We start from the raw sequence: 55,536 nt of genomic DNA, 5'->3' as shown, positions 1-55,536 counted from the left end.
AGAGGGCCCTGATCTTCCGGATCGTACATCGGGACAATGTCGAATGGATTTTGGACAACGGCCTGCACTGCAAGAAGGCCCACGTCTCGGACCCAAACTACGTCGCTATCGGCAACCTCGAGCTGATCGATAGGCGAACCAATCACCCGGTTCCGTGTCATCCAAACGGCACGCTGGGCGACTACGTACCGTTCTACTTCACCCCATTCTCTCCGATGATGCTCAACATCAAAACTGGATATGGCGGGATCCGGAAGAGGGCCAATGAGGAGATCGTCGTTCTCGTCTCGTCGCTACACAAGCTTAATGAAGCTGGGTTACCAATCGTCTTCACGGATCGGCATGCATATCTACAGGCTGCAAGATTCTATACGGACATGCAAAGGTTGAATGAAATAGACTGGGCAATATTGCGGGCGAAGGACTTCAAGAGAAATGCGGAGGATCCCGGCAAGTTCGAGCGATATCAAGCAGAAGCACTTGTCCACAGGTCGCTTCCGTGTGCTGGTCTATTGGGTATCGCATGCTATAATGAGGCCGTCATGGCTTCTGTGAAGCGCCAGACCGAGCGCCGGGGGTTAAATATGCGGGTCATCGCACAGCGGAAATACTACTTCTGATGATTAGATTTGTTTCAGGCAATCTACTCAACTCGGGTGCTGAAGCCCTCGTCAACACGGTCAACACTGTGGGCGTGATGGGAAAAGGCATTGCCCTCATGTTCAAGGAGGCGTTCCCGGCTAATTTTCGGGCTTATGCTGCAGCCTGCAAGAACGAAGAAATCAAGGTCGGCCAGATCTTCGTTACAGAGCGAACCGACTGGGTCGGCGGACCACGCTGGATCGTCAATTTCCCCACCAAAAAGCATTGGCGAAACCCGTCGAAAATCGAGTGGATCGATCAAGGATTGGAAGATCTCAAGCGGTTCGTGATTGCGAACGGCGTACGGTCGATTGCTCTGCCGCCACTCGGCAGCGGAAACGGGGGCTTGGACTGGCGGGAAGTGAGGCCGCGTATCGAGCAGGCTCTGGGTGATTTGATTGATGTTGATGTGATCGTCTACGAGCCGACTGATGTCTATCAGAACGTCGCCAAACGAGAGGGCGTCGAGAAACTCACTCCTGCGCGTGCTCTGGTTGCAGAGTTGGTGCGTCGGTATTGGATCTTAGGCATCGAATGCACAATGCTGGAAATCCAGAAACTGACCTACTTGCTTGATCGAAATGTGAAAGCGACTGGGGTAGATAGTCCGTTGAAGCTAGCCTACAAGGCGGAGCGGTATGGCCCCTATGCGCAGAACCTGCAACACCTGCTGAACAGTTTGGACGGTAGCTACCTGCACTGCGAGCGGCGGATTGCTGATGCTGGACCCTTGGATATTGTATGGTTTGAGGACAGTAAGCGCGACCACGTTGCAGCCTACTTGAAGTCGGCAGACGCTCGTCCCTATCTGGCAGCCCTACACGCAACATCGGACACCATTGATGGCTTCGAGTCCCCCTTGGGTATGGAGCTGCTAGGGACGATCGATTGGCTCCTCGATCACGGGGCTGAGGCCAACGTTCCTGCGGTGCGGGAAGGTCTTCGCAACTGGGCGGGCGGGATCGAAGCTGGCGAGCGTAAGCAGCGTCTGTTCGATGACCGGATGCTTCAGCTCGCCCTTGAGAGGCTAACCGGACGGATAGCCGAGGAAGCCTAACCGGAAGGTACGTCTTCATTCGGCTCCGCATCCGGCACCGACACGCTGACGAACGCCGCCGACACATCGATCTTGGTGCCCGGCGCGCTCCGATGACGGTGAACTCCTGCGCGCTCTCCCCGCGACCCGCGCGGATATCCGCCGCCCGCAGGACGCGGGTGCTGATGGGCCGGGTCGCCTTCTTGAGCGCGCGGACGAGCTGACGGGTGGACGAGCTGCTCATGCCTCGGACTCCAAGTCGATCTGCCTCGGCAGCGCCAACGGCCGGCACGTAACCCGCAGCCTCCTTGAAAGCAGGTCCTCCTGTCGCAAGGCGTCGTAGCCGACGACAAGCTGCGTCACCCGCGTTGCCAACTCCTTCTCCGGGTCGTCGGCGACGAACATCGCGGCGAGCTGCGACGCCGCTTGGTTCGACCACTCGAACACGCGCGGCGTCGCAATCCGAAGGGACATCGCGTTGACGGGCGTCGAAGCCGACTTGCCCGTCACCTTGTAGACGAGGGCGCCCGTCACCTCATCGAACTCGTCATCGGGCGGGATCGCCGTCGCCCGGCACGCAGCCGGTGGTGAAGCTCGCGACACGGTTGCCGTCCCCGTCGGCGGACAGCTCTAGGTCCATGATTTTCCCGACCGGCGCGGCGCCCGAGATGTAGCGGCCCGCGACCCGGATCTCGTCGTCCACCGTGAGCTCGCGGGCCAACTCCCAAGGGATTTCGCCGCTGAAGCGCACGCACTGTGCCTGTAGGAGGGCTTCGCGCTCCAGCATGTGCAGCGCGCAGTTCACCGTTCGCGCGCCCCGGTCGGTATCGACGTAGCTAGACCGCCGCGCATCGAGAGGGACGTCTTTCTCGGCTCGCTCCCACAGCACGACGCCCCCGTCGTCTTCGTGCAGAAGGCTTTCGCCTTGACGGTGTGCGCCTTCTTGCAGGACCACGCCTTGCCGTTCGCCAGCACCCGGTCTCCATCTCGCTGTCGCTGTCGCTGTCGCTGTCGCTGTCGCTGTCGCTGCCGAAGGCGCGGACCGACTGCACCTCTGTGGCGAGGATCGAGTCGTAGAGCGGGTAGTGCGGCACCGGGAGAGCCTTCGCCCGGCGGGTGTCCCGCCTGACCGATTGCGGCGCCGCGCGGCTGTGACTGGACCAGCCCGATGACGCCGTCGCGCTCCTCGATCGCCGTGAGCGTGCTGATGCCCTGGGCGTGCCACTTGAACCAGCGGCCGAGGTCGTCGGGTGCGTTGGGGTCCTTGTTGATGGCCGTCGTCAGGCTGGTGAAGGTGAAGAGGTCGGAATGGTTGAGCACGGTGTGCGTCTCCAAGGGATGTGGGGAGGACCGCGCTCAGCGGGCCTTAATGCCGTTCACGGCGAGTGCCGCGATGGCGGAAGCGGCGGCCGCTGGGACGGTCGGTAGCGTGAGCTCGAACCGCTTGACCTCGTCGCTATCGATGACCGCAGCCTCGACCCCCACCAGCGGGGCGGCGTCCGTCGCGTCGACGTGGCGGCACAGGATGACGGCGGTCTCGGCGCCGACGTACGGAACCGCGAACCCGGTAGGGTCGCCGTCGACTTCCTCGGACTCGAGCACGGTGCCGGCTTGGTAGTCGGCGCCGGCCTTCAGCACGCGGTGCCGCGCGAGCGGAAGCCGTTGGCCTCCGACAGGATGAAGACTTCGTCCGGGATGTGGGGGTGAGCCAGTCGGCCATGTGGGATGTCTCCGGGGGAAAGGGTGGCGGCGCGACGGCGTTTGGCTTCGTCCTCCGGGATGTGGCCCGGCTCGCTCGGCGGCGACCGCGTCGCCTCGGACTCGGCGGCCCGGCGGACGAGCCACTTCACCACGTCGGCGATGTCCAGCTCCCACGGAGTTCTGGTCGCTTGTTGCCGCGCTGGATGGCCGGGCAGCCCTGTTCCAGCCATTTCGCGATCGTGTTCCGGTCGCGGTCAAGCATCAACGCGATGGCGGCGAGCGACTTCACGCGGTTGGAGGCGCTCTCACCGCGCGGCGTCGTCTCATCGCCGCTCTCAATCATCACCCCGGCGCTGTTGCGCGGCCGCCTCGGCATCCTGCCCGACTCCTTTTGTTGCAAGGACTCCGGCAGGTTTGGCCGCAACTTTCGACGGCAGGCATGATGATGTTGGGAGGGCGATTCCCAGATTGTTGACGGCGGATTTGCGCGGCCGCCGTTGATCCCTTACTCGGGCGGCGCGCCGTCCCCGCCCGGCTGCCCCGTGCCGTTCAACGTCCCACGCTCCGCGATCAGCGCCATTTCCCGCGCACCGATGTTCCCCGCCGCCGGGTTCTCGAGAATGTGCAACTCGATGCCCCGTCCAGCCCGCACCGCGTCCGCCAGCGCGACATGGATGCGCCTGAACCCGGCAGCGTTCCCTGCGCGGTATCCCCGCCCGGCGAGCAGGTTGCGGACGTTCTGGGTATACTGACGGGTCGGGCGGGTGCCGCGCGTGTAGCGGCCGATGTAGCTGCCGACGCCCTGGATGACCCACTCGTAGATGCCGGGCAGCTCGAGCGACGCCCCGTCATGGACGGTCAGGGTGAACCAGGGGTCCGGTAGCTCCATGGGCTGATACCCGGTCAGATTGGCCAGCTCCGCGACCCGGCGGAGGATGCGGGGGAGAAGCCCGCTCTCGAACGCGGACGCGAGCGTGCCTTCCGAGAACCGGTCGCCCCGGATCAGCGTCGTCAGAAGCTTGGCAAGCTGACGGACGCTCGCCGCCTCCACCGCGCCGGGCTCGCGCTGGAGGCGGGTTGCCTCCTTCGCGCCGTGCCAGTCCGTCCACGAGAAGTCCGACGGCACCCACCCGCCATCGTATGCAGCGGTGACGAAGGCTTGCGCAGGATCCGACATCGAAAAGAACGGCATCTGCACCGCGCCGCCTTCCATCGGTTGCCCGCCGGCCCACTCGCCGAAGAAGAAGCCGGGCGCCGCGAAGGCGTCGGCGAACGGGGCGAGCGCCGCGAGGTCGGGGTTCATCCTCCGCCGGATGATCCCGCCGGCCTGGGTGTCCGGTCCGACGTTGATGGACCGCTGGGAGTCGGTCACCAGGCGGACGCGGTCGCCGTCGTCGGCGAGGCCCCAGCCGGCGTGGCTGCGGAACAAGATGACCTGCGCGCCCTCGGTCGCCCGTTCCCGGACGAACTCGATCGCGAGCTGGGACGACGGCAGCGCGGCGATGAGGTCGTCACTGATGAGGTTGGATCTCCGCGAGTGGTAAGCGACGATCTCCACGCAGGCGACGCGCTGCGCAAGGGACGACATTGCTTCGTCGAACGACCAGCCGTCGGCAACCAGCCCGTCGGCAAGGGCGGCAAATTTCGGCCACCACCATCGGAAGGCGCCCGTGTTCGCGATCTCGGGATCGACGCACCAGAACGGTGACGCGAGAGGTGCTTGATGCAGTCCCGAAAGCTTCAGGGCACGCGTCACTGTCCGGCTGCCCTCGTCGAGCCAGTTGCCGGGGTCGAGGCCGGGGTTCAAGAGGCACAGGACGATGTCCGCGCGGCGCAGGTCGCCGATATATGGCTGCGGGATCAGCGAGGCTTGGAGGCGGGACCGCTCGCGGCGGAACTCGTCAACGGCGTCGGTTTGGTTCTCCGGGGCGTCCCAGCGGACGCGGGCATCGTAGCGGTCCTGCCGAAGGATGGCCTCGTCGGCGGGGTGGATCCAGTGGCGGCCGCCCTCGAAGCCACCCCAGAACTCAGTCAGCCTATCTGCAGCCGTGCCCATGCGATCCTCCCCGACGTCCGGCACCGGATACTATGGCCGGGCGTCTCATGGAAACCGCTCGCTAACCATCACCACCGAACGGACGCGCGCGCGGCGGAGCATCGACCGGACGTTGAGGGTTTGTCCGCAATCACGGACGCACGATGGCTCCCACGTCCCTACGAGGCTGCCCAATGGAGTTGTCCTCCTTCATGCTTCCGGTGACGCTCGCGGTGTTCAGCATCGCGTTCTGCGTCCTCTGGCTCTACGGCTATAAGGCAGCTTTCTGGTGGGCGCTCGGATACGGAGCACACGGCCGGTAGCGGTTGATCAGCTCGGCACCATTGTATGCGATTGATATCGGCGGAAATCGCTGACATCAGCGAAGATGATGGTGTGAAGAGGAGATCGCGAAGCGTGTCGGACCAGTCCGACGCCTCGTCGTCGGCCTGCCGGAGGGTCAGGCCGTAATGGGCGAGACGCGCCTTACAGGCATTCCAACAGGCGACTTTCGATGGCGTCTTTGGCTTCCTGCACCGGAGGCAATGCGCTTCTTCAATCCGACAGTCGGAAACTGCTACTGAGGCAATACGACAGCCGCGAGCGCGGTATCCTCACCGAGCTGATAGTCTAGGTATCTCTCGATCATCCTCTCCCTCTGGGCGAACAGTGCGGCACGCCTTGGAGGATAAACGAAAGAGCCCTCCGCGAAACGGACTGGGGTAGGTAACGGCAGAACGGCGTTTCGCTCACCTACCGAGAACTGCATCCCGACCGCACCCTGCTCTGTGAGCGTCAAGGGCCGATCGCGACCGAAAAGGGCGTAAAGCGGTTCGAAACGGTTCGCCTCGTTCGAGACTTGTGCATACACGTAGGCTTGGCCGTACTTATCGGCGAAGCTGGGCTCGGCCGTGTCGGGCATCGGAGGCCAATTCCCGCGGAGCATGTTCAGATAGACGTGAGCCGCATTCTCGGCAAGATAGGGGCTGTTCTCAGCTATGCGGACAAGGCGGTCGTCAAGCCGACCGTCGCGAATGTCCTCCGCCATCGCAAGCGCCGTGACGCCTCCATGTATGCGCGCATAGTAGGCGATTGCGAGAGTCAGCATGTCTACCGATGCGCGGGTGATCTCCTCGCCGTGCGAATAGGAGGGCAGCCGGTAGACCTCGTCCATGTCGCGCGCGAACCGAACCGGGTCCTCCGCGTAGAGGTCCGCCAACTGGCTCACGACGAGCATCCAGTCCGTGATGTCGAGCAAAATATCAGTGTTGAGAGCGATCGAAGTGATGTCCCGCGCGATCTCGTCCTCGCTTTCCCCGGGGAGGCAAACTAGTCCCCGGATCAGGGCCTCCCGCCCATCGCGACTGGTGCACTGGTACCGGAACCCCTTGCCGATCTCGCCGCTCACGGTCGCTAGGTCCTGTACCCCCTCGATGGGAGATGCGTTCATGAACAGAAGTGTCGAGGGAGAGGCTCCGTGGCGGATGGCGAAGTCGACCGCTACGGCAAAGGCTGGGTCGACCACGTTCTGGCGGTACGACGTGAGAAGCCCCTGCCACGCATTCGCCTCATCCCTTTCCGCAGCCGACAGGGTGCTCGGGTCGCGCAGACGCTCGGGGTTAAGGGCGCGATCAGCGTCCAAGAAGTGGCCGAACCACCTACTGGCTGTGCCGGCCGACGTCGTGCGCAGCACGGTCTGGATGCAGTCGCTCGCCGGGGCAGCCCGCGCATCGAGGAGGCGGCGGGCGGCGTCGAACGAGGGGAACCTGAGGGTCGCCCGGTCGACATATGACCCGTCGTCTTCGGAGATGCTGTCTCCGGTGATCGCCTTGGCATAAACCGTGTAGCAAGCTTCCCACTCTCGCCAAACCAACGATTTCACTGCGTTTGAGATGCGCTGCTGCTCGACCTGCATCTCGCTCAGGCGCGCGTCCAGCGCCTCGTAGGAGGCCTGGACTTGGCGGGACACCTCCGACACGGCATCCAGGAGCACCTTCTGGTTCTTCAGAATGTCATCCAGTTTGGCATTGACGGCCCCAAACTGTTCCTTGAGGTAACCCATCATCACCTTGAACCGCTCCGCATCCGGATCGGGCTTCTTGCCGAACATGCCGGTGACGGAAGCGATCGCACCCAACGGATTGCCGGACATAAAGCTCATGTAGGCGTTTAACGCACCCGAAGCGATATCAATCGCCTTCTGACCGTCCTCACCGATTGGAATTCCTAGGTTCGAGGTGATCGCTTGGACGTCGCTGATGCCCCTGAGCACCTGTCCCGCGGCTTGCACCCGCATCGCTACTCGTGCCTCGCCATCGTACTGTTCAATCAGTGCCGTTTTAATCGTCTGGGCGTCGCAATTGGTCTGCTCCGCAGGGCAGGCGATCCGGGAGTCCATTAGCCCAGACCTCAGAGCGCGGACTTTCTCAGATGGCGGCATGGAGGAGAACATGAAGTCCGCCATCAGGCCTTGGTTGCTGCCAAGCTTGGTCACCTCCTCCCTGACAGTCTGGACTCGGACGCCAACTCGGTAACATCGCCGCTTAGGGAGACGATAGCGCCCTCGTGTGCGACCAGAGTATCCTGCACCCGCTTCTGGCTGTTTCTGACCTCGGACGCGAACTCCCCGAAACTCCGATCTAGGCGATCTACGTCGTCCGCGACGACGCCCAGCGCATCCAGCGTCGCGACGGTGTGGGCCGCCCCGGCCCGCGACAGCGCCTCGGCAGCGGTCTTGACTAGCTCATCGTCGTTGGAGGCCTGGGCCCGCTCCTTAACGTCGCGAAGAAAGCGGTCGCTCTTCTCGACGGTCTCCCGTAGAAGCTCGGGATTGTTGAGCAGACCCTCTAAGCTGGCGGCGCCAGACTCAGCCACTAGTTCGTTCCGGAGCGTGCTGAGAAGCATGCCTGCCCGCTTGTTTCCGATTTCCTCAACCTTGCGGTTCGTGAGGTCGAGCGAAATTGCCGAGGCGGCACCGATTAAGGTAAGCGGCACGGTCACCGCGGCCTGCGGACCGCCGTAGAGGGCCACGCCTGCGATAAGTCCGCCCGTGCCCCATTTCACTCCAGTCGCAACGGTCGAAACGCCGGAATAGCCGTTGCGAAGCTCTTCGTAGCGGCTGAGCGACTGCTCGATTTTCTCGCTGCGCTCGGCGGCAGGAAGCGACGATGGGGGGATCGAGATGCTCTTGTGATCCATCCAGAGCTTCGCCGTGCCGAGGCCGACGCGGGCCGCGAGATTGGCCGCATCGGACGCTTCGATCTGCTTGGCGGCCACATGAGTCGTGCACGTCAAAAAGAACGTCAGCAGCACGGCAAGGCGACAATATCGTTCCATTTTGCACCTCGCTTCTAGCAAACCTCGTGCCTAGCCCCACCCGCGCAGCCACCCCTGTCATGAGGAGTAAGCGGCTCCGGCCCGCACTGATTGTCGTAGCGGAACCCCTGGCCTATGGCATAATCCACCTGGACACTGGTGCCTGGATAAACCTCGCTCCCAGCCGGCGGCTTCGTCCCGATCACGGTGGCGGTCCGAACGTCGAATCCCGAACAATCACGACGATTCTCTTGTACCGACCGGCTCACGAAACCGCTTGGATCGGTAGGCATCTCCATGGGAGTAAGTTCCCCTGAACGGATCGCATTCATACCATCGCTTAGGAGCGTTCCCGTCACGCCTGGGACAGCTACATATCGACCACCGACCACGTCGAGGAAGACCGCTTGGGTCGTCACGTCTATGGCTGTTCCGCCTACTGGGACCTGCGACCAAACGGTCCCGCGGACGCCGCCGTCGTGCCTGCTTTCGGTGACGTCGACCGCTACTCCCAGGTCGCGCAAGGCGGCAAGCGCCTCCTCCTGCGGACGGCCCTTCAAGTCGGGCAAGGTGATCCCGTTCGAGACCCTCAGCCAAACGGCGCGGTCGCTTCCTAGCTCCGAGCCCGGGCCGGGGATCTGTTTAATCACGATTCCCTTGCGATCCGAGGACTCGACTATCTCGATCTCAAGCTCGATCCCGACGTGTCCGGCGGCCTCCTGCGCTTCCTCCAGATACATGTTCTGGAACGACGGAACCGGCTCTGCTCTCGCGAGCACCGGGATGATCACCATAAGCATTATTATGGCCACGATGCGAATCATTGGAGCGCTCCAACGCAACGGAAGCACGAATATACCCAAAACCTTATGGGACTATGGTCGATTATCGCGCAAATGCAAGCGCTCGCTGTGGTGTTGCAGCTCAGGGTTTCCGCCGACGCGATGACACAGAACCGCGGCATCAAAATACCAATGCTTGATAAGGTGGAAATGCGCAGGAAGATACTCCGAGAATCAGTATTATCACGCATTACTCTGCACTACTGATGTAATTATGGCCAAGTGGTTCGCGGTATCGCCTGTCCGTTGGAAGCAACAAGGCTCACGAAGGCAGTGACACTCCGTCCCCGGGAGGGAGCCGCGCGTTCCGCCCAATTCATAACAAAGGTCTTGAGATGTCTCCTGGCGCCCGGCTGCATCATGTCGTGGGCTCCTTCGGACTCTCTAGGCGGCGGCCGCGCGCGGTGCCGCTAGGCAGGCCGTGGCGGCACGCGTCGGTAACGCGTTTTGCACCATCGACGCTGCCAAGTGGAAGTGATCCGGCCTTAGGTTCCGACCGCTCTCACGGTCTGTCGAGTGCCGTCAGCCCTTCGCCTTCGCCCGCTCCACCACCGCCGCGTGCCGCTCTCGGTGCGCGGCGTTGGCCTCCCGCCACCCGGCGTCCCATTCCTCCGCGAGTTCCGGATGGTCCGGCCGCCCCGTCGTCTCGTCGTCCGACAGCCCCGCGAAAATCTCGTACGCCGAGGAGCCCGCGTCCTGCGCGGCCTCGGCGTCGTCGGTCGAGACGGCCGGCCAGTCCCGTTTCCGTGTTCGCGGACCCGGCGGCGGAGCGACGACGCGCGGCGGCTCGGCATACCGCGCGACCCAGCCGCGGAGGACGCCGTCCATCCGGCGCTCCTCCTCGACAAGTGCCGCGTCGAACTCGGCGACCTGCGCCCGGAGGTGATCGATGTGTGCGCGCATGCGGGCGATGGCGATGGACGGGATCTTCAGAAGGGCAGGGCCGACCCAAGGCGGGATGGGCTTCTCGCCCGACGCCCAGCGCCGGATCAGGCTGCGGTCCAGCGCGCCGGCGGACGGCATGCTGCCCTTGCCCGCAGGCCGGAAGAGCACGAGGTCGGCCGCGATCTCGCGACGCCATCGATCCTCGGTTCCGTAAATCTCGAGACCGATCCGGACGAAGTCCCCGGCTTCGATGGACTTGTCCGGCCACGTCGCCCGCAGGACGCGTTCCGTCGCCTCGTCGAGGACGCCGAGGGTCTCGCGGGCGACGGGACTGGTGGTTCGCCGGGCGGGTTTGGGGCGAGGCGGCGTGTAAGGAGGCTCGGTCATGACGAGACTCCTTACACCGGGCGCCCGTCCGCGCAAGCCGTCGTCAGCTCCTGGCGCCGCGCGTCCCAAGTGCACGGGCCATCTTACGGTCGAGCTGGTACCCGAACTCGCGTTGGGTCGCGAACTTCCGGTTCGCCTTCTGGACGGTCTTCTCGAACCGGAACCGCTTCCTCGACGCTCCGCGCGGCACGCCGCAATAGCGGTCCGGCTTGATCGCCTACGTGAAGAGGTCGCGCGGACCGGACCCGCCGTCCTCGCCAGTCTTGCGAACGCCGCCCTTGATCTGGCGGACGAGGTACGACGCCGCCGGCAGCTTTGATGCTCACAGTCGCCGTGGCGGATGCGCCGTGTTTGATGCGCGCCGGCCGTAAGGTGAAGGCCTGGAGCGTCATCGGCTTCGGCCTGTCGAAGACGTCGACGGCGTTTTCCTTCAACGCGACCACGGCCTCGCGGGCCGCCCGGTTCATGACCGCGGCGGCAGCGCGGGGGATGGCCTTCCGGCCGATGGCGTTCATGTCGCGGGCGAAGGCGGCGTGATCGATGGAGAGGCCGAAGCCGATGGAGGGGGGGGTTGGCATGGAGGGCCCGTGCGGGATGAGTCTCGGGATAGCGGAGACTCGTCGGGCGCAAGATGCTAGGCGAGGCGGCCGAAACCGATTGACGAGCAGGTGGAGACTTTCAAGAGGCTCTGGCCCGACAACCGGGCTGCGGCGAATGCCAAGCGGGCGGCGCGCGTGTTGGAGGACCCGAGTATCATTTCCGGGGAGCCGTGCGTGTCTGGCACCTAGGTGCCCGCGCGGACCATCCTAGCATACCTGCAAGCTGGGCGGTCGGACGTTGAGATCTTCGAGGACTACCCGACTCTGCCTGCTGAGGGTGTCCGTGCCGTCCGGGCGTGGACCGAGGGGTTAGGCTCACGCGTCCGAGAGCGGTCCAGATGCCCTGGATGACCTCTCGTACAGCGACGAGAAAGCAGACTGATAGACCTCCACGTACACAATTACACCCACTTCCGCGAATTGGGGGCTATTGTGTACGTGGGGCGCCTAGATGGGCCCGCCACCGTTCCGACGGCGACGCGGCGGCTCCAGACTTTGATGTCGGGTGGCTACTCGATGTCCGGCAGCCGCACGGACCCGTACGGTCAGCGGCTGGTCATCGTGACGCTCGCCGACGGGCGCGATGCCGGGAGGGTGCTCATCGACGAGGGGGCTGGCGCAGTCATCGCCAAACTCGGGGAATCTTTGGTGTTGACGCCCTCGATTCTTGCAATCGCTGATCCGACAAGCATGAGAACTACGCTCCGCCGACGTAGGCAGGATTCGGCTCGACCTCGATCCCGACGGTATGGTACCGCGCCAGCGGGTCTCGACCGTCCCAGTTCGGAGGCATGCGGCTGCCGAGGCGGGCCGCATTGAGAAGTGCCTCTTCCTCGGAGGTGATGATGCAGACCGTCAGGTCGCGGACGAGGACCTCCTTTACCGCGTCCGTGGAGGGGTCGGCCATCTCCATGAGCTGCGCCTGCAAGGCCCTGAACGGCACGGCGTGGTCGTAGCGGATCCTGCCGCCGCCCCGGGGGATGCCCGCAGAGGCGAGCGACCGGTAGCGGGCGGCCTCGAGCTTGTTTCCCCCGCGCTTCTCCCACAGGAAGTGTATGGGGTCGCGCAGCGCCTTCGTCCAGGCCGAATTCGGCATCCCCTTGTCGCGGACGCGCTGGCAGTACCGGATCGCGTCGCAGATCAGGTCGAGTCGCTGGGCTTCTGATAGGCCGCTCCTGACTGTCATGGGTCCTCCTTCTGTCGAGAGGGCATCTAGTCAGGTGGTGGCGGTCGTCTCGTCCGTGATCTCGGATGTCACGGGCGGATGATGCGGTCGGACCAGGTCACCTCCTTGCGAAGGACAGGCACTAGGCGGCGGGTTGAGTTGGACGTCGTTATGCGGCTGCCTCCGATGCGATGCTTCGAGGTCCGAACATGCGGCGTTTCGCCTACACCCGCTGTGCGATGTCGGATCGCTCGATGGTGCACTTCTGCCTCTGACCGATGCCCTGGCCTAGCGCGGTGGATCACCGTCCGAAGCGAGGCGTATCATCCGGGCTGGGTTCGATGCCCAAAGCGATGCGTCGTCGACGGACCAACTCCTCGACGATGGTCTATTCCGTGAACTCGTCACCCCTGACCCGGTCGACGAAGCGTGGCTTCGGGCCCGTGATCCAGAAAAAGAGCGCGTTGAACCGGGGTATCTCGACCAGCCGTATTTCCCGTTCGCCGGGTTCGTCGGCGATACGATCAGCTATGCTGATGGCTGCCAACAACCCGCGCTTCGTGGCCACGAATTCCGTTCGTTCGGCTTGGAATTTGCCGATCAACCCACGGACGGAAACTCGGGCCACGAGTGCATTCTCCTTCAGGACCTAGAAAACGAATGCGTCCGGGATCCACGCCTTTGGAAACAGATCGCTGTCCTCGTCGCCCTCGGTAACGTAGGAGCGCAGCGCCACCTTCGACTGCGAGTATTCGGTCGCTTGACCGGGTCTCGGACGACCGAAGGAACGTACCGCGCGACCTGCGCGGCGACCCGCCCGTGCAGCCGAGCCTCCTCGGCGGCGATGAAGTCCCGCGCCTCGCGATCTTGCGCGCTAAGCTCTGCCAGCCAACGCTCGATGTCTTGCTGGCGTCGGGTACGGACGATCCCGGGCGGGCGCAGCAGCCCGGCGGCCATCCACTCCGGGATCCGCCGTTCGCCGTTCCTCCAGCGCTTCATCAGCATCCTGTCGATGCGACCCTGCGACTCGAGGCCGCCCTTGCCGTCCTGCCGAATGGCGGCGCGGTCCCCCGCGAATTCGATCTCCCAGTCCCTCCGTCCGTCGTAGATCGCCTCGGCAACCGCCGATACGGCGTCGGGATCCGCGCCGTGGCCGTGCGGCCAGTGGCGCTGCAGGAGCGTCAGGTCGTCTTCGGCTGGAGGGGTCTCAGTCATGGTGAGACTCCTCCAGCCGGGCGTCTGATTCCGCAAGCGCGCCGTCACATCGGCACATTCCATGTGTGGTCATGGGAGGCCCGCTGGCGGTGCAAAATGCCGACACCGCGTGATCTGCCGGCGGTGCTCACCGCATGACGGGAGTAATGGGCGCGAACGTCAATCCGCACGGTCTCCGGATGCCCAGAAACGGCGCTCCGCGTCGGCCCGTCGACGGCGTGCCTTGGCGTCGTCCGGCAGCGTGTAATGAGATAGCCTCGTGTAGGACTCGGCAGCATCGAATCCTTGCCGGGTGAGATGCCTGTGAGCCGTTCGCATTAGCCGCTCGTAGACAAGGGCTTCCGGGCCGTCTGGAGCCTTGCGCACAGCCTCAGCCAGACGCCGCACGGCGACGGCCAGTCCTTGAACGACAATCCGCGTTTCGGGCGCGCCGCGGGAACCGGTTGCCCCGGCCTTCGCACGTTCACGCAGCCGTGCCCTGTACCTCCGCTGCTCTTCCGCATGTCTCGTCACCATAGCCCTGTCATCCCGCTCACCGCGTGAGGCATGAGCTTGTCGGATGGGCCTGCAAGAGACGACGGCGACGTGTGGATCAGGGTTTAGGCATAGAGAGACGTTCGGGGGTCAACATGCGCGGCCGCAGCGTCCCAGCTCGCGCTCGCATGCGCGTCGACGACGCGACGCCCGGTCGTCCCGGGAAAGCCGTATGAACGGCTCGCTCGATCGCGTTGGCGCCGGGACCGCCCACGGCGAGCAGGAGAATCGCGGCATCGGAGAGGGCGATCCTGATCGCTTCGTCCGTCGCCTCCGGTCGGCCGGCTTCGGCCGAGGCCCGCTTCTTCTCGCGGTGCCTGCGCTGGGCATCGCGGTTGTACGTGGCGCGGTCTTCAGCCGCCAGCTCTCGTACGGTGCGTTTGCCGCCCTGCGTCGCCATCGCGGTGTACAGCGCCGCGATGGCTTCGGTCTGCTTGTCCGTCGTCGTCATCTCGGTGTCCCCCTGCTCAGTCCAAGGGTGCTCCGCCGGCGGAAATCTCGCAAGCGATGTTTGACATGTAAAACACGAAATCGTCGGCGCTTATTGCAGGCTTCCCACCCGGGGGAGACCCCTCGCGATAGCGTCGGCCCGCGCGCGAGCGGGGATCCCGCTTCGCCCCGGGGCGACAGGCTTCTTGTCGCGCGGAGCGCACGGAGACCTTCTCGCGAGATCGGTCGGCTGCTCTCGCGAGAAGGTTGACGACGGGCGTCGGGGGAGACCCATCGCGTAGCGATCGCTCGACGCTCGTCGGTTGGGCGCGACGCTTATCTCTCTCCATGCCCTGGCCAATACCCCGCGAAGCGGAACGGCTTTCGAGAGACCCTCGCGGAGCTTGTTGTCGGCTGGCTCGCGCGGAGGATCCCAACAGCGCGAGCAGGAAGACTCCTAGCAGGGGCGGAATCCCAAGGTGCGAGAGGGTCGTTGGATTCTACTTAGTATCAGGCCAAGGCGGTGGTGGATTTTTCTCGAAATGCCTACGTTTTTGCGGACCATTTGATCGCAGATCTAACGGAAGATGTTCCATTCGGTCGCATATCTAACGAGTTGCGCGACCGATGGCGCGAGCGAGCGGCGTACCGCCAGCCGAAGGCACGGAGCCATCCGCCGGCGGAGCCCTTAGTTGACTTCTACTTAGTATCGCAAACCCAAACGGTTGACCGGGCCTCTTCGTCGCTCGCCAGATCGAAGGCATTTGATCGCGCATCTAACGGCGAGCGGCTCATTTGGTCGCACATCTAACAGCCATCGCTTGCTCCACGCTCGGACAGAGCTCAGCATTTGATCACAGGACGTCTGCACGAGGCGACGAAATGGGAGAGGGACGATGGCGGTACAGAGATTGAGGCGGAGGCGGGTGCCCACGACGTCGTACGCGCGGCTCGAGAACGCCGCCCTGGCTGCGGTGGTATCCGAGGGCGGGGAGATCGAAGGGCGGGAGAGCGGGCTCTATAACCCGGCTCCACGGGGGAGCGTCGCAAAGGCATCGGCCAGCGTCGAAATCTTCCGCTCGATCGCCCCCCAGTCGCCCCGGCCGGCGGAGATGCTCGACACCGTCACCGTCAAAGGCGACGGGATGCTCTCCGCTCGAGACTTGGCAATCCACGAGTACCTTGTCGCCGCCGCGTACGAAGCCGCGTACGTCGCATCGGAGCAGGGGACCGAGCGCGAGGTCGTCGGGCAGGAGCTCGAGGTTCCGATGAAAGGCGTCCTTGCGTTCCTCGGTACTTCCGCCCGGCGTGCCCACGTCTTGAAATCGGTTGCCGCGCTGAACCGGACTTCGGTGTCATACAGCATCCCCGGGGGGCGCACGGTGACCGATGTCCCTCTCTTGGTCGGCTGGCACGAGTCGGGCGCCGAAGCCGACGTCGTCCGGTTCTCGCTTCCGTCGCGGGTGTGGTGGCTGCTCGCAAGCCAGCCGTCTTACGCGTATCTCGAGTTGGCCGCACTCGCGACGATGTCGTCGCGCTACGGCATTCATCTCTACCGCCACCTGGCGCTTCGAATGAGCCGGACGCGCTGGGATCCGATGGAGCCAGATACGGTCCTTCACTACAGCCCGGAGGAAGCGGCTGCCGCCATCGGCTACGACGAGGCGCCGATGCAGGTGGGGCGACTGACGACGGCACTGAAGCGCGCCGTTTCGGATCTTAAGGAGGTCCGGCGCTTCCGCGTCGAGTACGCCGCGCCGCGCCGCCGAGCTGCGAAGGGGGCTCCGATCTCGGCGTTCGTCCTCCAAATCGCGATGCTGCCCCCGCAGGTCGAGACGGCCAAGCTGGGGGGCATCCACAAGTCGGCCAAACCCTTCACCGGCGCGCCGGACGTGCCGGATCTTCGAGTCAATTCGCATGTGTGGGACAAAGCCTCGGAACTCGCGCGGCAGCACGGCCGGCGTATAGCGCCAAATTACATCTCCGGCGCTTGGTTCGGCTCTCTTCACGAGGCGTACGGGGGCGGGCCGACGGATCGGGACGCCGCCCGGAAAGAATATCGAGGCGCAGTCCTCCTCCGCGCGATCCGGGCGCACGGCCCGGACCGGGCGGCATTCGCTTGGTTCACGGAAGAGCTCAAGGATCCAGACCTGCTCGCCGAGGTTGACCATTCGTCAGAGCTCGACAGAAGGTTCAAGTACGAGGCCGCCGGCGAGAAGGCCCGACGTATCCGCCTCAGGGACTACAAGCACGGCGACCGCAAGCAACGGGCGGCGCGGCTGCCCAAGCCGACGCGTGAGCAGCGGTTTGCAAAAGCGGTGGCGAAGGTCGAGGCCGGCAAGGCAGAGCGCTTGAAGCGTTTCGCCGATGCGACAGTAGTGGAACTGGACGTCGCCTACGACGGTATCAACGACGCGAGACGAATGGCTGACGACTTCACGCGCCGGACCTGGCGGGGCAACCGACTGATCGAACTTCGTCTCAGCCACCTAGTACGCGACGACATCGTCACGGAGGTCATCGGACGCTACCCGGCATCGGTCGACGACCTTGAGTCGGTGCTCTCGCGACCGGACATCATCAGTGGCTACCGACCGATCCACGATCCGACGGTGGAAGCGCCGGTAGTCACGGGACCGCGCCGCCCCGCCTTTCTTCCCGGAAGCAAGCCATGGGAGGTCGTAGGCGGGACGACCAAAAAGCCGAGCGATGACGATTGACGATCGCTCCCCGTTAACCCTGCCGGCGTCCGCGTCCGGCAGGGTCCTCGACGCCGCGCCGCCGGCCGGCTACCTGTGGCAACACAACCGGAGCGACCACCATGCGGAACACGACCTTCTCGATACGTAGCTGACACCCGTCAGGCCCGCCGCCGCAATCAAGCGACGGCCGTATCAGAGGAGAACCGCATGCCGTCTCACGAAGATTCCTACGATTCCCGACCGATTCCATTCCCCCAGCGCCGGCGGCTCGACATCCGAGCGTTGGCCGACCGCACCGCGCTTTACTATGCCCAGGATGCCGCCCCGGGGCCGCGTCTGACGGACGACTGCCCGGTGCTGCGCCGGTGGTCCGTCGCTCGGATGGGCGGTTGCCCCTGCATCATGGGCGTCGACGATTTCGGCCACGTCCTGTCGATCGAGATCCAGGCATACGCCGCAGACGGCACGTGGGCGCGGCGACTCGACGGCAGCTACGTCCGCCTCCGGGAACCGTGGCCGCTGCCGCTTGCTCCGGAGGCCGGACGATGAGCCGGACGCCCATGACGGACCGCGAGCGCGCTCACATCGAGCACACGCTCGCGCGTTACGAGAGTCTCTGCGCCGACCTGCGGGACACCCTCCTTCACGGATGGCCGTCACCTAATTTTCTGGAGGAGAAGGGTACACCGCTCATCGACCTTTGGCGGTTCGGCAGCCGCGGAGTGATCATTCTTGAGGGGGAGGTCGCGTCGCATCCGGTCCTCGGCGCCGGATGGACGCGGACTTCGCCGCTTCTGGCGCTCTCCGTCCGGGCGGGCGTCGGGCGCACCCAATCGCGCTGGTACCGTCTGGGTACGCACCTCCAACAGGTGGCCGACGCGCTCGGGGCCCAAATCGTCGACGGAGGCCCCGAATGAAGCCATTTGACATCAGCCCCGAACAGCGGGAGCTGCTCATCCGGGATGCGGAACGCTACGAGCTTGTCGCCCGAGGGGTCCGAGAGATCGCGGAGTTCGGGCGTCCCTCCGACATCGCGCTCGCGAGTTCCCCGGTAATCGAGGGATGGGGCTTCGAGGCGCTGGTGGGTAACGAACTCGTCGGCGCATGGAAGCCGGCAGGAAAGCCTACCCTCGTCGCAGGCCGCGCCGGTCGCGTCATCCTCAATGCTGCCGACCTGTCGGCTGTCCTGACTGAGCAGGGCTGGTTCCGCCTCGGCGCCCCGGACGAATCCCGGGCCAGAACAACGGAATTGCCCCGATGATCGACATACGACCACGCACACGCACACGCTGACGGCATCCGGTCTCTCTCCGGGTGCATCGACACCCTGTGAAAAGGAGACATCCTGATGTCCGATAATATCCATACCTATGATCCGGCGGGCCTGCGCGAGCGGTTCCCTGAGATGCTCCAGCAGGCATTTGATGTCTCGCCGCCGCCGGGCTGGGTGCCGCTGGTCGCGCGCCTGCTCGAGCGCATCGACCCCGCGCTCGCACCGGAGGATCGTCAGTCTTTCCGGATTACGCAGATCAAGGAAAAATTTGGCGGACTTCGCTGTTACCACAACGGCGGCGAGGACATCGAGATGATGGTCGACGCCGCCGACGAGGAGGCGCAGCGGACGTGCGAGGTCTGCGGAGCTCCCGGGCGCAAGCGCACGGGCGGCTGGATCGCCGTGCGCTGCGACGAACACGCGGAGGTCTGACGATGCGTATCTGGATCCTGTCCGACCTTCATATCGGCGCCGACGGCATGGAACTCGAGATCCCGGAGGCAGACGTCTGCGTCTGCGCCGGCGACGTGACCGACCCGGTGCTCGGTTCGATGCGCTGGCTGAGCCAGTGCATCGGGTACCATATGCCCGTCATCTTCGTCGCGGGGAATCACGAGTTCTACGGGGACTCGGTCGCGCACGGCCGCGCGATGGCGCACGCTCATCCCGTCGATGGCGTGCATTTGCTCGACGACAGCAGCGTTGTCCTCGACGGCGTGCGCTTCGTAGGGGCGACCCTCTGGACCGATTACGCGCTGTACGCGGCGGGCAAGGTCGACCGCGAGGCGGATCTGGAGATCGGACATTCGATGGACATCGCTGAGCGGCTGCTTGCGGATCATTACGCCGTACGCGTCGGTGACGGGGGAGGCCTGGTCCGCCGTTGGACGCCGAACGACGCGCGAGCGATGCACCAGCGGAGCAGGACGTATATTGAAGAGGCGCTTGCGACGCTATTTGAAGGACCTACGGTCGTCGTGACGCACCACGCGCCGCATCCGCGCAGCGTGTCGCCTGAGTACCATGAGAGCCTACTGAATCCGGCTTTCGTTTCGGATCTAACCCCGGTCATCGAGACCGGTCGGCCCGACCTGTGGGTGCACGGTCACGTACACTCGTCGCACGATTATCGGGTGTCCGACACCCGGGTCGTCTGCAATCCTGGGGGCTACTCGCACGAGAGGTCCGACTGGGATCCCGGACTCGTCGTCGAGTTGGATCGTCGCTCGGGGGGAGGATCCCGATGACCCGCCGGGTTTCCTGTACTTCGAAGCAGGCTTTGCTCGATGATGCCAGAGAGCGGGCGCGTCGGCTGATCGAGGAGAGCCGGGCGCAGAGGCAGCGGGACATCGAGGGCTGGACGTCCGTCGGTGAGCTGGCGGACCGGATCACCGCCGCCGTCGACGAGGCGCGCCGGGGGCCGGCAATGTCGGTGGAGGAAGCGCTTGCGATGATCGACGGCTTTGGCGAGACGAGGCACTAGGGCCGCTGGAGCCGGGCTTCGGCTTGGGCGCAGCCCTCTTTGATCAGGCGATCCCACTCCTCCAGCATCAGCGACTTGTCGGGCAGGGCGGGATCCTGGTCGTATACCGTCTCATCAAGGCCATACCGCCCTTCATCGGCTCTCGTGATCATCGGCACCGCCTCTTTCGTCAGTCCGAGAGTCGTCACCCGGGGGCGCATGTGCGTGACGAACGCGCGACGGAGGTCATGGGTGGCTGCCCATGGCGCGGACGCCAGAGGACCGCCAGGCGCGCGCAGCTCCTCCAAAACTTCGTTGAGCATGCGCTCGGACATGTGGCCGGTCCCGGGGTCCGTCTTACGGCGCAGACGCTGTTGAGGGAAAAGCCAGGCATTACCGGTCCGACCATACGCCTGCGCGGCGCGAACCGCGCTGGCGGCGAGATCGGGCAGCGGCAAGACGCGAAATTTACCGCTCTTGTCCGGCCCGATCTTCCAGACCATGCCGTACTTGGGGTGCTCCACGAAGGCCCGCCGACGCGCGCGGACAACGGTCATCCGGCGCTGCCCGGTCATCATCTGTAGCAAGATGGCTAGCCTCGCGGCATGATTCTTCGCCGCCTCCAGCCCGATGACGATCATGCCGAGTTCCTCCAGTGTCAGCGCCCGTGGAGCCTCGCTCTCTTCGTGCTCTTCGTATGCGCTGACGGACGACGTCGGAGCGCGCTTCAGCTCGGTAGCGACATTCGCGGTCAGGCCACTGACTTCAGAGTTCTCGACGGCCCAGCCGAACACCGCCTTCATAGCTGCGACCGATAACCGCGCCTGGTTCGAGTTCGACACCTGCTTCCCGTCCACGTTGCCGCGTCCGAGGACGGAGTTCCGGACGAGCCTGAGGTCGTGCGTGGTGATCAGCGTCACTGGGCGCCCGGCGATCGACTTGAAGTCCGCCTCAAGTGGCGAGCCCGGGACCGCACCGAGGGCGGAGCGGTAGCCTCGATGTGTGTCTGGCGAACGGTGGCCCTTGCACCAGGCGAGGTAGGCGTCGCGCATGCCTTCCCACCTCATGACGGTTCCCGCCGCCGCCGCCGCCTGGGCTGTCGAGGCGTCGACGGAGCGGTGGGCGACGGACGCCTTGAGCATTGCTGATGGGTCGTTGCCCTCGGTGAGCATGCCACGAGCGCGAGCGACCAGATTGCGCAGCTCCGGGATGTCCGCGGCGTCGAACGCCGACAGCGGGCCGATGGCAATCTTTTTCACCCGCGTGATCAGGTACCAAGCGGCGGCTCCTGACTGCACGCGGATCGCGAGACCGGGCATTGTCGCGTCCCGGTAGATCTCGCTGTCGCCGTCACTGGCGATGCGAGCGGCCTTCCTGATGGTGTTCCCGTCGAGGATTTCAGTTGGCATAGGCGTGACCTGTGAAAGGGAGGCGTGACCTGACGGTTAGCACCATGGGCTCCAAAGGTCACGCCGAGGTCACGGCCAAGAAAGTTTACCGTTGCAGGCGGGGTTGAGAAAATTGCTGAACACGCGGTAGTTTAGGGGCTATATCACGATGCGGAGGTAGGGTCTGAGCCTCCTGACGCCCCTTACCAGCTATCTCTTAATCAGCGGGTCGTAGGTTCGAACCCTACATCACCCACCAAATCTTCTTTCCAAACATCTTCCTAGGTCATCGGCAACCTTCTGGACCCCTCCGGGGAGCGGTCGTCGGCATGTGCGCGACGAAGGTCGTCCGCGCGCGATCTCCGTCGCTGACTGCGCATGGTTCAAGCCGCTACCGGGTGTCCTGCGCTGCAATCGGCACCGGTTCGCAGCCTTTGGCGGATCTGCCGGTGTGAGACGCAGCAGCGTCGACGGTCAGGCCGCGTATGGCGCTTCCGCTTCGCCGCGATCGGCGTCACCGCGCCGGTGACGTCGCGATGACCACCGACGACAGGATATGCGCCTTCATGATCGCCTCGGCCCATTGGGCGTCGCCGAGGGAGAGGGCGGCGACGATCTCGCGGTGGTCGCTGCAGCTGCGCCGGATCTGATCCGGCGAGAACTTGCGGTAGGTCCGCATGATCAGCGCCAGATCGATCATCGGCGCGGCGACGCTCAGCAGGTGTTCGTTCCCCGACAGTTCCAGCAGGCGGACGTGGAAGGCGGTATTGGCCTGTGAGAACGTCTGCAGGAAATCGCTTTCGCTGCCTGCGAGCAGTTCCTCCATGGCGGCGCACATCGCTTCGAGGCCGCGGACGTCCGACGCCGTGGCCCGCCGGACCGCCAGCGCGCAGCCATAGCTCTCCAGAACTGCCCTTGTGCCGAACAGGCCGGCGACCTTGTCGCCGTCCCAGGACGCGACCGTGGCGCTGGACCGCGCCTTGGTGACGGCGAAGCCTTCCGCGGCGAGCCGCCGGATGGCCTCGCGGACCGGCGTCCGGCTGAGGCCCGACAGGCGCGCCAGTTCCTCCTCCGCCAGGCGAGATCCCTCCGGGAAGCGATTGGAAACAATACCATCCCGGATGAACCGGTAGGCTTCGTCGGCCGCGCCGAGGCTCTCGTTCTCCGCCATCAATTCCGCCTTCTGTATACAAGGATTTGCGTCGAGCCGATTTATATGCCTTTTTGACGACCTGTTGTATCCAGGAGGAGCAGGCCCCCCATGTCGTCCAGTCTCAGATCCATTCTCGCCGAGCCCGGCTGCGTCGTCGCCCCCGGCATCTACGACATGATCTCGACCCATCTCGCGATCAGCGCCAAGGCGAGAATACTCTACATGACCGGATACGGGACTGTGGCCTCGCATCTCGGCATTCCGGACGCCGGGCTGGCCTCCTTCCGCGACATGGTCGACCGGGTCGCCGTGATGGGCCGCGCCGCGCGGGAGGCGGGCATTCCGCTCGTGGCCGATGGCGACACCGGCTATGGCGGCCTCCTGAACGTCGACATGACGGTGAAGGAGTACGAGCGGGCCGGGGCGTCGGCGATCCAGCTCGAGGACCAGGTGTTTCCCAAGAAGTGCGGCCACACGCCCAACCGGCCGGTGGTGCCCAAGCAGGAGATGGCCGACAAGATCCGTGTCGCCGTCGAAGCCCGCCAGAGCGACGACTTCCTGATCATCGCCCGCACCGATGCTCGCTCCGATCAGGGGCTCGACGAGGCGCTGGACCGCATGGCCGCCTATGACGCGGCGGGGGCCGACATCCTGTTCGTCGAATCGCCGGAGAGCGAGGACGAGCTGCGGGTGATCGGCGAGCGGTTCCCGCACAAGCCGCTGGTCGCCAACATGGTCGAGGGCGGCCGCACGCCGGTGCTCGACGCCCGGCGCCTCGGCGAACTCGGCTTCAGCCTCGCGATCTTCCCGGCCATCGGTTTCCTGTCCACCGCCAAGGCCCTGGAGCGGGCCTATGGCGACCTCGTCGCGACGGGCGCCTCGGCCGGCAAGGACGATCTCTACAGCTTCGAGAAGTTCAACCGGATGATCGGCTTCGAGCGGGTCTGGGAGTTCGACAAACGTCACGCCCGCGACTGAGGAGGCGCGGGCGATCTGAGTTTCAATGGGAGGAAAGACAATGACGATGATGAAGATTGCGGCCCTTGCGGCCGGGTTCTCGATGCTGCTTTCGGGCAGCGTCTCTGCACAGACGGTGACGCTGGCCTCGACGGTGCCGGACAACGGCGTCAACAAGGTGGTCGTCGAGGCCCTGAAGGCCGAGCTCGCGACGGCCGCCCCCGACATGACGCTCGACATCTTTCTCGACGGGACGCTGGGGGGCGAGAACGAGCTGATCGATCTCGTGCGGATCGGCGAGACCCAGATCCACATGGGCGTCATCCACGCATCGGAATATTTCCCCGAGCTCGACGCGACGCTCGTTCCCTATCTGCTGCCCGACTATGACAGCGTCCAGCGGTTCCTCGACGGGCCGGTCGGCGACAAGATGAAGGCGGCACTGGAGGAAAAGGGCAACGCCAAGTTCCTCGGCACCTATTACCAGGGCGCCCGCTGGGCCACCTCGAACACCGCCTTCACGACCCTTCCGGAGCTTGAGGGCATCAAGATCCGGATGCCGGAAATCCCGCTGTGGATCGACATCTGGTCGGGCATGGGCGCGGTGACGACGCCGATGCCGTCGCCGGAAGTGTTCTCGGCGCTCCAGACCGGCGTCATCGACGCCCAGGAGAACATGCTCAGCAACATCTACGGGCGGAAGATCTTCGAGGTGCAGAAGTACCTCATCGCCACGCGCCACCAGCAGAGCTACGTCACGGTGATGGCCAATCTCGACTTCTGGAACGGTCTCGACGCGGCGCAGCAGGAGGCGCTGCAGAGTGCGATCGATGCGGCCACCGAGGCCGGCAGCGACGCGGCCGTGGCCGAGAACGAGCGGATCATCGGCCTGATCGAGGCCGCCGGCGTCGAGACGGTCGAGCCGAAGCCGGAGTTCCGCGAGAAGGCGCTGCCGGTGATCAAGGCCGCCGCCGACAAGATCCTTGCGCCCGGCGTCTACGACGCGGCGATCGAGGCCGTCGACGGTGCTGGAGGCGAGCCGACGGGCACTGCCAAATGACACGGGTCACGACCCTGGTGACGAGGGCGGCAGACGCCCTCGTCACCATCTGCTTCGCGGGGTTCTTCATCGCCGTCCTCGCCCAGATCGCCTACCGCTATCTCGGCATCAACCTCGTCTTCAGCGAGGAACTGGCGCGGCTGCTCAACCTCTATGTCGTTTTTCTCGGGCTGGTTCTGGTGACGGTGCGCCACGGCCATATCCGCATCGACCTGCTCGACCGCATTCTGGGGCGAAACCGCCTGACCGACACGCTCTACCGGTTCCAGCTGCTGGCCGCCTTCGTGTTCCTGTGCGCGCTGACTGTCGGCGCCTTCCAGCTGATGGTGGCGAACTGGCCCTATCCGCTGGCCACCATGTCCTTCGTCAGCCAGGGCACCGTCTATCTCGCGCCCTTCCTCGGCGGGGCGGCGGCCGCGATCATCACGGCGGTCCACTTCGTCACGCCCGGCCGGGCCGATCTCATCCACGCCGAAGCCGAAGACGGGGAGGCCTGATCGATGGTTCCGGGTTTCCTCTCCATGGCCGTGCTCATCGTGCTCCTCGTTCTGGGGATCGGTGCCGGCTACGCTCTCGGGCTCGCCGGGCTCGGCTATTTCGCCGTCACCCGCGGCCTCTTCGACATTCCCTATGCGATCGTCACGCAGCGGCTCGTCGCCGGCGTCGATTCCTTTCCGCTGCTGGCGATCCCGCTGTTCATCTTCGTCGGCCATCTGATGAACGATTCCGGTTCGACGACGCGGCTGTTCAACTTCGCCAATGCGCTGGTGGGGCACGTCAAGGGCGGGCTCGCGCAGGTCAACATCGTCGCCAGCATGCTGTTTGCCGGCATGTCCGGCTCGGGGGTCGCCGATGCGGCGGGCCTCGGCGCCATGGAAGTGCGGGCGATGCGCGAGGCCGGATACGACGACAAGACGACGATCGGCGTCACCGTCGGCTCCTCGTTGATCGGCCCGATCATCCCGCCGAGCATTCCGGCCATCCTCTACGCGGTGCTGGCCGGCGTCAGCGCCAGCGACATGCTGCTGGCCGGCATCGTGCCGGGCATCCTGATGGCGCTTGCCCTGATGGGCCTTGCGGCGATCTTCGCGCGCACTCGCGGACTGCCGTCCGGCCGGTTTCCGGGGGGCAGGGCGCTCGGCAAGGCGTTTCTGGGTGCCTTCGCACCGCTGTTGACGCCGGTGATCCTGCTGTCGGGAATCTTCGCCGGCGTCTTCACCGCGACCGAAGCGGCGGCGGTGGCCGGCCTTTGGGCGTTCCTCGTCGCCACGCTGCTCTACCGGAGCCTGGATTTCAGGGCGGTGATCGGCGTTCTGAAGCGGACGGCCTACGACACGGCGGTCATCTTCTTCATCCTCGGCTGCTCGTCGCTCTTCGCCTGGATCCTCACGCGGGCCCGGGTGCCCGACACGCTGGCGGTCTGGCTGTCCGGTGTGACGCAGAGCCCAACGCTCATGATGATCATGATGATCGTCTTCCTGCTGTTCATCGGCTGCTTCATGGCCGTGTCGGTGGCGATCAACGTCTTGACGCCAATCCTCGTGCCGATCGCCATCGCCTTCGGCTTCGACCCGGTCCATTTCGGCATCGTGTTCATCATGATCCTCGTCATCGGCGAGGCGACACCGCCCTTCGGCATGGTGCTGTTCGTCATGACGAAGGTGGCTGGGGTCAGCTACGAGAAGGTGGCGGCCGCAGCGCTGCCTTGGCTGGGCGCCATCCTCATGGTCGTGCTGCTGGTCGCGGCGCTGCCTTCGCTGGCGCTCTGGCTGCCGGCCCTCATGGGCTAGGCGGGTGGCGGCCCGACGGATCGCCTGCCGGGCCTTGCCGGACCTCAGCGCGTGCGGGCGGTGGCGACGGCGCGCTTCATGTCGGCCGGGGCGACGACGCCGGGGAAGAGCACCGTGCCGACCAGATAGGCCGGGGTGCCCATCAGCCCGAACCCCTCGGCCTGCTGGTTGTTGCGCTGGAGGATGCCCTCGATGCGTGCCCGATCGGCCTCATAGGCCCGCTTCAAGGCCGCCACGTCGAAGCCTGCCCGGGCGAGGATGTCCTCGACCTGGTCGGGCGTCAGATGGCCGGGCGTCGCCATCAGCGCGGCCTGTGCCTTGGCGTAGTGCTTGCCGGCAGCCAGGGTCAGCCGGGCGGCCAGTACCGAGGCCGGGCCGAAGACCGGCCAGTCCTTCATGACGTGGCGAATGTTGCCGTCCTCGCGCACGAGGCGGGCGACGTCGGGATGCGCCTTCTTGCAGTAGGGGCACTGGTAGTCGAAGAATTCGGCGATGGTCACGTCGCCCTTCGGATTGCCGAGGACCGGGATCTGAGGGTCGAACAGCACCGCCTCCGGCGACATCGGGTCGGTCGGCGCCGCGTTCGCTGCGCGCGGCAGCAGCGAGACCGTGCCGGTGGCGAGGAGCGCTGCCATCAGGTGGCGGCGGTCGAGGCTGGGGCGGGTCATGCGGCAGGGTCCCTGTCGGTGTCGGCGACCTGCGGTGCGGACTCGGGGCCGAGCACCACGACGCGGGTCTTGGGCGGCACGCGCCGGTTCAGGTCGATGACGTCCTGGTTGAGCATGCGGATGCAGCCCGACGACACGGCCTTGCCGATCGACCATTCCTGGTTGGTGCCGTGGATGCGGTAGAGCGTGTCGCGGCCGTCCTTGAATAGATAGAGCGCCCGGGCGCCAAGCGGGTTCTCGATGCCGCCCTTCATGCCGTTGCGCAGCTCGCCGCCGTATTTCTCCGGCTCGCGCTTGATCATGTCCTGGGTCGGGGTCCAGCGCGGCCAGGCCGCCTTGCGCTGGATCAGCGCCTCGCCGGTAAATTCCAGCCCGGCCTTGCCGACACCGACGCCGTAGCGCATTGCCTTGCCGTTCTCCATGACGAGATAGAGGAAGCGCTGATACGGATCGACGACGACCGTGCCCGCCGGCTCGCTGGTATCGTAATCGACGATCTGGCGGATGTTGCGGGACTCCATCGCGGTGGGGGCGACGGCGGGAATCTGCCAGCCATCGTCCAGCACCGGCCCATACATCTCGGCAACGCGCGGATCGACCGGCGGCTTGGGCTGGGCGTAGGCGAGCTGCCGGGTGGGTTCGCCGCTGGTGGAGCAGGCGCCCAGCGCCAGTCCGAGGAGGGTGATCGCGACGGCGCGGGGGACGGTTTGGATCATGCGGTCTGTTCCTGAAATGCTGTAAGGCGTAGGGCGCCTCGTCAGACCGGGTGGTCGGTCGCCAAGCTTAAGGCAGCCTTAAGCTGGATCGGCAGGATCGCCGCCGTGGCAGAACCGCAACGGAGCAGGCATGCGCATTCTGATCGTCGAGGACGACGAGATCCTGGGGAACGGCCTGAAGGTCGGACTGGGCATGAGCGGATTCACCTCCGACCTCACCGATTGCTGCCGCGATGCGGAGGCGGCACTGGCCGTCGGAGGCTTCGACGCCGTCGTGCTCGACGTGATGCTGCCGGACGGGTCGGGCCATGACATTCTCGCGGCCATGCGCCAGCGCGGCGACACCACGCCGGTGCTGCTCCTGACCGCGCTCGATGCGCTGCCGGACCGGATCCGCGGTCTCGACGGCGGCGCCGACGATCATCTGGGCAAACCCTTCGCACTGGACGAGGTGGCGGCGCGGCTGCGGGCGCTGATCCGCCGGGGGACCACACGCGCCGAGCCCTTCCTCGAATGGGAGGGGGTGCGGGTCGATCCGGCCGCCATGGTGGCGACGCAGGACGGTGTGGACATCCGCCTGTCGCGGCGCGAATTCGCCGTCCTCCACGCGCTGATCCAGCATCCCGGCGCGATCCTGTCGCGCAGCCAGCTCGAGGACAAGCTCTACGGCTTCGACGAGGGCGTCGAGAGCAACGCCGTCGAGGTGCATGTCCACAAGCTGCGCGCCAAGTTCGGCAGCCGCTTCATCGAGACGCTGCGCGGGGTCGGCTACCGGCTGCGCAGGGCCGATTCATGAGAGCGTCGCTGAAGGGCCGGCTGTTCGTCCTGCTTCTGGTCTCCACCGGCTTCATCTGGCTGTCGGCGACGGCCTGGATCTACGCCAGCACGCGGGCGGAGGTGGAAGAGGTGCTCGACGCCCGGCTGATGGAGGCGGCGCGCATGGTGTCCTCGCTGGTCGGCAGCCGGCAGATCGATCTGGCAGCCGCGGCCGAGTTGGGCACCTCGGACCTGCCCGCCTTCACCCAGGCCGGCCAGAGCTACGAACGACAGCTGTCCTGCCAGATCTGGTCGCTGTCCGGCTCGCTGCTCGGCCGGTCGGACGGCGCCCCGCAGCAGCGCCTGTCGGACCATGGATCGGGCTTCGCGGAGCGGCAGATCGACGGCGAGACCTGGCGGGTGTTTGCCGTGCGCAGCGCCGAGACCGGCGTGGAGGTGCTGGTCGGCGACAGTCTGGAAGTGCGGGCGCGGCTGGTGCGCGACATGGTGACGGGCCTGCTCCTGCCGATGATCCTGATTGCGCCGGCTCTGGCGCTGATCATCTGGTTCGCCGTGCAGCGCGGCATGCGCCCGCTCGACGAACTGGCCGGCACGCTGGCCGGGCGCAGCGCCGACGAGCTGCATCCGCTGCCGGCGGAGGGAAGCGTCACGGAGATCCGCCCGATGGTGGCGGCGCTCAACGGGCTGTTCGACCGGGTGGGCCGGGCCCGTCGGAGCGAGCGGCAGTTCCTCGCCTATGCCGCCCACGAATTGCGCACGCCTCTGGCCGGGCTGAAGACCCAGGCCGAGATCGCCACGCGCAGCCCGGATGCGGCGGTGCGCGACGTTGCGCTGACGCAGATCACCACCGCCGTCGACCGGACGTCGCGGCTGGTGCAGCAGCTTCTGGCAAGCGCCGAGGCCGAATGCGTCGATGTCGACGGTGCGCCAACGCCGGTGGAGCTGCGCGACATGCTCGCCGATCTCCTGACCGATCAGGCGGCACGGCTGACGGCGAAGGGCGGGCGGCTCGATCTCGATGCCTCGCTCTCGGACATTCAGATATCCGCGAATCCGACCTTGCTGGCGCTGGCCCTGCGCAATCTGGTGGAGAACGCGGTCAACCATTCGCCCGAGGGAGGGACGGTCCGCATCGCCCGCAGGGGCGAGGCGATCCTTGTCGAGGACGAGGGGCCCGGCCTGCCGGAAGACGAACTCGCCCGCGCGACCGAACGCTTCTTTCGTGGCCGGAACCGCGTCGCAGTCGGATCGGGACTGGGGCTCAGCATCGTCGCGCAATGTGCCGAGCGGCTCGGCGGTACGCTGTCGCTGGCCAATCGCGACGAAGGAGGCCTGCGCGCCACGCTCGGCGTTCCGGGTCTGGCCGCCTGATTGCGATCGGTCGCGCGGGGCAGGGCTCGGTGCGATCAGTGGGGCCGGGCGGCGCCCTGGTTGCGGCCGAGGCGGATGGCATGGCGAATGCTGTCGAGGAGGGCACTGTCGACGAGCGGCTTTTCCAGAAGCTGCATGACGCCGGCCTTCCGGGCGCGGCGGCGCAGGGTTTCGGTGGCGTGGCCGGTGATCAGGATGATGGGCAGCGTCAGCCCTTTCGCCCGCAGGGCGTCGAGCACGTCGAGGCCGTCCATGCCGGGCATCTGGTAGTCGAGGACGAGGCAGCAGGCTGCGCCGAGATCGTCGTGCAGCAAGAGCTCCTCGCCGGTGCCGCAGAGGCTCACGGAGAGATCGTCCAGTTCCAGCGCGAATTTGAGGGATTCACGCACCGCCAGATCGTCGTCGACCAGAAGGATCAACCGCTTTTCTTTCCTCATGCGAGCTGCTCCGGCACCATCGTCGGCAACCGCCCCTGCCGCGCCCAATTGGTCCATTAGGCAAACGGTCGGCACGCATGCCTTGATCTCGCGCAAGAGGGCGACGAGGCCGGCGGTGCCGGGTCTCGCTTGATCGACCGCAAGGCACGGATACGGCGGGCCGCTACAGCTCGTGCATGCGAAAAGAGGGCGCTGCCGTGATCGTCACCCTGACCATGAACCCCGCTCTCGACCTGACGACCTCGGTCGACCGGCTGCTGCCCGAGGCCAAGCTGCGCTGCGGGCCTGCCCGCCTCGATCCGGGCGGCGGCGGGGTCAATGTCGCCCGGGTGATCGGCGCGCTGGGCGGCGGGTCCCGCGCGATTCTCACCGCCGGCGGGACCATGGGGCAGGCATATCGGGAGCGCCTCGCCGACGAGGGGCTGGAGACCCGGGCCATCGCCATTGCCGGCGAAACCCGGCTGAACATCACCGTCGCTGAAACCGACACAACCGCCCAGTACCGGCTCGTCCTGCCGGGACCCGAGCTTGGCGAAGCCGAATGGCGGGCCTGTCTCGACGCGGTCGATGCCGATCTGGTGCCCGGCGGCTTCGTCGTCGCCAGTGGCAGCCTGCCGCCGGGCGTGCCCACCGATTTCTATGCGCGCATCGCGGCGGCCGCGAAGAGGCGCGGCGCCCGCTGCGTGGTCGACACGTCGGGTCCTGCGCTGGCGGCGGCGCTTTCGGAAGGTGTCTTCCTCGCCAAGCCGAACCAGCGCGAGTTCTGCGAGCTGACGGGCGTGGCGCCCGCCGACCGGCAGGGACAGGAACAGGTGGCGCTCGACATGGTCCGGCGCGGGGCGGCCGAGATCGTCGCCCTGACCCTCGGGGCGGAGGGCGCCGTCATCGCCTCGGCGTCAGGGCTGCTCACGATCCCTCCCGTCAGTGTGGAGCCGCAGAGCGCAGTCGGCGCCGGCGACAGCTTCGTCGGCGCCTTCGTTCTCGCGCTTTCGCAGGGCCAGCCGCTGGCAAACGCCGCCTGCCTCGCTTCTGCCGCCGGCGTGGCGGCGCTGCTGACGCCGGGAACGGAGCTCTGCCGCGAGGCGGACGTGCGGCGGATCGACTGCGAGCTCGCCGCCCGCATGGGGCTGAAGACGCCGGACGACGCGCGCCAGCGCGTGCCCTCAGCGAAGTGATCGGTGCAGGCTGCGGCAGATTGCAAGCGGCCGGGATAATCCCGCAACTTGACCACGAGGCCGGCACGGTGGAAGTGTCGGTCATCGACGAGGGATACAACCTCCAGCACCTGCCGGCCGCGATCTGTCCATGGAATCCGATATCGAGCCAGAACCGCGGATCACCTGCGGGAACGCGGAGAATGCCCTGCGGGCGCTCCAGGCGGCGGGCGTCGGCACGTGGCGGTTCGATCCGGTTGCCGGCACCATCAGCCTCTCGCAGATTGCCGCCGAGCGCTTCAAGACTGGCGTCGATGTCCAGCCGCTGACGGCGCTTCTGGGCCGGCTCCACCCCGAGGACCGCGCCATTGCCGAGCAAGCGTTCGGCGCTGCCGTACCCTTCGGCATCGACATCGACGTGCGATCGATGGCGGCAAGTGGCAGGGAGGAATGGCTGCGGCTGCGCGGCCGCGCCATCGAGGAGGTCGGCGGAGGCTCGGCGATCCATGGCGTCCTCGCCGACATCACCTCCCGCAAGGCGGCCGAGAACGCCAACAACCGCCTCGCGGCGATCGTCGCCTCGGCGGACGTGGCGATCATCGGCAAGTCGCTGGACGGCCTCGTCACCGACTGGAACCGCGGCGCGGAGGCGATCTTCGGCTACAGCGCGGCGCAGATCGTCGGCCAGCCGATCACCATGCTCTTGCCCGAAGGCCAGGAGGACGAGGAACGTGTCTTCATGGAGCGGCTGCATCGCGGCGAGCGGGTCGAGCATTTCGAGACCCGGCGCCGCCGCGCCGACGGGCAGATCATCGACGTCTCGCTGACCGTCTCGCCGGTGTGGGACGCGGCCGGCCGGCTGGTCGGCGCCTCGAAGGTGGCGCGCGACATCACCACCACCCGCCGCGCTTTGACCGAGCTGGCCGAGCGCGAGGCCCGCCTGCAACTGGTGCTCGACACCGTGCCCGACGCGATGATCGTCATCGATACGGCCGGCATCATGCAGTCCTTCAGCGCCACCGCCGAGCGGCTGTTCGGCCATCGGCCCGACGAGGTCATCGGCCGCAACATCAGCATGCTGATGCCGTCGCCCTATCGCGAGCAGCACGACCATTATCTCGCCCGCTACCTCGCCACGGGGGAGCGGCGGATCATCGGCATCGGCCGAGTCGTCGTCGGCGCCCGCAAGGATGGCTCGACCTTTCCCATGGAACTGTCGGTCGGCGAGATGCAAAGCGGCGAGAACCGCCTGTTCACCGGTTTCGTGCGCGATCTGACCGAGCGACAGAACACCCAGCGGCGCCTGCAGGAGCTGCAGGCGGAGGTCATCCACATGTCGCGCTATACCGCGCTCGGCGAGATGGCCTCGACGCTGGCGCACGAGCTGAACCAGCCGCTGACGGCGGCCGCGAACTACCTGAAGGGCGCGCGCCGGCTGCTCGACGGCGGCGACGCCGACAACCTGCCCACCGTGCGCGACGCCATCGACCGCGCGGCGGACCAGGCGCTGCGGGCCGGGCAGATCATCCGCCGGCTGCGCGACTTCGTGGCGCGGCGCGAAAGCGAGCGGCGGATCGAGAACCTGCCGACGCTGATCGAGGAGGCCAGCGCGCTGGCGCTGGTGGGGGCGAAGGAGACCGGCGTGCGGGTGTCCTTCGACTTCGCCCCCGAAGCCGCGCTGGTCCTGGCCGACAAGGTGCAGGTGCAGCAGGTTCTCCTGAACCTCATCCGCAATGCGGTGGAGGCGATGCAGGAAACGCCGCGCCGCGAACTGGTCGTCGTCACCTCGCTCGGCGAGGACGAGATGGTACGGGTGGACGTCACCGACACGGGCACGGGGATCGCCGCGGATGTGGCGGAGCACCTCTTCCAGCCCTTCGTGACCAGCAAGGCGCAGGGAATGGGGGTCGGCCTGTCGATCTCGCGGACCATCATCGAAGCCCATGGCGGGCATCTGTGGGCCGAGCCGAACCCGGACGGCGGCACGATCTTCCGGCTCACCCTGCGCAGCGCCCGGATGAAGGAGGTCGAGGATGGCGAATAATGCCGTCGTGCACGTCATCGACGACGATGCGGATGTGCGCCAGTCGCTGGCCTTCCTGCTGGCGACGGCCGGACTGGCGGTGCGGGTCTACGATTCGGCGACCGCCTTCCTCGCCTCGCTCGAGGGACTGCAGCCCGGCTGCATCGTCAGCGATGTGCGCATGCCGGGGATCGACGGGCTGGAGCTGCAACGGCGGCTGAAGGGCCTGGGCGTGATGCTGCCGGTGGTCATCATGACCGGCCATGCCGACGTGCCGCTGGCCGTGCAGGCGATGAAGGAGGGCGCCGTCGACCTGGTCGAAAAGCCCTTCGACGACGAAATCCTGCTCGAAGCGATCCACACGGCGCTGGAACGCTGCAACCACCAGGGGGGACCCGACGGCGACACCGCCCGGATACAAGGACGCCTCCAGTCGCTGTCGCCGCGCGAGCGGCAGGTGCTGGACGGGCTGCTCGCCGGCCATCCCAACAAGACCATCGCCTACGATCTCGGGCTCAGCCCGCGCACGGTGGAGGTCCACCGGGCCAATGTCATGACCAAGATGGAAGCCTCCAGCCTGTCCGAGCTGGTGCGGATGGCGGTGCGCGCCGGCGCGCTGACGGACGGGTAGGGCGTATCCGATGCGCCGCTCGCACCATCCGCCGGCGGGCTGGTATGGGCGACGGCGATCCATCGCGCGATCTGTGCACGGCGCGTCACCATTGCGGAGCGCAGCCGCGCCCTTCATCTGGACGCCATGAAGGGCGGCGAGAACCCGCTTGCCGGGCTGCATCCGACGCAGCCGGACCGGTGCCGGCCAAGCGTCGCTCGCGAAAGGACTGAACCATGCGTATCACGATGATCGGTGCCGGCTATGTCGGCCTCGTCTCGGGGGCCTGCTTTGCCGATTTCGGCCATGAGGTCGTCTGCGTCGACCGCGATCCGGCGCGGCTCGAACTTCTGGAACTCGGGCGCATGCCGATCTACGAGCCGGGGCTGGACGAGCTGGTGGCGCGCAACGCCGTGCAGAAGCGGCTGCGCTTTTCCAGCGATCTTGCTGCTTCGGTCGCGGGCTCCGACGTGGTGTTCATCGCCGTCGGCACGCCCTCGCGGCGCGGCGACGGCCATGCCGACCTCTCCTATGTCTACGGCGCGGCCGCCGAGATCGGCCGGGCGCTGTCCGGCTTCACCATCGTCGTCACCAAGTCCACCGTGCCGGTCGGCACCGGCGACGAGGTGGAGCGGATCATCCGCGAGGTGAACCCGGACGCCGACGTCGCCGTCGTCTCCAATCCGGAATTCCTGCGCGAAGGCTCGGCCATCGAGGATTTCAAGCGGCCGGACCGGGTGGTCATCGGCACCGAGGACGAGACCGCGAAGGCAATGATGTCGGAGGTCTACCGGCCGCTCTCGCTGAACGCGGCGCCGGTCTATTTCACCTCGCGCCGTACGGCAGAGCTGACGAAATATGCCGCCAATGCCTTCCTCGCCATGAAGATCACCTTCATCAACGAGATCGCCGATCTGTGCGAAAAGCTCGACGCCGACGTCCAGGACGTGGCGCGCGGCATCGGCATGGACGGGCGGATCGGCTCGAAATTCCTGCATGCGGGGCCGGGCTATGGCGGATCGTGCTTTCCCAAGGACACGCTGGCGCTGGTCAAGACCGCCCAGGATGCCGAAAGCCCGGTGCGGCTGATCGAGACGACGGTGTCAATCAACGACCAGCGCAAGCGCTCGATGGCGCGCAAGATCGTTCAGGCCTGCGGCGGATCGGTGCGCGGCAAGACGATCGCGGTGCTTGGCCTGACCTTCAAGCCGAACACCGACGACATGCGCGACGCGCCGTCGATCTCGATCATCCAGGCGCTGCAGGACGGCGGCGCCCGGGTCGTGGCCTATGATCCTGTCGGCATGGAGCAGGCCCGCGCGGTGCTCGACGACGTCACCTTCGCCGAGGGGATCTACCAGGCGGCCGAGGGCGCCGATGCGCTGGCCATCGTGACGGAATGGAACGAGTTCCGCTCGCTCGACCTGGCGCGGCTGAAATCCCTGATGACCCACCCGGTGATGGTCGATCTGCGCAACGTCTACAACAAGGAGACGGTGACCCGCGCCGGCTTCAGCTATGCCGGCGTCGGACGCCCGCGCGGGAGCGACGCGGATGCGCCGGTCCGGTCCGCCGAAACCCGCGCCGTTTGACACGCGACCCCGCAGCGATGGATAGCCCTTCGGCAAGACCACGCCACCCGGCCGGACCGGCCGGGGCGATCGCGACCGGAGGTGCCGCTATGCGCCAGGACAAACGGGACCAGGGCACGATCGCCGTCATCGGGCTGGGCTATGTCGGCCTGCCGCTGGCGGTGGAGTTTGCGCGGCAGCGCAAGGTTCTGGGCTTCGACATCAGGGCCGCGCGGATCGCCGAGCTGCAGGATGGCTGCGACGCGACACTCGAAGTCGATCCGGCCGATCTGCAGGCAACGGCGGACAATCTCGCCTTTTCCAGCGATCCGGAAGCCCTGTCGGCCTGCAGCATCTTCATTGTGACGGTGCCGACGCCCATCGACAAGGCCAACCGTCCCGATCTCGGGCCGCTGATACGGGCGACGGAATCGGTCGGCCGGGCACTCTCGGCCGGTGCGCTGGTGATCTACGAATCGACCGTCTATCCGGGCTGCACCCGCGACATTTGCGCGCCGATCCTGGAACGTCTGTCCGGGCTGACACTGAACCGCGACTTCTTCCTCGGCTACAGCCCGGAGCGCGCTAATCCGGGCGACCGCCAGCACCGGCTGACGACGATCACCAAGGTCACCAGCGGCTCCACCCCGGAGGCCGCCGAGACCGTCGACCGGCTTTACGGCACGATCGTCACCGCCGGCACCCACAAGGCGCCGTCGATCGAGGTGGCGGAAGCCGCCAAGGTGATCGAGAACACCCAGCGCGACCTCAACATCGCGCTGATGAACGAGCTCTCGATCGTCTTCCAGCGGCTCGGCATCGACACGCTCGACGTTCTGGCGGCCGCCGGCACCAAGTGGAATTTCCTGCCGTTCCGGCCCGGGCTCGTCGGCGGTCACTGCATCGGCGTCGACCCGTATTACCTGACCCACCGGGCGCAGGAGGTCGGCTATCATCCCGAGGTGATCCTTGCCGGGCGGCGGATCAACGACCGGATGGGGCACCATGTGGCCGACCAGGTGGCGCGTCTGATGATGAGCCGCGGCCTGCCTGTCGTCGGCAGCCACATCCTGATCATGGGCATCGCCTTCAAGGAAGACTGCCCGGACATCCGCAATTCGCGGGTGATCGACCTCGTCCGCGACCTCAGGCAGTTCAACGCCGTGGTCGATGTCTGGGACCCCTGGATCGCGCCGGAGGAATGCGAACGCGAATTCGGCTTTGCCTGCCTGACCGAAGCGCCCAATCCTGCCACCTATGACGGGATCGTGCTGGCCGTCGGCCACCGCCAGTTTGCCGCCATGGGCGCGGAGGCGATCAGGGGGCTGGGCCGGGAGAACGCGGCGTTCTACGATGTGAAGGGCGTCTTTGCGCGCGAGGAAACGGACGGGCGGCTCTGATGACGATCCTGGTCACCGGCAATGCCGGCTTCATCGGCTTCCATGTCGTGCGGCGCCTTCTGGAGCGCGGCGACGATGTCGTCGGCTTCGACGTGGTCAACGACTATTACGACCCGGCGCTCAAGGAAGCCCGGCTGCAGGTGCTGGAAGAGACGGCGGCGCGTTCGAGCGGGCGCTACAGCTTCGTGCGGGCCAATCTTGCCGACCGCGACGCGGTGGCGGCCTGCTTTGCGGCGCATCGCCCGGACCGGGTGATCCATCTCGCGGCCCAGGCCGGCGTGCGCTACTCGCTGGAAAATCCCCATGCCTATGTGGAATCCAACGTCGTCGCCTTCACCAACATCCTGGAAGCCTGCCGCCATGGCGGGGTCGGGCACCTGACCTATGCCTCGACCTCGAGCGTCTACGGCGCGGACACGGCGATGCCGTTCTCCGAGCACCAGAGCGTCGATCATCCGCTGCAGTTCTACGCGGCCACCAAGCGCGCCAACGAGCTGATGGCGCATTCCTACAGCCATCTGTTCCGGCTGCCGACGACGGGACTGCGCTTCTTCACCGTCTATGGCCCGTGGGGCCGGCCGGACATGGCGCTGTTCCTGTTCACCCGGAACATCCTCGAGGGCCGGCCGATCCCGCTGTTCAACGGCGGCAACCATACCCGCGACTTCACCTATGTCGGCGACATCGTCGAAGGGGTGATCCGCACCAGCGACAACCCGGCCGCGCCGAATGCCGACTGGAACAGCGACCGGCCCGATCCGGCGACCAGCAATGCGCCGTTCCGGCTGTTCAACATCGGCAACAATTCGCCGGTGAAGCTGCTCGACTACGTCGAGGCGCTGGAAGAGGCGCTGGGCCGCAAGGCCGAATGCCAGCTCCTGCCGCTGCAGCCGGGCGATGTGCCCGACACCTTTGCCGATGTCAGCGAACTGGAACGGGCCGTCGGCTACCGGCCGGCGACACCGGTGAAGGAGGGCGTTGCGGCCTTTGTTGCATGGTACCGCGACTATTACCGGGTCGCCGCTGACGTCTAGCGAGGGCAGGGCGCTCCATCCGGCCCTTGGGGGAGATGCCGGCGAAGATCGCACCCTTGCAGGGATCCGGCAGCGGGGCCGCCGGATCCGGTAGTTTCAGAGCTGATTTTTACTTCTTGCCGCCGAAAAGGCCGGCGAAGAACGCCACCATTTCCGGCACCATGCGCTGACCGAAGCCGCCGGCGGTCGCCAGCGACAGCGCCTGCTTGGCGGAGGTCGACATGACGCTCGGCACGCCGAGATCGTCGGCCATGCGGCTGTAATAGCCGACATCCTTGCGAGCATTGGCGACCGAGAAGGCCAGCATGTTGGGATTGTCGTCGACGGCGTAGGCCTTGACGAAATCCATCATGCCGGACTTCAGCGGACCGGCGGACATCACGCCGTACAGCGTGTCCCGCTCGATCCCGGCCTGGTCGGCCATGGCGAAGGCCTCCGACATCGCGCAGGCGGTGGTCATGGCGAAGAAATTGTTGATCAGCTTCAGCGTGTGACCGGCGCCGAGCGGGCCGACATGGAAGATGTTCTCGCCGAGATCCTCGAAGACCGGCTTGGCGCGCTCGAAGGCTTCCGTGCTGCCGGCCGACATGATGTTGAGCTTGCCGTCGACGGCGTGGGACGGGGTGCGGCCGAGCGGTGCGTCCATGTATTCGGCGCCGGCCTCGGCCACGGCCGCGGCGATCCGCTTGGTCGAATCGGGCAGCGAGGTGCCGAAGTCGATGACGAGGCTGCCCGGGCGCAGGCCCGCAATGACGCCGTCCTCGCCGAACATGCGCGCCTCGACCGAGGCGGAGGTGTCCATGCACATCATGACGATGTCGCTGCGGCCGGCGAGCTCGCGCGATGTCTTGGTCTCGGTCGCCCCGCGCTTGACCGCGGCATCGACATTGCCGCGGCTGCGGTTGGCGATGACGGTCATCGGGTAGCCGAGCTTCTGCATGCGCTCGACCATGGCCGATCCCATGAGCCCGAGGCCGATGAAACCGATCGATGGCTTGTTGGTCATAGTGAAGTCCCTCTCCGGCGAACGGTCGCGCTCCTGCACGTCGATTCCCGCTCGCGATCTCCAATCGTACCGGCGATAAAAAGCACCGACAGGCTTAGCGTATACGTTGTTGACCCGCGCAAGTCATCGGATATAGTCGGAATCGGGAGAAAATACTGCACTGCAATATTGCAGCGCAGAAAGAACGGTGCGCGTTTACTGCAGAAACGCGCACCATATTGGGAGGAACAATATGACGTTTGGATTCATGAAGGGTGCGGCCGCCGCACTTCTGCTTGGTGCCAGTGCCGTGGCGCTCGGTTCGGCCGCCCCGGCCGCTGCGCAGACGAAGCTGATCGGCGCGAGCCAGTTCGACGAGAACCACGCCTTCACCAAGACGATGCGCAAGTTCGAGGAGCTGGTTTCGGCCTGCTACACCGAAGAGCCCATCGAGTTCGAGATGCACCTGAACTCCGAGCTGGGCCTCGAGAAGGACTACGTCGCCTACATGAACCAGGGCCTGTCGGTGGACTATGCGGTGGCCTCGCCGGCCCACATGTCCACCTTCTCGAAGATGGCGCCGCTGATGGACATGCCGTTCCTGTTCCGTGACGAGGATCACTGGAACAAGGTCCTGGAAGCCGACGCGCTGAAGCCGATCGCCGACGACATTCTCGAAAAGGCCGACATCCGGCTGCTCGGCTATGCGGGCGGCGGCACGCGCAACGTCTTTGCGACGCGGCCGGTCACCAACATGGAAGAGATGAAGGGCCTGTCGATCCGCATGCAGGGCGCCCCGATCTGGACCAGCGTCTTCAACGCGCTCGGCGCGGCGCCGACCGTGATCGCCTATAACGAGGTTTACAACGCCATCCAGACCGGCGTCATCGAGGCGGCCGAGAACGAGGCGGCCGGCGTCGAGCAGATGAAGTTCTACGAAGTGGGACCGGAGCTGTCGCTGACCAAGCACGCGATCACCATCCGGCCACTGATGATGTCGAACAAGACCTATCAGCGCCTGCCGGAAGGCCTGCAGAAGTGCATCGACGAGTCCGGTCCGCAGGCCGGGCAGTACGGCCGCGAGATCGAAAGCGGCGAGGACGGCAAGAAGCTCGACGCCATGGTCGAGAAGGGCTGGCTGAAGACGCATGAATTCACCGAGCGTGATGCCATGCTGGCGGCCGCCAATCCGGTGCTAGAGGCCTATGCCGAAGAGCTCGGTGCAGCCGACGTTCTGAAGAACATCCAGGCGATCAAGTAACGGCGCCTGGCCGGGGCGGCTCTGCCGTCCCGGCGACCCCGGCTGTTTCCGCGCATTTCCCGCATTTTTCGGTAGAGTTCATGCATCGCATCCTCGACGCAGTCCACCTCGTCCTCAAGGTGGCACTGGGCCTGCTCGTCGCAGGCCTGATCATTCCCGTGACGATGCAGGTGCTGTCACGTTCCGACTACGTGCCCCGCTATATCTGGACCGAGGAGATCGCCCGCTTCTGCTTCGTGTGGATGATCATGATCGGCGCCATGTGCGCGGTGCGCGACGGCACTCATTTCGATCTGGAGATCCTGCCGGAATCGGCCAATCCCAAGGTTGAGCGGGCCAAGCGCATCTTCGTGCATCTGATGGTGTCGCTCGTGGCCGTGATCTTCGTCTGGTACGGCTGGCAGTTCCTGCTCTTCGGCTGGTACCAGACCTCCGAGATCGCCTCGCTGCCGATGAACTGGATGTTCGTCGCCTGGCCGCTGATGGGGGTCGTCACGCTGCTCTTCATGGCCGAGAAGGTCATGATCGAACTGCGGCGCCCGCTGGGAGAGGTCGCATGACCCCCGGTTTCGTCGCCGCGCTGCTGTTCGGGCTGTTCCTGCTCTTCATCATCCTGCGGGTGCCGGTCGCCTTCGCGCTCGCTCTCGCCTGTATCCCGGTGTTCTTCCTGGAGCCCCGGCTGACGCCGATCCTGCTGCTGCAGGAGATGTTCCGCTCCTACAATTCCTTCGTGCTGCTGGCGGTGCCGTTCTTCCTGCTCGCCGCCAATCTGATGAACGCGGCGGGTATTACCGACCGCCTGATCCGATTGTCGCGGGCCCTGGTCGGGCACCTTCCGGGCGGTCTCGGCCACGTCAATGTCGTGGTGTCGATGTTCTTCGCCGGCATTTCGGGCAGTTCGACCGCCGACGCTGCCGGCATCGGCTCGCTGCTGATCCCGCAGATGAAGAAGGAGGGCTTCTCAGCCTCGTTCTCCGTCGCCGTGACCGCCTGTTCCTCGGTGATGGGCGTCGTCATTCCGCCATCGATCCTGATGGTGGTCTGGGGCGGGCTGATGTCGGTCTCGATCGGCGGCCTGTTCCTTGCCGGTATCATACCGGGCATGCTGATCGCCGGCGCGCAGATGACAACGGTCTACATCTATGCAAGGCGCCACGGCATGGGCCTGCACACCCGCGCCACGTTCCGCGAACTCGCCGGTGCGTTCCTCGGGGCCGCGCTCGCTTTGATGACGCCGATTATCATCGTCGGCGGCATTGTCGGCGGCGTCTTCACGCCGACCGAGGCCTCCGTGGTCGCCGCCCTCTATGCGCTGTTCCTCGGCATGGTCGTCTATCGCACCATCGGCCTGAAGCTCCTGACCGAGGTGCTCTACGACACCGGACGCTTCGCCTCGATCGCGCTGTTCTGCATCGGCACCGCCAGCGCCTTCGGCTGGATCCTGGCCTATTTCAAGGTCCCGGCGGCGCTCGTCTCCTATGTGCAGGCGATGGATCTCGGCATCACCGAGATGGGCTTTGCCGTGGCGATCGCCTTCCTGATCATCGGCTGCTTCATCGATGCAATCCCGGCGATCATCATTCTCGGCACGGTGCTGTGGCCGGTTACGCAGTCGGTCGGCATGCATCCGATCCACTTCGCCATGATCGGCGTGATCAGCCTCGCCTTCGGCCTGGTGACGCCGCCCTACGGCCTGTGCCTGCTGATCTCATGTTCGGTCGCGGGGATATCGGTCAAACGGGTGATCAAGGACGTGGCGATCATCCTGGCACCGATGCTGGCCATCCTGGCACTGGTCATCGTGTTCCCGTCGGTCAGCCTGTGGCTGCCGCGACTGCTGATGCCGCAATTCGTCAACTGAGCCATCGGTTGAGGGGGGAGGAGCGCGGTGCCCGGAAACGGTGCGCCGCGCTCTTTTTATAGACCATGCGATCGGGGAAAGACGCACATGACACGCAGCGATCGGCGGCCGGATCTCTGGCTCTACGACAAGGCGATGCCGTTCTGGATCGCGACGGCGCGGGACGACCGGTATGGGGGCTTCTTCGACCGGCTCTCCTCGGCCGGTGAGCCCTATGAGGACGATCCCAAGACCACGCTCGTGCAGGCGCGGATGCTGTTCACCTGCGCCCATGCACGGCTGAACGGCGGCGGCGAGGACTGCGTCGCCGGCGCCGAGACCGCGCTGGCCTTCCTCACCGACCATCTGCGCGATCCGTCCGACGGCGGATTCTACCGCGCGGTCGGCCGGGACGGCGATCCAGCCGGGCCCGGTGCGAACCGGGTCAAGGATGCCTACGACCACAGCTTCGTGCTGCTCGGACTTGCGTCCTTGTTGCAGCTCGGGCCTTCGGAGACTGCGCGCAGTCTCCTCGACGAGACCTTCGACTGGTTCCACGGCACCCTCTTCGATCCGGCGACCGGCGGTTATCACGAGGACGACCGGGCCACGCAGCCTGGCGAACCCTATCCGCTGCCGCGCCGCCAGAACCCGCACATGCACCTCTTCGAGGCACTGCTGGCGCTGCACGAGGCGACGGACGAGCCGCGCTGGCTGGAGCATGCGAGGCGCATCGCCGAAGTCTTCGCGGCACATTTCTACGACGCCGACACCGGCTCGCTGCGCGAGTTCCTCGACCGCAATCTCGGCGAGGCGCCGCCGCCGGCCGGCCGCATCCGCGAGCCGGGCCACCAGTTCGAATGGGTCTGGCTGCTGCACCGCTATGCGGCCCTATCGGGCGACCGGCGCTTCGACGGCCATGCCGCGGCCCTCTACCGGTTCGGCTGGAACAACGGCACCCATCGTGGCGGCCGGCTGGGCGGCGGCGTCTTTGACGAGATCGACCCGTCAGGGGCGCCGATCTCGACATCGATGCTGCTCTGGCCCCAGACGGAAGGCATCAAGGCGCATCTGGCGCGGGCCGAATCGGCCGGGGACGCGGAGGGCGTGGCGCGGGCCCGGCAGCTGACCAAGCTGATGTTCAAGCAGCACATCGCTGCCGACCGCCCGATCTGGCGCAACCAGATCGATCCCGACGGCAACACGCTGCAGGCCGACGCGCCGACGCGGCTGCTCTACCATGTCGCCATGGCGATCATCGAAGGCCAGCGGCTCGGCGCTTGGGAGGCGCAATAGCGCTGCCGCTGTTCACTGTTTGGTGCAACCCGCGCCGGCCTGACTGGCGGGCGCGGGTGGGCCGTCAGGCCGGGTCTGCGGCGACCGCGACGCTGGTTCCCGTCCGGCCGGCCTCGATCAGCGCATCGATCAGGCGATGCACCTTCAGCGCCTCGCGGCCCGAGATGCGGGGTGGGCGCCGCTCGTCCAGCGCATCGAGGAAGTCGGCGATGGCACTGCGGTGCCAGTCATGCGGGAAATCCATCGGATTGGCCCCGGTGCCGCCGGCAGTCTCCAGCGGCGCGACCCGCTCGGTGCAACCGTCGTGGAACGTCACGTCGAGGCCGGTCCCGGCAAGGACCGCGGTCCCGTTGCGGCAGATGAATTCGATGCGTTCGGGAAAGCCCGGATAGGCGGCGGTCGTCGCGTCGATGGTGCCGAGAGCGCCGTTCTCGAAGCGGATGCCGGCGGCGACCATGTCCTCGGTTTCCATCACATGCACCGGACTGGTGGTGGCGAAGCCCCGCACCTCGGCCGGTCGACCGGCCAAGCTCAGCATCAGGTCGAGCGTATGGATGCCCTGGGTGAGGAGCACGCCGCCGCCATCGCGGGCGAGGCTGCCGCGGCCGGGCTCGTCGTAATAGGCCTGCGGACGCCACAGCCGGATGATCGTCGAGCAGCCGGCGATCTCGCCGAGATCGCCGGCGGCCATCATCCGTGCGAGCGCCTCGGCGGCCGGGCGGAAGCGGTGCTGCAGGACGATGCCGAGGGTGACCCCGGCGGCCTCGCAGGCCTCGACCATCTGCGTGGCGCGCTCGGTGGTGATCTCCAGCGGCTTTTCCAGGAGCACGTGCTTGCCCGCCGCCGCACAGCGCCCGACGATGTCGAGATGGGTGTTGGGCGGGGTCAGGACGATGACGGCGTCGATGCTCGGATCGTCGAGGATCGTCTCCAGACGATCGCAGGTCGGCACCGGGAACTGCGCCGCGAAGGCCTCGCGCCGGGCCGCCGTGGGACTGTAGGCGTAGGCGATCTCGACCCGGTCGGCGAGATCGTTGAGGCTGCGGACATGGGCGCCCACCACCATGCCGAGCCCGACCAGCGCGACCCGTCTTTTCTGAACTGCCAAGAGTTTCTCCCCCCGAAGATGTCGCGAATTTCCCCTGCGACACTGTCAGCCATATGGCCGGCGATGCCAAGGGCAGAGAGACCGCCAGGTGAGACGTGCCGGGCGGGCCGGCCCATGCGGACGTGCCGGAGCCCCGAACGAAAAAGCCCCCGGGACCGTCGGTCACCGGGGGCTTCGTTCGTGGTCTGCGCGGAGCTTAGCCGAGCTTGCCGTCGATGCGGCGCGGCACGTTCAGCGGGTTGGCCTCCTGCAGGGCCTTCGGCAGCAGCGCGTCGGGCATGTCCTGATAGCTCACCGGCCGCAGGAAGCGGGCGATGGCGAGCGTGCCGACCGAGGTGGAGCGGCCGTCGGAGGTGGCCGGGAAGGGACCGCCATGGACCATGGCCGGGGCCACTTCCACACCTGTGCCGAAGCCGTTGACCAGGATGCGACCGGCCTTCTCCTCGAGCACGGGCAGCAGCTTGCGGGCGTCGTCGTGGTCGCCCTCTTCCATGTGCAGGGCGATGGTCAGCTGACCCTCGACCGAGCCCAGGACCTTCTGCAGTTCCGCCTCGTCGGCACAGCGCACGATCAGCGAGGTGGAGCCGAAGACCTCTTCCTGCAGCTCGGGATGCGCCAGGAAGTCGGCGGCCTTGGTGGAGAACAGGGCCGCCTGACCCTGGAACTTCTCGCCGACCTTGCCCTCGGCCAGCTTCTGGACCTGCGAATGGCTGTCCAGACGCTTGACGCCTTCGCAATAGGCCTCGTGGATGCCCGGCGTCAGCATGGTCGCGGCCTGAGCCTCGCCCAGCGCGGCGCTGGCGCCCTTGACGAAGCTTTCCAGGCCCTCGCCGTCGATGGCGAGGATGAGGCCCGGATTGGTGCAGAACTGGCCGGCACCCATGGTGAGCGAACCGACAAAGGCCTTGCCGATCGCTTCGCCGCGTGCGGCGAGGGCGCCCGATAGCAGCACGACCGGGTTGATCGAGCTCATCTCGGCATAGACCGGGATCGGCTCGGAACGGGCCGCTGCGGTCGCCATCAGCGCCGTGCCGCCGCTGCGCGAGCCGGTGAAGCCAACAGCCTTGATGCGCGGATCGGCGACGAGACCCTGACCGATGACGCGGCCCGAGCCGAACAGCATCGAGAAGACGCCCTCATGCAGGCCGCAATCCTTGACCGCCTTCTGCACGGCCTTGCCGACCAGCTCGGAGGTGCCGGGATGGGCCGAATGGGCCTTGACGACGACCGGGCAGCCGGCGGCCAGCGCCGAGGCCGTGTCGCCGCCAGCGACCGAGAAGGCCAGCGGGAAGTTGGACGCGCCAAAGACGGCGACCGGGCCGACCGCGACGTTGCGCAGGCGCAGGTCGACGCGCGGCATCGGCTTGCGGTCCGGCATGGCCGGATCGATGCGGGCCTCGAGGAACGAGCCCTCGCGGACGGTCGCGGCGAACAGCCGGAGCTGGCCGACCGTGCGGCCGCGCTCGCCCTCGACGCGGGCCTGCGGCAGGCCGGTCTCGGTCACGCAGCGCTGGACCAGCTCGTCGCCGATATCCATGATGTTCTGGGCGATCGTCTCCAGGAACACGGCGCGTGCTTCCAGATCGGTCTCGCGGAAGATCGGGAACGCCTCGGCGGCGAGCGCGCAGGCCTTTTCCAGATCGTCGGGGCCGGCCGCACCGAAGGCCGGCTCGAGCTTCTCGCCGGTTGCCGCGTCAAGGCCGTGGATGTCGCCTGCGGTTCCGTGTCGTGTCGCGCCTCCGATGAGGAGGTCTCCTGTCAAAGCCATCAATTCACCTGTCATTTGCAGCCATGCCCGCCACACCGAAGCGGACGAGCGATCCTGGGACCCGGAATGTTTGTCGCGGGTGGCGAGCTTTCAATGCATACATCGACATTAGGCAGCACGGCTGTCCACACGAAAGTCATGCGACGCGCCGGCACCATTCGCCGGTGACGTGCTTCACGTGTCATCATATGACGCTCGGGGCAAGGTCGCCGATGTGCTATCGGTTCCCGGAAGGGCACGATCGGGGCAGTGGATACGTTATCCACCGGTCGTGGAGGGAGACGTCGCGCGGGGATTGCCGGCCGGGAGCGGCCGCCGTGGCGACGCGAGACCGGGGCGTCCGCATCTGTCTGCAAGGGCAGGCGGGCGCACGGCGAGTGAAGGAAGAGGGGGCATGATGGAACGGCGCAGGCTTGGAACGGGCGGACCGCAGGTGGCGCCCGTGGGGCTCGGCTGCATGAGCTTCGGCGGCATCTACGGGGCGACCGACGTGGCGGAGAGCCACCGTACGCTCGACCGAGCCATCGAACGCGGCATCGATCATCTCGATACGGCCGATGTCTATGGCGAGGGCGTCTCGGAGGAGGTGATCGGCAGCTTCCTGAAAGCCCGGTCGCACCGATTCGTCATCGCCACCAAGGCGGCGATCAAGCGGGCGCCGCAGCGCAGCTTCGACAATTCGGCCGACTATCTGCGCGGCGCGCTGGAAGGCTCGCTGCGCCGGCTCGGCGTCGAGCATGTGGATCTCTTCTACATCCATCGCCGCGAGGCCGGGCGGCCGATCGAGGAGGTGATGGAGACGCTGGTGCGCTTCAAAGAGGAGGGCAAGATCGGCGCGATCGGCCTGTCGGAGATTTCTCCGGGCACGTTGCGCCGGGCCAATGCGGTGCATCCGGTGGCCGCCGTCCAGAGCGAATATTCCCTGTGGACGCGCCTGCCGGAACTCGGTCTCGTGCAGGAATGCGAGCGCTCCGGCACGGCTCTCGTCGCCTTCTCGCCGCTGGCCCGCGGCATGTTCGGGGCAAAGCCGCTGGTGCCGGCCGATTTTCCGCCGGGCGATTTCCGCACTGCCAATCCGCGCTTCGTCGAGCCGAATTTCAGCCACAACCTCGCCGCTGCCGACCGTTTCCGTGCCTTTGCGGCCGAGCGCGGCCAGTCGCCGGCGGCGCTGGCGATCGCCTGGGTGCTGCATCGCTCGCCGCAGATCGTCGCCATTCCCGGCACGCGCAGCGCGGATCATCTGGACGACCACGCCGACGCGATGGCGATCACGCTGTCGGCGGAGGACATGGCCGCCATCGAGGCCGTGCTGCCGGTCGGCTTTGCCCATGGCGACCGCTATTCGGACGCCCAGTCCGTCGGACCGGAACGCTATTGCTGAGCCGGCCTCCAGGCGGCCCTTGCGGCGGTCTTGGCGATGGCCCCTGGGCCGCGCTAGACCTGAGCGTAACGGCCCGGCCGGCTCGATCCACCGCCCGCTGACGCGGGTTTCATCCGGCGTGATCCTCGCGCCTCCCGCAGGACGGTCTTCAAGGCCGCGCATTCCTTCGAGGTCGATCTGAACATGACCCAGTCGCAAGCCAATGCCCGCAACGGTGGGCGCATTCTGGTGGACCAGCTGCTGAAGCAGGGGGCCGACACTGCCTTCTGCGTGCCCGGCGAAAGCTATCTGGCGGTGCTCGACGCGCTCTATGACAGCCGCGACGAGATCCGCCTGATCAATGCCCGCCACGAGGCCGGCGCGGCCAACATGGCCGATGCCTACGGCAAGCTGACCGGAAAGCCGGGGCTGTGCTTCGTGACCCGCGGCCCGGGCGCCTGCCACGCCTCGGTCGGCGTGCACACGGCATTCCAGGATTCGACGCCGATGATCCTGTTCGTCGGCCAGGTCGGCCGCGACATGCGCGATCGTGAGGCCTTCCAGGAGATCGACTATCGCCGGATGTTCTCGCCGGTCGCCAAATGGGCGGCCGAGATCGAGACCACGGCGCGCATTCCCGAATATGTCGCGCGGGCCTATCAGGTGGCGATGTCGGGTCGGCCGGGACCGGTGGTGCTGGCGCTGCCCGAGGACATGCTGACCGAGATGGCGAGCGTCGGCGACGCGCCGAAGGCGACGCCGGTCGAGGGCCATGTCACGGCCGCCGATGCCGAGGCGATCCGGGCGATCCTCGCGGAGGCGAAGAACCCGCTGATGCTGGTCGGCGGCAGCGGCTGGACCGATGCGGCGTGCCGCGACATCACTGCCTTTGCCGAGGCCAACGGCCTGCCGGTCGCCAGTTCGTTCCGCCGCCAGGACGTCGTTTCCGCGGGCTCGTCGAGCTTCGTCGGCGATTTCGGCACGGCCGGCGCGCCGAGCCTCGTCAAGCGGATGGCCCAGGTCGACGTGCTGTTCGTCGCCGGCGCGCGGCTCGGCGAGATGACGACCAAGGGCTACACGACGCTCGATTCGCCGGCGCCGCGTCCGCGCCTCATCCATATCCATTCCGGCGCCGAGGAGGTCGGCCGGGTCTATCAGCCCGAGCTCGGCCTCTGCGCCTCGCCGGCCCCGCTGGCCTCCGCCCTTGCCGAGGCGCGCTGGTTCGAGCCGTCGCGCTTCGAGGGCTGGCGTTCGCAGCTGCGCCAGGAGTTCCTGGCCGACGTGGAACCGGAACAGGAAGCCGGTCCGCTGGATCTTGCGGCCGCCTTCACCACTTTGCGCGAAGAGCTTGCGACCGACGCCATCGTCACGCTCGACGCGGGCAACCACACGGGCTGGCCGCAGCGCTACCTGCGTTATGGACGGCCGGGGCGGCAGATCGGCTCGACGGCCGGCGCCATGGGCTATGCGGTGCCGGCGGCCGTCGCCGCGGCGATCGCCCATCCCGACCGCACCGTCATCGGCTGCGTCGGCGACGGCGGCTTCCAGATGAGCGGCCTCGAACTGGCGACCGCCGTCCAGTACGGCGCGACACCGATCATCTTCGTCTTCGCCAACGGCACTTACGGCACGATCCGCATGCATCAGGAGCGGGAATATCCCGTCCGGGTGGTCGGCACAGACCTGCAGAACCCGGATTTCGCCGCCATGGCGACGGCGATGGGCGCCCATGGCGAGCGAGTGACCAGCAATGACGAGTTCATGCCGGCCTTCGAGCGGGCGCGTGCCTCCGGCAAGGCGGCGCTGATCGAGCTCGTCACCGATCCCGAGCGGATCTCGACCCGCACCACGGTCACGAAGCTGCGCGCCTCGGCGAAATAGCCATCCGGTTCGGCCTGCGGTCGGTCCTCGCGCCGCCGCAGGTCGCCATGCCTCGACTATCTCGAACACAGCACTCTGGGAGGATTTGCACCGATGATCGATCTTTACACCTGGGCGACGCCCAATGGCCGCAAGGTCTCGATCGCGCTGGAAGAAATGGGGCTTCCCTATGAGGCCCACGCCATCGACATCACCAAGGACGAACAGTTCGATCCCGCATTCCTGAAGGTCGCGCCGAACAACAAGATCCCGGCGATCGTCGACCGCGACAACGGCCTGACGCTGATGGAATCGGGCGCGATCCTGATCTATCTGGCGGAAAAGTCCGGCAAGCTGCTGCCGACCGAGCCCGTCGCCCGGATGAAGACGCTCGAATGGCTGATGTGGCAGATGGGCGGCTTCGGTCCGATGCTCGGCCAGGCGCATCAATATCTGAAGTTCAACAAGGGCAAGGCGCCCTTCGCAGAGGAGCGCTTCGCCAAGGAAGTGCGCCGCCTCTACGGCGTGCTCGACACCCAACTTGGCCGCGAACAATATGTCGCCGGAGAGTATTCCATCGCCGACCTGTCGATCTGGCCGTGGGCATCGCGCCATGAATGGCAGGAGATCTCGCTCCACGACTTCCCGAATGTGAAGCGCTGGTATGTCGAACTGGCCGGCCGCGAGGCGGTGCAGAAGGGCTATCACGTGCCGAAATTCACGCAGGACATCCCGATGCCCTGATGCGGCATCGGCCGTCATGGACGGCCGGCGCCGAGGGAGGCGGTCCCCGGAGATGAAGAAAGGCGGGGCGCTCGGCGCCCCGCCTTTTTCGTGTCAGCCGTTGCGCGGATGGCTGCTGTGGGCCGAGGCCTCCAGCAGGTCGCCGGGCTCAATCGGCGCGTTCTCCGGCGCCTCCACATGGCCCGGATCGACCATCGGCCGGTTGCGCGGCACGAAGTCCGGCGCCGGCCAGCGCCAGTTGAGGAACAGGCCGAGCGCGCCGAGACCGGCACCGATCATGTCGGTCGTCAGGCCCGGCTTGATCAGCGTGAAGGCGGCGGCGATGTAGAGGAGCCGCGTCGGCCAGTTGGCCGGCTTCAGCAGATAGCCGGAGAGGCCGCCGGTGAGCAGCGTGACGCCGGTGATCGAGGTCACGACGGACACGGCCACCTTGTCCCAGTCGCCGATCAGGAGCAGCGACGGGCCGAAGACGAACATGAACGGGATGATGTAGCCCGTCAGCGCCAGCTTCACCGCCGCGATGCTGGTGTCCCAGACCGCCGAGCGACTGATGCCGCAGGCCGCATAGACGGCAATCGCCACCGGCGGGGTGATCGCCGACAGGATGGCGAAGTAGAGCACGAACATGTGCGCTGCCTCGACCGCCACGCCGAGCCGGACGAGAGCCGGCACGAGAAGCGCCACCTGGACGATGTAGGCCGGGGTCGTCGGCATGCCCATGCCCAGGACGATGCCGGCGACCATGGTCAGCAGCAGGGCCGGCAGCAGCATGTCCTGCGCCGCGGCGCGCACGATGCTGGTGAAGGTCAGGCCGAGCCCGGTCTGGGCGATGACACCGATGACGATGCCGGCGGTGGCGCAGGCCATGGCGACGATCACTGAGTTGATCGCGCCGGCCTCAAGGCCGTCGATCAGCTTGGCCATGGTGAATTCGCTGCGGGTGGTGCTGCGCATCAGGACGACCGGCACCACGGAGACGATGCCCATCAGTGCCGAGAAGGGCGCTGAGAAGCCGGACATCAGCGTGCCGATGATGATGAACAGCGGCAGGAACAGGTGGCCGCGCTCGCGCAGCACCTCGCCTACGCGGGGCAGATCGGCCTTGGGCAGACCCTTCAGGCCCTGTTTCTTGGCCTCGAAATGCACCGCGAGGAAGACCGCGAGATAGTAGAGGAGGGCGGGCAGCAGCGCGAAGGCCGCGACCTTCAGGTAGCTGACGCCGAGAAACTCGGCCATGACGAAGGCCGCGGCACCCATGATCGGCGGCATGATCTGGCCGCCGGTGGAGGCGACCGCCTCGACGGCGCCGGCGAAGTGCGGCGGATAGCCGATGCGCTTCATCAGCGGGATCGTGAAGGTACCGGTGGTCATCACGTTGGCGACGGCCGAGCCCGACACCGAGCCGAACAGGCCCGAGGTGACGACGGCGACCTTGGCTGGTCCGCCGGCCTGGCTGCCGGTCAGCGCCAGGGCGAAATCCATGAACAGCTTGCCGATGCCCAGCCGTTCGGCGAGGGCGCCGAAGATGACGAACAGCACGACATAGGTGGCCGAGACCTGCGCCGGGATGCCGAACAGGGCATCGGTCGTCATGTACTGGTATTCGAGCAGCCGGATCAGGTGGGTGTTGGTGAAGAACACCTGGTAGCCGAGGAAGATCAGCGCGGTGATCGGCAGGATCGGGCCGATGGCGCGGCGCGTGCCCTCCAGGACGACGACGATCATGAGGATCGCAAAGCTGATGTCGGTGGCCGAGACCGGGCCGACATAGGCCATGCGGGTGTTGAAATATTGCTGCTCGACGATCGGGTAGGCCGAGGCCGCGAGCGAGCCGACCAGGAACAGCCAGTCGAGCGGCGTCGGGGCCTTGCCCTGGCGCGAGGCGAACATCGGCAGCGACAGATAGGCCAGCACCAGCGCGAAGCCGAAATGGGTGGCCCGCAGGGTGAAGGCGTTGGGTGGCCCGAAATAGGCGACATAGAGGTGGAACAGGCTCATCGTCACCGCGACGACGGTGATCGTTCGCTTCAGCCAGACTTCGTGTCGTTCCATGTCACCCCCCGTGGACAGGCCGGATTGCCGACCCGTCGTCCGGCCGGCTCAAGCGCCCGCCGGTCACAAAAAGGCGTGCGGCCCCTCCCGAAGCCGCACGCCCGCCATCCTGCTTACATCTCGACGCCGTTGGCCTTGTAGAAGGCCTTGGCACCCTCGTGCATCGGCACGCCGACGTCCTGGGCCATCTCCTCGACGGTGATGTCCTTCATCGCGGCGGCGATGGCGGCGAGATCCTGGCGGTTCTCCCACATCTGGCCGAGAATGCCCTCGACGACGCCGGCATCGAGATCGCAGCGCGCGATCACGTGGGTGGCGTAGCCGACCGCGCTGACGTCCTCGTCCTGCCCCGGATAGGAGCCGGCCGGGATGGTCACGCCGGTGTAGCCCGGATTGATCTCGGCCTTCATCTTGGCGATGAAGTCGGCGTCCAGCGGCACCAGCTTGATCTCGGAGGAATTGGCGAGATCCATGATCGCCGAGGCCGGCACGGTGGTGCCGAGCGTGAAGATGTCGGAATTGTTGTCCTGCATCAGCGACACGCCATCCGAATAGGACACGTAGTCGACGGTCGACAGGTCGTCATAGGTCATGCCGGCGGCCTGCATCACGGCGCGGGTCACCTGCTCGGCGGTGTTGCCGACCGGCTGGGTGGCCAGACGCTTGCCGGCGAAATCCTCGACCTTCTCGATGCCGGTGCTGGCGGTCGTGACGATCTGGAAATACTGCGGATAGAGCGTCGCGAGGTTGCAGACATTGTCGGCTTCGCCTTCGAACGGCTCGCGTCCCTTGATGGCGTCGACCGTCGAGATGGAATTGGCGAAGCCGAGATCGGCAGCCCCGTTCTGGACGCCCTGGACGTTGGCGACGCCGCCGCCCGGCAGGACCTGGATCGCCACGCCGTCGGGCGCCATGCCCTGGATGGCGCCGCCCAGCGGATACCACGAACCGCCCTGCGGACCGGTCATGAACCGCAGCTGCTGTGCCTGTGCCGGCATGGTCATGGCGATGCCCGCCGCCGTGAGCGCGAGCGTCAGTAGGGTCTTCTTCATGTCTTTCTCCTCCCAGTTTATCTCCGCCCCGAGGGACGGTCGGTCACGTCGGCGCACTCTCCCGCTCGAACAGGAAGGCGGCGCCCGCCCGTTCGGCAATCTCGCGCAATTGCGCGGCGAGCTTCGCAGACAAGGGGATGCCGTGCGCCAGCCTGTCGGCCTCGCGGGCATATTCGGGGTCGCCGGCCACCATCACCGGATGGGCCGGATCGATCGGGTCGGTCGCACGCAGGCCGTCGACCATGCGGTCGAGGTCGTCCTCGAAGGCGGCGCGCGAGCCGCGGATCATCGCGGGATCGAGGGCCAGGATGAAATGGCCGACATCGTGCTTCTGGCCGGGGGCCCCGCGCAGCGGTGTCAGGGCGGCGCCGGACAGGACGCTGGACAGGACCTCGACCATGGTCGCCAGCCCATAGCCCTTGTGGCCGCCCAGCGGTGCCAGCAAGGGATCGAGCAGCGCGAGGTTGGGATCGCGCTGGGGTGTGCCCTGACGCGTCAGGGCCCAGCCTTCCGGCAGTTCGGTCTCGGCCCGCTGCGCCAGCTTGAGCTTGCCGATCGCCGCGGTGGAGGTCGCCATGTCGAGAAGGAAGGGCTGGCCGCGTGCCGAGGGGGCGGCGAAGGCGATGGGATTGGTGCCGAGCTTCGGCGCCAGCCCGCCTGTCGGCACGATGCCGGCCCGCCAGACCGACGAGGTCGAGATGCCGACGAGCCCACGTTCGGCAAGCCGCCGCACATAGACGCCGGCCGCGCCGTAATGGTTGGAATTGCGGATCGAGATGGCGGAGATGCCAAAGCGTCCGGCCCGCTCGGCGGCCATGTCCACGGCCATCATGCCGGGCACCTGGCCGAAGCCGGCGTCGCCGTCGATCAGCGCGACGGCGCCCATGTCGTGCACGACCTCGATATTCGGCGTCGCGGTGGCGCCGCCATTGCCGAGCTGCTGGTCGTAGAGCGGCAACAGGGTCAGGCCATGGGAATCGATACCCATGAGGTCGGCCGCGACCAGCACGTCGGCGGTGACCGCCGCATGCGCATCGCTCATGCCCCATGCGGACAGAATCGCCAGGGCCTGTCGCCGCCAGGTCGCGCTGTCGACCCTTTCGGCTGTCTCGGACTGCATGCCGTTTCCTCCGGCCGGTTCTTGCTGCGATCTTATGACAGGGCGATCGCTTGGGATGGACGCCATCATCCGCTGCCGACGTTGTCAAGCGGCATCGCGGCAGCGTATGGGAGCGGTGGCACCGACGAACGACCACACGTCGCCATGCTGCAATGGCGTTTCGCGGGGGCGAAACGCGACCAGGTCGTATGATGAATCAGGGGAGGTCGACGCGATGACGTCGCAGAACAAGATTGCCGTGGTAACCGGCGCAGGAACCGGCGTTGGCAAGGCCATCACCACGGCGCTGGTCGCCGACGGGTTCACGGTCGTGATGACCGGTCGCCGCCGCGAAGTGCTGGACGAGGCATCCAAGGCCATCGGCGAGGCGCAGACCGTCGTCGTGCCGGCTGACATTTCCGACAAGGCCTCCGTCACGGCGCTCTTCGCCGAGGTCGAGAAGCGCTTCGGCCGCCTCGACCTGCTGGTCAACAATGCCGGCGCCGGCTCGCCGGCCATCCCGATGGAAGAGCTCACCGCCGAGCAGTGGAACACGGTGGTCGGTGCGAATCTCACCGGCGCGTTCTTCTGCACGCAGGAAGCCTTCCGCAAGATGAAGGCGCAGACGCCGCATGGCGGCCGCATCATCAACAACGGTTCGGTTTCCGCGACGACGCCGCGGCCGAATTCCTCGCCCTACACGGCGACCAAGCACGCCATCACCGGCCTGACCAAGGCAACCGCGCTGGACGGCCGGCCGTTCGACATCGCCTGCGGCCA

57 protein-coding genes (2 of these 57 running past the window's edge) are annotated in these 55,536 nt (G+C 66.4%); 31 read left to right on the top strand and 26 right to left on the bottom strand.

Going from position 1 to position 55,536, the window contains the following annotated elements; translation table 11 throughout:
- Both darT and darG read left to right on the top strand, forming a co-directional pair.
- Window positions 1-620: the 3' portion of a type II toxin-antitoxin system toxin DNA ADP-ribosyl transferase DarT gene (darT, locus tag H536_RS0116565; protein ID WP_009209194.1), read on the top strand. 19 nt of this gene lie to the left of the window's left edge; the window shows 620 of its 639 coding nt (coding positions 20-639); its start codon lies off the left edge, out of view; its stop codon occupies window positions 618-620.
- Window positions 620-1,699 carry a type II toxin-antitoxin system antitoxin DNA ADP-ribosyl glycohydrolase DarG gene (gene darG, locus H536_RS0116560; protein WP_009209195.1) on the top strand — a complete coding sequence of 360 codons (1,080 nt, stop codon included), beginning with the start codon at window positions 620-622 and terminating at the stop codon, window positions 1,697-1,699. The genes darT and darG overlap by 1 nt, the downstream gene beginning before the upstream one ends.
- Window positions 1,700-1,918: 219 nt before the next feature.
- On the opposite strand, the gene H536_RS0116555 is transcribed toward darG, so the two are convergent.
- The 11 genes from H536_RS0116555 to H536_RS0116495 all read right to left on the bottom strand — a co-directional run bounded on the left by H536_RS0116555 (window position 1,919) and on the right by H536_RS0116495 (window position 10,843).
- Complete coding sequence (locus tag H536_RS0116555) at window positions 1,919-2,212, bottom strand: hypothetical protein (protein WP_024351529.1); 294 nt, start codon at window positions 2,210-2,212, stop codon at window positions 1,919-1,921.
- Window positions 2,213-2,225: 13 nt separating this feature from the next.
- Entirely contained in the window at window positions 2,226-2,465 is a 240-nt protein-coding gene (locus tag H536_RS24480) for a hypothetical protein (RefSeq protein WP_148233770.1), read from the bottom strand.
- A gap of 14 nt (window positions 2,466-2,479) precedes the next feature.
- On the bottom strand, window positions 2,480-2,998 hold the full coding sequence (locus H536_RS25190) for a hypothetical protein (RefSeq protein ID WP_155898524.1): 519 nt from the start codon (window positions 2,996-2,998) through the stop codon (window positions 2,480-2,482).
- Window positions 2,999-3,034: 36 nt separating this feature from the next.
- Complete coding sequence (locus H536_RS0116545) at window positions 3,035-3,316, bottom strand: hypothetical protein (RefSeq protein WP_024351527.1); 282 nt, start codon at window positions 3,314-3,316, stop codon at window positions 3,035-3,037.
- The gene (locus H536_RS0116540; protein ID WP_024351526.1) at window positions 3,310-3,531 is read right to left on the bottom strand and encodes a hypothetical protein; all 222 of its coding nucleotides are present in this window, start codon (window positions 3,529-3,531) and stop codon (window positions 3,310-3,312) included. Before H536_RS0116540 ends, H536_RS0116545 begins: the two co-directional genes overlap by 7 nt.
- Window positions 3,525-3,755 carry a hypothetical protein gene (locus H536_RS0116535; RefSeq protein WP_024351525.1) on the bottom strand — a complete coding sequence of 77 codons (231 nt, stop codon included), beginning with the start codon at window positions 3,753-3,755 and terminating at the stop codon, window positions 3,525-3,527. The genes H536_RS0116540 and H536_RS0116535 overlap by 7 nt, the downstream gene beginning before the upstream one ends.
- A 129-nt stretch (window positions 3,756-3,884) precedes the next feature.
- Entirely contained in the window at window positions 3,885-5,435 is a 1,551-nt protein-coding gene (locus H536_RS23375) for a DUF6508 domain-containing protein (RefSeq protein WP_050767473.1), read from the bottom strand.
- A gap of 556 nt (window positions 5,436-5,991) precedes the next feature.
- On the bottom strand, window positions 5,992-7,908 hold the full coding sequence (locus H536_RS0116515) for a hypothetical protein (protein ID WP_155898523.1): 1,917 nt from the start codon (window positions 7,906-7,908) through the stop codon (window positions 5,992-5,994).
- Complete coding sequence (locus tag H536_RS0116510) at window positions 7,905-8,750, bottom strand: hypothetical protein (protein WP_155898522.1); 846 nt, start codon at window positions 8,748-8,750, stop codon at window positions 7,905-7,907. The genes H536_RS0116515 and H536_RS0116510 overlap by 4 nt, the downstream gene beginning before the upstream one ends.
- Before the next feature lie 14 nt (window positions 8,751-8,764).
- Window positions 8,765-9,553 carry a PASTA domain-containing protein gene (locus H536_RS0116505; protein WP_024351522.1) on the bottom strand — a complete coding sequence of 263 codons (789 nt, stop codon included), beginning with the start codon at window positions 9,551-9,553 and terminating at the stop codon, window positions 8,765-8,767.
- A gap of 540 nt (window positions 9,554-10,093) precedes the next feature.
- On the bottom strand, window positions 10,094-10,843 hold the full coding sequence (locus H536_RS0116495; protein ID WP_024351520.1) for a hypothetical protein: 750 nt from the start codon (window positions 10,841-10,843) through the stop codon (window positions 10,094-10,096).
- 354 nt (window positions 10,844-11,197) lie between these two features.
- Between H536_RS0116495 and H536_RS0116485 the strand changes: the two genes are divergently transcribed.
- The gene (locus tag H536_RS0116485) at window positions 11,198-11,380 is read left to right on the top strand and encodes a hypothetical protein (protein ID WP_024351519.1); all 183 of its coding nucleotides are present in this window, start codon (window positions 11,198-11,200) and stop codon (window positions 11,378-11,380) included.
- Between the two features lie 251 nt (window positions 11,381-11,631).
- Window positions 11,632-11,793 carry a DUF433 domain-containing protein gene (locus H536_RS25505; protein WP_081451353.1) on the top strand — a complete coding sequence of 54 codons (162 nt, stop codon included), beginning with the start codon at window positions 11,632-11,634 and terminating at the stop codon, window positions 11,791-11,793.
- 346 nt (window positions 11,794-12,139) lie between these two features.
- On the opposite strand, the gene H536_RS0116480 is transcribed toward H536_RS25505, so the two are convergent.
- The 4 genes from H536_RS0116480 to H536_RS0116465 form a co-directional block, all read right to left on the bottom strand.
- Window positions 12,140-12,628, bottom strand: coding sequence for a hypothetical protein (locus H536_RS0116480; RefSeq protein WP_009209204.1), 489 nt, complete (start codon window positions 12,626-12,628; stop codon window positions 12,140-12,142).
- Window positions 12,629-12,995: 367 nt separating this feature from the next.
- Window positions 12,996-13,235, bottom strand: a complete 240-nt coding sequence (locus tag H536_RS0116475; protein WP_148233772.1) for a hypothetical protein — start codon at window positions 13,233-13,235, stop codon at window positions 12,996-12,998.
- A gap of 14 nt (window positions 13,236-13,249) precedes the next feature.
- Window positions 13,250-13,822: a hypothetical protein gene (locus H536_RS0116470; protein ID WP_040325510.1), complete on the bottom strand. Its 573-nt coding sequence runs from the start codon at window positions 13,820-13,822 to the stop codon at window positions 13,250-13,252.
- A gap of 592 nt (window positions 13,823-14,414) precedes the next feature.
- On the bottom strand, window positions 14,415-14,807 hold the full coding sequence (locus H536_RS0116465; RefSeq protein ID WP_024351517.1) for a hypothetical protein: 393 nt from the start codon (window positions 14,805-14,807) through the stop codon (window positions 14,415-14,417).
- Between the two features lie 904 nt (window positions 14,808-15,711).
- Between H536_RS0116465 and H536_RS0116460 the strand changes: the two genes are divergently transcribed.
- From H536_RS0116460 to H536_RS0116425, 7 genes are all read left to right on the top strand, one after another.
- Window positions 15,712-17,505 carry a hypothetical protein gene (locus H536_RS0116460; protein WP_156421792.1) on the top strand — a complete coding sequence of 598 codons (1,794 nt, stop codon included), beginning with the start codon at window positions 15,712-15,714 and terminating at the stop codon, window positions 17,503-17,505.
- Window positions 17,506-17,769: 264 nt separating this feature from the next.
- Window positions 17,770-18,036 carry a hypothetical protein gene (locus tag H536_RS0116450; RefSeq protein WP_040325511.1) on the top strand — a complete coding sequence of 89 codons (267 nt, stop codon included), beginning with the start codon at window positions 17,770-17,772 and terminating at the stop codon, window positions 18,034-18,036.
- Window positions 18,037-18,047: 11 nt separating this feature from the next.
- A complete protein-coding gene (locus H536_RS23370) occupies window positions 18,048-18,404 on the top strand; it encodes a DUF6634 family protein (protein WP_051141624.1) in 357 nt (118 codons plus the stop codon).
- Window positions 18,401-18,748 (top strand): hypothetical protein, encoded by a 348-nt coding sequence (locus H536_RS0116440; RefSeq protein ID WP_024351514.1) that lies wholly within the window; start codon window positions 18,401-18,403, stop codon window positions 18,746-18,748. Before H536_RS23370 ends, H536_RS0116440 begins: the two co-directional genes overlap by 4 nt.
- Before the next feature lie 87 nt (window positions 18,749-18,835).
- Complete coding sequence (locus H536_RS23365) at window positions 18,836-19,192, top strand: hypothetical protein (protein ID WP_009209210.1); 357 nt, start codon at window positions 18,836-18,838, stop codon at window positions 19,190-19,192.
- A 2-nt stretch (window positions 19,193-19,194) separates the two neighbouring features.
- Window positions 19,195-20,007 carry a metallophosphoesterase gene (locus H536_RS0116430; RefSeq protein ID WP_009209211.1) on the top strand — a complete coding sequence of 271 codons (813 nt, stop codon included), beginning with the start codon at window positions 19,195-19,197 and terminating at the stop codon, window positions 20,005-20,007.
- Window positions 20,004-20,243, top strand: a complete 240-nt coding sequence (locus H536_RS0116425) for a hypothetical protein (protein WP_024351513.1) — start codon at window positions 20,004-20,006, stop codon at window positions 20,241-20,243. The genes H536_RS0116430 and H536_RS0116425 overlap by 4 nt, the downstream gene beginning before the upstream one ends.
- Here the strand turns inward: H536_RS0116425 and H536_RS0116420 are convergent.
- Both H536_RS0116420 and H536_RS0116415 read right to left on the bottom strand, forming a co-directional pair.
- Window positions 20,240-21,631 carry a site-specific integrase gene (locus H536_RS0116420; protein ID WP_009209212.1) on the bottom strand — a complete coding sequence of 464 codons (1,392 nt, stop codon included), beginning with the start codon at window positions 21,629-21,631 and terminating at the stop codon, window positions 20,240-20,242. The genes H536_RS0116425 and H536_RS0116420 overlap by 4 nt on opposite strands.
- 493 nt (window positions 21,632-22,124) lie before the next feature.
- The gene (locus tag H536_RS0116415) at window positions 22,125-22,781 is read right to left on the bottom strand and encodes a GntR family transcriptional regulator (protein WP_024351512.1); all 657 of its coding nucleotides are present in this window, start codon (window positions 22,779-22,781) and stop codon (window positions 22,125-22,127) included.
- 90 nt (window positions 22,782-22,871) lie between these two features.
- On the opposite strand from H536_RS0116415, the gene H536_RS0116410 reads away from it, so the two are divergent.
- The 4 genes from H536_RS0116410 to H536_RS0116395 are packed head-to-tail and all read left to right on the top strand — an operon-like array spanning window position 22,872 to window position 26,570.
- Window positions 22,872-23,741, top strand: coding sequence for an isocitrate lyase/PEP mutase family protein (locus tag H536_RS0116410; protein ID WP_024351511.1), 870 nt, complete (start codon window positions 22,872-22,874; stop codon window positions 23,739-23,741).
- Window positions 23,742-23,781: 40 nt separating this feature from the next.
- On the top strand, window positions 23,782-24,780 hold the full coding sequence (locus H536_RS0116405) for a TRAP transporter substrate-binding protein (RefSeq protein WP_024351510.1): 999 nt from the start codon (window positions 23,782-23,784) through the stop codon (window positions 24,778-24,780).
- The gene (locus tag H536_RS0116400; RefSeq protein ID WP_024351509.1) at window positions 24,777-25,277 is read left to right on the top strand and encodes a TRAP transporter small permease; all 501 of its coding nucleotides are present in this window, start codon (window positions 24,777-24,779) and stop codon (window positions 25,275-25,277) included. Before H536_RS0116405 ends, H536_RS0116400 begins: the two co-directional genes overlap by 4 nt.
- A gap of 3 nt (window positions 25,278-25,280) precedes the next feature.
- The gene (locus H536_RS0116395; RefSeq protein WP_024351508.1) at window positions 25,281-26,570 is read left to right on the top strand and encodes a TRAP transporter large permease; all 1,290 of its coding nucleotides are present in this window, start codon (window positions 25,281-25,283) and stop codon (window positions 26,568-26,570) included.
- A 44-nt stretch (window positions 26,571-26,614) separates the two neighbouring features.
- On the opposite strand, the gene H536_RS0116390 is transcribed toward H536_RS0116395, so the two are convergent.
- Both H536_RS0116390 and H536_RS22735 read right to left on the bottom strand, forming a co-directional pair.
- Window positions 26,615-27,238: a DsbA family protein gene (locus tag H536_RS0116390; RefSeq protein WP_029703437.1), complete on the bottom strand. Its 624-nt coding sequence runs from the start codon at window positions 27,236-27,238 to the stop codon at window positions 26,615-26,617.
- Window positions 27,235-27,954: a L,D-transpeptidase gene (locus H536_RS22735; protein ID WP_024351506.1), complete on the bottom strand. Its 720-nt coding sequence runs from the start codon at window positions 27,952-27,954 to the stop codon at window positions 27,235-27,237. The genes H536_RS0116390 and H536_RS22735 overlap by 4 nt, the downstream gene beginning before the upstream one ends.
- A 130-nt stretch (window positions 27,955-28,084) precedes the next feature.
- On the opposite strand from H536_RS22735, the gene H536_RS0116380 reads away from it, so the two are divergent.
- Complete coding sequence (locus H536_RS0116380; protein WP_009209219.1) at window positions 28,085-28,750, top strand: response regulator transcription factor; 666 nt, start codon at window positions 28,085-28,087, stop codon at window positions 28,748-28,750.
- Complete coding sequence (locus tag H536_RS0116375; RefSeq protein ID WP_024351505.1) at window positions 28,747-30,102, top strand: ATP-binding protein; 1,356 nt, start codon at window positions 28,747-28,749, stop codon at window positions 30,100-30,102. The genes H536_RS0116380 and H536_RS0116375 overlap by 4 nt, the downstream gene beginning before the upstream one ends.
- A gap of 35 nt (window positions 30,103-30,137) precedes the next feature.
- Here the strand turns inward: H536_RS0116375 and H536_RS0116370 are convergent, their stop codons facing one another.
- Window positions 30,138-30,539 (bottom strand): response regulator transcription factor, encoded by a 402-nt coding sequence (locus tag H536_RS0116370; RefSeq protein ID WP_024351504.1) that lies wholly within the window; start codon window positions 30,537-30,539, stop codon window positions 30,138-30,140.
- A gap of 197 nt (window positions 30,540-30,736) precedes the next feature.
- On the opposite strand from H536_RS0116370, the gene H536_RS0116365 reads away from it, so the two are divergent.
- The 6 genes from H536_RS0116365 to H536_RS0116340 all read left to right on the top strand — a co-directional run bounded on the left by H536_RS0116365 (window position 30,737) and on the right by H536_RS0116340 (window position 38,331).
- Entirely contained in the window at window positions 30,737-31,714 is a 978-nt protein-coding gene (locus H536_RS0116365; protein ID WP_024351503.1) for a 1-phosphofructokinase family hexose kinase, read from the top strand.
- A 130-nt stretch (window positions 31,715-31,844) separates the two neighbouring features.
- Entirely contained in the window at window positions 31,845-33,737 is a 1,893-nt protein-coding gene (locus H536_RS0116360; RefSeq protein ID WP_024351502.1) for a PAS domain S-box protein, read from the top strand.
- A complete protein-coding gene (gene fixJ / locus H536_RS0116355; RefSeq protein WP_024351501.1) occupies window positions 33,727-34,347 on the top strand; it encodes a response regulator FixJ in 621 nt (206 codons plus the stop codon). The genes H536_RS0116360 and fixJ overlap by 11 nt, the downstream gene beginning before the upstream one ends.
- 215 nt (window positions 34,348-34,562) lie before the next feature.
- Window positions 34,563-35,918 (top strand): UDP-glucose dehydrogenase family protein, encoded by a 1,356-nt coding sequence (locus H536_RS0116350; RefSeq protein WP_024351500.1) that lies wholly within the window; start codon window positions 34,563-34,565, stop codon window positions 35,916-35,918.
- 89 nt (window positions 35,919-36,007) lie between these two features.
- Window positions 36,008-37,297, top strand: a complete 1,290-nt coding sequence (locus H536_RS0116345) for a nucleotide sugar dehydrogenase (protein WP_024351499.1) — start codon at window positions 36,008-36,010, stop codon at window positions 37,295-37,297.
- Window positions 37,297-38,331 (top strand): NAD-dependent epimerase, encoded by a 1,035-nt coding sequence (locus tag H536_RS0116340; RefSeq protein WP_024351498.1) that lies wholly within the window; start codon window positions 37,297-37,299, stop codon window positions 38,329-38,331. Before H536_RS0116345 ends, H536_RS0116340 begins: the two co-directional genes overlap by 1 nt.
- A gap of 109 nt (window positions 38,332-38,440) precedes the next feature.
- On the opposite strand, the gene H536_RS0116335 is transcribed toward H536_RS0116340, so the two are convergent.
- Window positions 38,441-39,337 carry an NAD(P)-dependent oxidoreductase gene (locus H536_RS0116335; RefSeq protein ID WP_024351497.1) on the bottom strand — a complete coding sequence of 299 codons (897 nt, stop codon included), beginning with the start codon at window positions 39,335-39,337 and terminating at the stop codon, window positions 38,441-38,443.
- Between the two features lie 232 nt (window positions 39,338-39,569).
- Here H536_RS0116335 and H536_RS0116330 point away from each other — a divergent pair, with 232 nt between their 5' ends.
- The 4 genes from H536_RS0116330 (at window position 39,570) to H536_RS0116315 (ending at window position 43,713) form a co-directional block, all read left to right on the top strand.
- A complete protein-coding gene (locus tag H536_RS0116330; protein WP_024351496.1) occupies window positions 39,570-40,577 on the top strand; it encodes a TRAP transporter substrate-binding protein in 1,008 nt (335 codons plus the stop codon).
- 80 nt (window positions 40,578-40,657) lie between these two features.
- On the top strand, window positions 40,658-41,137 hold the full coding sequence (locus tag H536_RS0116325; RefSeq protein ID WP_024351495.1) for a TRAP transporter small permease: 480 nt from the start codon (window positions 40,658-40,660) through the stop codon (window positions 41,135-41,137).
- Window positions 41,134-42,438 carry a TRAP transporter large permease gene (locus tag H536_RS0116320; RefSeq protein ID WP_024351494.1) on the top strand — a complete coding sequence of 435 codons (1,305 nt, stop codon included), beginning with the start codon at window positions 41,134-41,136 and terminating at the stop codon, window positions 42,436-42,438. The genes H536_RS0116325 and H536_RS0116320 overlap by 4 nt, the downstream gene beginning before the upstream one ends.
- Before the next feature lie 87 nt (window positions 42,439-42,525).
- On the top strand, window positions 42,526-43,713 hold the full coding sequence (locus H536_RS0116315) for an AGE family epimerase/isomerase (RefSeq protein WP_024351493.1): 1,188 nt from the start codon (window positions 42,526-42,528) through the stop codon (window positions 43,711-43,713).
- Window positions 43,714-43,777: 64 nt separating this feature from the next.
- Here H536_RS0116315 and H536_RS0116310 read toward each other — a convergent pair whose 3' ends face one another.
- Window positions 43,778-44,821 carry a Gfo/Idh/MocA family protein gene (locus H536_RS0116310; RefSeq protein ID WP_024351492.1) on the bottom strand — a complete coding sequence of 348 codons (1,044 nt, stop codon included), beginning with the start codon at window positions 44,819-44,821 and terminating at the stop codon, window positions 43,778-43,780.
- A 196-nt stretch (window positions 44,822-45,017) separates the two neighbouring features.
- Window positions 45,018-46,589, bottom strand: coding sequence for an aldehyde dehydrogenase (NADP(+)) (locus H536_RS0116305; RefSeq protein WP_024351491.1), 1,572 nt, complete (start codon window positions 46,587-46,589; stop codon window positions 45,018-45,020).
- Window positions 46,590-46,983: 394 nt separating this feature from the next.
- Here H536_RS0116305 and H536_RS0116300 point away from each other — a divergent pair, with 394 nt between their 5' ends.
- The 3 genes from H536_RS0116300 (at window position 46,984) to H536_RS0116290 (ending at window position 50,553) form a co-directional block, all read left to right on the top strand.
- The gene (locus H536_RS0116300) at window positions 46,984-47,970 is read left to right on the top strand and encodes an aldo/keto reductase (protein WP_202814813.1); all 987 of its coding nucleotides are present in this window, start codon (window positions 46,984-46,986) and stop codon (window positions 47,968-47,970) included.
- Between the two features lie 183 nt (window positions 47,971-48,153).
- On the top strand, window positions 48,154-49,830 hold the full coding sequence (locus tag H536_RS0116295) for a thiamine pyrophosphate-binding protein (protein WP_024351489.1): 1,677 nt from the start codon (window positions 48,154-48,156) through the stop codon (window positions 49,828-49,830).
- Between the two features lie 93 nt (window positions 49,831-49,923).
- Window positions 49,924-50,553: a glutathione S-transferase family protein gene (locus H536_RS0116290; RefSeq protein ID WP_024351488.1), complete on the top strand. Its 630-nt coding sequence runs from the start codon at window positions 49,924-49,926 to the stop codon at window positions 50,551-50,553.
- 93 nt (window positions 50,554-50,646) lie between these two features.
- Here the strand turns inward: H536_RS0116290 and H536_RS0116285 are convergent, their stop codons facing one another.
- The 3 genes from H536_RS0116285 to H536_RS0116275 form a co-directional block, all read right to left on the bottom strand.
- Complete coding sequence (locus tag H536_RS0116285; protein WP_024351487.1) at window positions 50,647-52,605, bottom strand: TRAP transporter permease; 1,959 nt, start codon at window positions 52,603-52,605, stop codon at window positions 50,647-50,649.
- 113 nt (window positions 52,606-52,718) lie between these two features.
- Window positions 52,719-53,657 (bottom strand): TAXI family TRAP transporter solute-binding subunit, encoded by a 939-nt coding sequence (locus H536_RS0116280; RefSeq protein ID WP_024351486.1) that lies wholly within the window; start codon window positions 53,655-53,657, stop codon window positions 52,719-52,721.
- Between the two features lie 43 nt (window positions 53,658-53,700).
- Window positions 53,701-54,777, bottom strand: a complete 1,077-nt coding sequence (locus H536_RS0116275; RefSeq protein WP_024351485.1) for an Ldh family oxidoreductase — start codon at window positions 54,775-54,777, stop codon at window positions 53,701-53,703.
- A gap of 214 nt (window positions 54,778-54,991) precedes the next feature.
- Here H536_RS0116275 and H536_RS0116270 point away from each other — a divergent pair, with 214 nt between their 5' ends.
- Window positions 54,992-55,536 carry the 5' portion of an SDR family oxidoreductase gene (locus tag H536_RS0116270; RefSeq protein ID WP_024351484.1) on the top strand. Its footprint extends 208 nt past the window's final position, so only the first 545 of its 753 coding nucleotides appear in the window; the start codon lies at window positions 54,992-54,994; the stop codon falls past the right edge of the window.

It is taken from the genome of Aurantimonas coralicida DSM 14790 (assembly GCF_000421645.1).
Lineage (GTDB): Bacteria > Pseudomonadota > Alphaproteobacteria > Rhizobiales > Rhizobiaceae > Aurantimonas > Aurantimonas coralicida.
Note: the sequence above shows the minus strand (reverse complement) of the source record. Positions and strands in the feature narration are given on the sequence as shown.

Excerpts from the sequence above, each read along its gene's own strand:
- darG (WP_009209195.1), top strand. The coding sequence starts at position 620 with ATGATTAGATTTGTTTCAGGCAATCTACTCAACTCGGGTGCTGAAGCC.
- H536_RS24480 (WP_148233770.1), bottom strand. The coding sequence starts at position 2,465 with ATGCTGGAGCGCGAAGCCCTCCTACAGGCACAGTGCGTGCGCTTCAGC.
- H536_RS0116535 (WP_024351525.1), bottom strand. The coding sequence starts at position 3,755 with ATGCCGAGGCGGCCGCGCAACAGCGCCGGGGTGATGATTGAGAGCGGC.
- H536_RS23375 (WP_050767473.1), bottom strand. The coding sequence starts at position 5,435 with ATGGGCACGGCTGCAGATAGGCTGACTGAGTTCTGGGGTGGCTTCGAG.
- H536_RS0116510 (WP_155898522.1), bottom strand. The coding sequence starts at position 8,750 with ATGGAACGATATTGTCGCCTTGCCGTGCTGCTGACGTTCTTTTTGACG.
- H536_RS0116505 (WP_024351522.1), bottom strand. The coding sequence starts at position 9,553 with ATGATTCGCATCGTGGCCATAATAATGCTTATGGTGATCATCCCGGTG.
- H536_RS0116495 (WP_024351520.1), bottom strand. The coding sequence starts at position 10,843 with ATGACCGAGCCTCCTTACACGCCGCCTCGCCCCAAACCCGCCCGGCGA.
- H536_RS0116485 (WP_024351519.1), top strand. The coding sequence starts at position 11,198 with ATGCGCGCCGGCCGTAAGGTGAAGGCCTGGAGCGTCATCGGCTTCGGC.
- H536_RS0116480 (WP_009209204.1), bottom strand. The coding sequence starts at position 12,628 with ATGACAGTCAGGAGCGGCCTATCAGAAGCCCAGCGACTCGACCTGATC.
- H536_RS0116470 (WP_040325510.1), bottom strand. The coding sequence starts at position 13,822 with ATGACTGAGACCCCTCCAGCCGAAGACGACCTGACGCTCCTGCAGCGC.
- H536_RS0116465 (WP_024351517.1), bottom strand. The coding sequence starts at position 14,807 with ATGACGACGACGGACAAGCAGACCGAAGCCATCGCGGCGCTGTACACC.
- H536_RS23370 (WP_051141624.1), top strand. The coding sequence starts at position 18,048 with ATGACGGACCGCGAGCGCGCTCACATCGAGCACACGCTCGCGCGTTAC.
- H536_RS0116440 (WP_024351514.1), top strand. The coding sequence starts at position 18,401 with ATGAAGCCATTTGACATCAGCCCCGAACAGCGGGAGCTGCTCATCCGG.
- H536_RS23365 (WP_009209210.1), top strand. The coding sequence starts at position 18,836 with ATGTCCGATAATATCCATACCTATGATCCGGCGGGCCTGCGCGAGCGG.
- H536_RS0116430 (WP_009209211.1), top strand. The coding sequence starts at position 19,195 with ATGCGTATCTGGATCCTGTCCGACCTTCATATCGGCGCCGACGGCATG.
- H536_RS0116425 (WP_024351513.1), top strand. The coding sequence starts at position 20,004 with ATGACCCGCCGGGTTTCCTGTACTTCGAAGCAGGCTTTGCTCGATGAT.
- H536_RS0116420 (WP_009209212.1), bottom strand. The coding sequence starts at position 21,631 with ATGCCAACTGAAATCCTCGACGGGAACACCATCAGGAAGGCCGCTCGC.
- H536_RS0116415 (WP_024351512.1), bottom strand. The coding sequence starts at position 22,781 with ATGGCGGAGAACGAGAGCCTCGGCGCGGCCGACGAAGCCTACCGGTTC.
- H536_RS0116410 (WP_024351511.1), top strand. The coding sequence starts at position 22,872 with ATGTCGTCCAGTCTCAGATCCATTCTCGCCGAGCCCGGCTGCGTCGTC.
- H536_RS0116405 (WP_024351510.1), top strand. The coding sequence starts at position 23,782 with ATGACGATGATGAAGATTGCGGCCCTTGCGGCCGGGTTCTCGATGCTG.
- H536_RS0116400 (WP_024351509.1), top strand. The coding sequence starts at position 24,777 with ATGACACGGGTCACGACCCTGGTGACGAGGGCGGCAGACGCCCTCGTC.
- H536_RS0116395 (WP_024351508.1), top strand. The coding sequence starts at position 25,281 with ATGGTTCCGGGTTTCCTCTCCATGGCCGTGCTCATCGTGCTCCTCGTT.
- H536_RS0116390 (WP_029703437.1), bottom strand. The coding sequence starts at position 27,238 with ATGACCCGCCCCAGCCTCGACCGCCGCCACCTGATGGCAGCGCTCCTC.
- H536_RS22735 (WP_024351506.1), bottom strand. The coding sequence starts at position 27,954 with ATGATCCAAACCGTCCCCCGCGCCGTCGCGATCACCCTCCTCGGACTG.
- H536_RS0116380 (WP_009209219.1), top strand. The coding sequence starts at position 28,085 with ATGCGCATTCTGATCGTCGAGGACGACGAGATCCTGGGGAACGGCCTG.
- H536_RS0116375 (WP_024351505.1), top strand. The coding sequence starts at position 28,747 with ATGAGAGCGTCGCTGAAGGGCCGGCTGTTCGTCCTGCTTCTGGTCTCC.
- H536_RS0116370 (WP_024351504.1), bottom strand. The coding sequence starts at position 30,539 with ATGAGGAAAGAAAAGCGGTTGATCCTTCTGGTCGACGACGATCTGGCG.
- H536_RS0116360 (WP_024351502.1), top strand. The coding sequence starts at position 31,845 with ATGGAATCCGATATCGAGCCAGAACCGCGGATCACCTGCGGGAACGCG.
- fixJ (WP_024351501.1), top strand. The coding sequence starts at position 33,727 with ATGGCGAATAATGCCGTCGTGCACGTCATCGACGACGATGCGGATGTG.
- H536_RS0116350 (WP_024351500.1), top strand. The coding sequence starts at position 34,563 with ATGCGTATCACGATGATCGGTGCCGGCTATGTCGGCCTCGTCTCGGGG.
- H536_RS0116345 (WP_024351499.1), top strand. The coding sequence starts at position 36,008 with ATGCGCCAGGACAAACGGGACCAGGGCACGATCGCCGTCATCGGGCTG.
- H536_RS0116340 (WP_024351498.1), top strand. The coding sequence starts at position 37,297 with ATGACGATCCTGGTCACCGGCAATGCCGGCTTCATCGGCTTCCATGTC.
- H536_RS0116335 (WP_024351497.1), bottom strand. The coding sequence starts at position 39,337 with ATGACCAACAAGCCATCGATCGGTTTCATCGGCCTCGGGCTCATGGGA.
- H536_RS0116330 (WP_024351496.1), top strand. The coding sequence starts at position 39,570 with ATGACGTTTGGATTCATGAAGGGTGCGGCCGCCGCACTTCTGCTTGGT.
- H536_RS0116325 (WP_024351495.1), top strand. The coding sequence starts at position 40,658 with ATGCATCGCATCCTCGACGCAGTCCACCTCGTCCTCAAGGTGGCACTG.
- H536_RS0116320 (WP_024351494.1), top strand. The coding sequence starts at position 41,134 with ATGACCCCCGGTTTCGTCGCCGCGCTGCTGTTCGGGCTGTTCCTGCTC.
- H536_RS0116315 (WP_024351493.1), top strand. The coding sequence starts at position 42,526 with ATGACACGCAGCGATCGGCGGCCGGATCTCTGGCTCTACGACAAGGCG.
- H536_RS0116305 (WP_024351491.1), bottom strand. The coding sequence starts at position 46,589 with ATGGCTTTGACAGGAGACCTCCTCATCGGAGGCGCGACACGACACGGA.
- H536_RS0116300 (WP_202814813.1), top strand. The coding sequence starts at position 46,984 with ATGATGGAACGGCGCAGGCTTGGAACGGGCGGACCGCAGGTGGCGCCC.
- H536_RS0116295 (WP_024351489.1), top strand. The coding sequence starts at position 48,154 with ATGACCCAGTCGCAAGCCAATGCCCGCAACGGTGGGCGCATTCTGGTG.
- H536_RS0116290 (WP_024351488.1), top strand. The coding sequence starts at position 49,924 with ATGATCGATCTTTACACCTGGGCGACGCCCAATGGCCGCAAGGTCTCG.
- H536_RS0116285 (WP_024351487.1), bottom strand. The coding sequence starts at position 52,605 with ATGGAACGACACGAAGTCTGGCTGAAGCGAACGATCACCGTCGTCGCG.
- H536_RS0116280 (WP_024351486.1), bottom strand. The coding sequence starts at position 53,657 with ATGAAGAAGACCCTACTGACGCTCGCGCTCACGGCGGCGGGCATCGCC.
- H536_RS0116275 (WP_024351485.1), bottom strand. The coding sequence starts at position 54,777 with ATGCAGTCCGAGACAGCCGAAAGGGTCGACAGCGCGACCTGGCGGCGA.